Here is a 53,873-nt window from a genome sequence, read left to right on the forward strand (position 1 = left end):
GTCTTGGCATTGCCATAGCCCTGGCGCGGCAAGGTGCCGATATCGTGCTGAATGGCTTCGGCGATGCGGCGGAGATCGAACGCATCCGTTCCAAGCTGGAAACCGAGTTCGGCGTGCGCGTGGCGCATGACGGCGCCGATCTTTCCCGTGGCGAGGCAGTGCGCTGGATGATTGAGCATGCCGTCGCGACGATGGGCCGCATCGACATCCTGGTGAACAACGCCGGCATCCAGCACACCGCGTCGATCGAGGAATTCCCTGTCGAGAAGTGGAATGCGATCCTGGCGTTGAATCTCTCGGCCGTGTTCCATGCCACGGCGGCGGCCTTGCCGCATATGAAGCAGCAGCGCGCCGGCCGCATCATCAACATTGCGTCGGTGCACGGGTTGGTGGGCTCGGTGAACAAGTCGGCCTACGTGGCGGCCAAGCATGGCGTGGTGGGGTTCACCAAGGTCACCGCGCTGGAGAATGCGGGCACCGGCATCACCGCCAATGCCATCTGCCCGGGCTGGGTGCGGACGGCGCTGGTCGAGCAGCAGATCACCGCGTTGGCCGAGCGCGATGGCACGGATCAGGAGACCGCCGCGCGTGCGCTGCTGGCTGAGAAGCAGCCCTCGTTGCAGTTTGTAACGCCCGAGCAGCTGGGCGAGATGGTGGTGTTCCTGGCCTCGGATGCCGCTGCACAGATCACCGGCACGGCGCTGCCGGTGGATGGGGGCTGGACGGCGCGCTAGCTGGCTGGCTGTGCTTTACGCTGCAGCATGGGCAATGCCACCAGCGTGGCGAGAATGGTGAACAGCACCAGCGACGAGCCCACCGTGCCGAAGCCCAGGCCGCCCTTTTCCAGCGGCTTGGTGAGCAGATCGCCGAAGGTGGCGCCGAACGGGCGGGTGAGCACGAAGGCGATCCAGAACAGGATGACCCGGTTGATGCCCGTGATGCGGCTGGCCAGTGCGGTGAGCGCGATGAGGCTGCCGATCAGCAGTGCGCCGCCGGTGAAGCCCAGCCCGGAATCGTCGGCGAGGAAATCACCCAGCGCGGTGCCGAGGGTGTTGGAGAACAGCACGGCGGTCCAGTAGAAGCCTTCGGCGCGGCGCGATGCGATGTTGCTGACCGAGATCGACTTTTCCGACACCCGCCAAGCCAGCAGCACCAGCGCCAGGCAGCCGGCCAGCAGACTGGCGCCGGTGGCGTAGCCCAGGCCGAGCGTGCGGTCGATCAGGTCGGACATGGTGGTGCCGGCGGTGCTGGTCGCCAGCACTACCGACCAGAACAGCACCGGGTGGAAGCGCCGCGCCGACAACTGCATGCCCAGCAGGCCGGCAAAGATCGCCAGCAGGATGGCCGAGCTGGCCACGTAGCCGAGGTTGAGCGTCATCGACAGCAGGTCGCCCGCAGTCTCGCCGAGGGTGGTGGCGGCGATCTTCATCACCCAGAAACCGAGGGTGACCGCCGCCACTTTGCTGTGCAGGGAATCTGCGTCTGAAACACTCATCGAGCGTCGCCTGGGGAGCCTGCGGGTGATGCTGTGGCGGCGGGCGTCAGAGCGCGGTCGGAACCGGGTTCGGCGAGAGTGAGCGTGGGGGCGGCGTTCAGCCGGTGCTGGCGGGGGCCGGCAGGCGTGCCAGCAGGGCGTCCCAGTCGGCCACGAAGCAGCCGTTGTGCCCACGGTTGCACTCGGTGATCCACGCGTCCAGCGATTCGCTCTGTGCGCGATAGCCGCTGACATCGCCCAGGACGGCGAAGTGCAGGCGGTAGTTCACCAGCATCTGCAGCCATTGCCCGGCCATGCCGGAGCGCAGCTCGAAGAAGTCTGCCGATAGGCGCTGCACCGGCACGGCGATCCACTCGGCCTGGTGCCCAAGGGCATCGCCGACCAGGTCGCGCAGGGCGTTGCCATCCAGAAGCGGGCCTGTATCGGCGCTGCGCAGGACGCGGGTGCTGCCGATCTGTTCGACATGTGTGTGCATCGTGCGCTCTGAAGTTCGTATCGTCCGCCCAGTATGGCCATGGGAGAGGCCAACAGTAAGCAGATGCAGCATGAATCTGGCGAACGAACGCGCTAGGCTGCGCCGGGCGCCCGCACGGGGCGGGTTCACGATACCGGGAAAGGGCATGGCAGGGTGGAAAGGACGTTCGTTGTTGATGGCGGTGCTGGTGTGTTCTGGCCTGCCGGCCGCGGCCGCCGAGCTATGCACGGCCAGTGCCTACGGTGACGGGCAGGGCAACATCGTGGTGCTCGGCGCACCCGCTGCGGCACCGGCCACGGGCCAGCGCTATCTGATGCTGGACGGGCGACGTGGCGCCACCGGCGATGCCAACGCACCGGTGAGCTGCAGCGGCGATGTGGTCAGCTTCAGGTCGCCTGCGGGAGCCACGCAGCGCTGGCAGCGACTGCCGACCCGCGATACCGATGCAACGTTCATCAGTGCGGGAACCAAGCTGGTCGGGCAGTTGATCGAACCGGCCGGCCCGGCCGACCCGATGCGGCCGCTGGTGGTGCTGGTGCACGGCTCGGAACGCACGATGGCGGTGGCGGCCATCTACCAGCGCGTGCTGGTGGCGCAGGGGATTTCGGTGTTCGCTTACCAGAAGCGTGGGACCGGCGATTCGGAAGGGGAGTACACGCAGAACTTCGAACTGCTGGCCGACGATGCGGCGGCGGCGCTTGCCAAGGCACGTGAGCTGGCGGCGGGGCGTTTCGGTCGGGCCGGCTACTTCGGTGGCAGCCAGGGCGGGTGGATCGCGCCGCTGGCGGCGACGCGCTCGCAGGCGGATTTCGTGGCGATCGGTTTCGGCCTGGTGGTGTCACCCATCGAGGAGGACCGCGAGCAGCTGTTCGACGAGGCACGCCGCATGCAGCTGGATGCAACGGCGATGAAGCAGGTCGGCCAGCTTTCAGACGCGACCGCGCAGTTGATGCGCACGCATTTCAATGAAGGGTTTGAGGCGCTGGCGAAGGTGCGTACGCAGATCGGTGCCGCACCGTGGGCAAAGAACATCAGCGGCGAATACAGCGGCGACATGCTGCGCATGAGTGACGCCGACCTGCGCCGGATCGGCCGCGCCCGATTCGACAACCTGGAGCTGATCTGGGACTACGACGCCGGGGCCGCGCTGCGCCGCCTGAAGGTGCCGTTGCTGTGGGTGCTGGCCGAGCAGGACCGCGCCGCGCCGATTGCCGCCACGCGTTCGATCCTGTCGCGCCTGCGCGCGTCGGGGCAACCGATCGACACCTACCTGTTCCCGGATACCGACCACGGCATGGTCGAGTTCCGCACCGATGCCGAGGGCAACCGGGTGTCGACGCGGATCACCGACGGCTACCTGCGCCTGCTGGCCGATTGGATCGAGCAGGATGTGCATGGCAGTTATGGGCGTGCGCGCAGATTGAGCGATTGACCGGATGGGGAGCGCCAGCGGCGGATGGCGCTCCGCCGCCGATTGCGGCACGACTCAGTTCGGCTTCGCAAATACGTCCAATCCCTTGCCGGTTTCCAGCAGCGACTTCAGGCTCGACAGCACGATCGGCCAGCCCTGGCGGATGCCGGTATCCATGCCGCTGCCCGGTTCCAGCTCCTCATGGGTAACCGTCAGCCGCACCATGTCCTGGTAGGGCACGATGTCGAAGGTGACGCGGCTGTAGGCATCCGGGTTGTCGGCCTGCGAGGCGGCGGCCCAGGTGATGACCAGGCGCGAGGGCGGGGTGCTTTCCACCACTTCGCCCACCAGTTCGACCGAGCGGGTTTCGTTTGCGCGCACATGCTGCCAGCGCGAGCCGGGTTTCCAGTCGGAGACGTTCTCGTGGCCCCAGTAGCGGCTGGCGATCTCGGGGCGGGTGATGGCCTCGAACACCTTCTGCGGGGTGGAAGCGATGTAGATCACGTGGATGAAGCGGGTGGTCTCTGCGGACATCGTCATTCTCCTTCCAGTTCTCGTTTCAGGTCATGCAGCAGGCTCAGGCGCTGCTGCTCGAACTTGCGTACCCAGCGTTCGTAGACTTCATGCAGGGGCACCGGGTTGATGAAGTGCAGCTTCTCGCGGCCACGGCGCACGGTGCTGATCAGGTTGGCGTCTTCCAGCAGGCCCAGGTGCTGGGTGACCGATTGCCGGGCTATGTCCAGGTTTTCGCACAGCTGGCCCAGGGTCTGGCCGTTGTGCTCGCAGAGCAGGTCCAGCAGCGTCCGGCGCGTGGGATCGGCCAGTGCCTTGAAGACCTTGTCTGCGTCGCGCACGTGGTCTACCACCATGGGGATGTCTTCAATTCCAGTTGTCGATCCTGACGTCGTGTGGGTTGGGCTGGCCCTTGCCGGTCTCCAGCAGGGCCTTCAGGCTCATCAGGAACACCGCCCACTTTGTGCTGCAGTGGGAGGTGAACTCGACGCGCTCCTTCCAGCCTTCATGGGTGAACAGGACGATGCAGTAATCGCCTTCCTGCTTCAGCACGAAGCGCGCGTGGGTGCCGATCCATTCGGCGGGGCCGGTGAGGAACTTCCAGAGCACCAACTCGCCTGGAATGAGCTGTTCCAGCTGCATTTCCATGGCGCCGATTTCCTGGCCGTTGTTGGTGAAACGGACCTTGACCGTGCCGCCGGTCTCGCGGTCGCCGTGGGTGTCTTCGGCCCACCAGGCGGCGACGCCTTCGGGGGTGGCCAGGGCTTGGTACACCTGGCTTGCGGGGGCCTTGATGCCGACCCTGTGTGCGATATCCACCATTGCAGGTTCCTCGCGATGGGCCGGCAGGCGCCGCCCCTGGGATGGACTATATGCAGGTAAATGCCTGCATGTCAAATCCGGCCCAGGGACTTCCGACCCTGGTAGTGCCGGCCGCTGGCCGGCATCCTCGTGACAGCTGATTGACGCGTTGACAGGAGTACGTGCATGACTGAAACAGGAGAGGACACCTTGACCATCCGCCGCGCCAGTGCGGCAGATGCCCCTGCGGTGCTGGCGCTGTTCGATGAGGTGATTGAATGGTTCGTGTCCATTGGCAATCTGCAGCAATGGGGCAGCGAGCCGTGGTCCACGGTGCCGCGCCGGGTCACCCAGGTGACCGATGCGTGCGCGCTGCCTGGCGCATGGGTGGCCCAGAACGAGCAGGGTGAGGTGCGTGCGTTCCTGGCGCTGGGCGAGTCGATGCCCTATGTGCCGGCGCCCGATGGGCCGGAGCTGTACGTGCGGGTATTGGTGGCCTCGCGTGATGCGCGCGTGCGCGGCATTGGCCGTCGCCTGATGGCGTTTGCCGATGAGCAGGCGCGCGCTGCCGGCCTCGACCATCTGCGCGTGGACTGCTATGGCGGAGGCAGCGGTGATCTGGTGCGCTTCTACGAGTCCTGCGGCTACACGCGAATTGCGCCGTTCAACGTGGACGGCTGGCCAGGCATGCTGCTGGGCCGCCAGCTCTGACGCCGCTGCGTCATTCGGTCGCAGCATGCATGCAGGAATCGGTACATCGGTTCGGCGCTAGAGTGGGGTCACCCCCTCCAGGAAGGAGCAGCGCATGTACTACAGCAGTGGCAACTACGAAGCCTTCGCGCGCCCGCGCAAGCCAGCCGGTGTCGATGGCAAGCGCGCCTGGTTTGTGGGGTCGGGGCTGGCCTCGCTGGCCGGCGCCGCGTTCCTGGTGCGCGATGGGCGCATGGCCGGTGAACGCATCACCATTCTTGAACAGCAGCAGATTCCTGGCGGTGCGCTGGATGGCCTGAAGGTGCCGGAAAAGGGTTTCGTGATCCGTGGTGGCCGCGAGATGGAAGATCATTTCGAGTGCCTGTGGGACCTGTTCCGCTCGATACCGTCGCTGGAGATCGAAGATGCCAGCGTGCTGGACGAGTTCTACTGGTTGAACAAGGACGACCCGAACTATTCGCTGCAGCGCGCCACCATCAATCGCGGCGAGGATGCACACACCGATGGCCTGTTCACGCTGACCGAGCAGGCACAGAGGGACATCATCGCGCTGTTCCTGGCCACCCGTCAGGAGATGGAGAACAAGCGCATCAACGAAGTACTGGGCCGTGATTTCCTGGACAGCAACTTCTGGCTGTACTGGCGAACCATGTTCGCGTTCGAAGAGTGGCATTCGGCGCTGGAGATGAAGCTGTACCTGCATCGCTTCATCCACCATATCGGCGGCCTGCCGGATTTCTCGGCGCTGAAGTTCACGAAGTACAACCAGTACGAATCGCTGGTGCTGCCGCTGGTGAAGTGGTTGCAGGACCAGGGCGTGGTGTTCCAGTACGGTACCGAGGTGACCGACGTCGACTTTGATCTGCAGCCGGACCGCAAGCAGGCCACGCGCATCCATTGGATGCATGACGGTGTAGCCGGTGGCGTGGATCTCGGCGCGGATGATCTGCTGTTCATGACCATCGGTTCGCTGACCGAGAACTCGGATAATGGCGACCACCACACTGCGGCACGCCTGAACGAAGGCCCGGCGCCTGCCTGGGACCTGTGGCGCCGCATTGCCGCGAAGGATGACGCGTTCGGGCGTCCGGATGTGTTCGGCGCGCACATTCCAGAAACCAAGTGGGAATCGGCAACGGTGACCACGCTGGATGCGCGCATTCCGGCCTACATCCAGAAGATCGCCAAGCGCGATCCCTTCAGCGGCAAAGTGGTGACCGGCGGCATCGTCAGCGTGCGCGACTCGCGCTGGCTGATGAGCTGGACGGTGAATCGCCAGCCACATTTCAAGAACCAGCCCAAGGACCAGATCGTGGTCTGGGTGTATTCGTTGTTCGTGGATACGCCCGGCGACTACGTGAAGAAGCCGATGCAGGACTGCACCGGCGAGGAGATCACCCGCGAGTGGCTGTACCACCTGGGCGTGCCGGTGGAGGAGATCGACGAGCTGGCGGCGACGGGCGCGAAGACGGTGCCGGTGATGATGCCGTACATCACCGCGTTCTTCATGCCGCGCCAGGCCGGTGATCGCCCGGACGTGGTGCCGGACGGTGCGGTGAACTTCGCTTTCATCGGCCAGTTCGCCGAATCGAAGCAGCGCGATTGCATCTTCACTACAGAGTACTCGGTGCGCACGCCGATGGAAGCGGTGTACACGCTGCTGGATATCGAACGCGGCGTACCCGAGGTGTTCAATTCCACCTACGACGTGCGCTCGCTGCTGGCCGCGACCGGGCGTTTGCGTGACGGCAAGGAACTGGACATTCCCGGGCCGGTGTTCCTGCGCAACCTGCTGATGAACAAGCTGGACAAGACCCAGATCGGCGGGCTGCTGCGCGAGTTCAAGCTGGTGCAGGAGGACTGATTGGGATCTCGGTAGCGCCGGGCCACGCCCGGCGGGTCCAGCAGCGGGTTATTGACACAGCTTCAACCTACTAGTAGGTTGGCGGCATGAAAGAGTCGCTCTCGCCCAAGGCCCAGGAGATCCTGGCCCATGCCCGTTCGCTGCTGGAGGCCGGTGGCTACAACGGCTTCAGCTACGCCGACGTGTCCGCGCGGGTGAACATCAGCAAGGCCAGCATCCATCACCACTTCCCCAGCAAGGCGGACCTGGTGCGCACGGTGGTTGAACTGTACCGGGCCGAGGCGCGCGAAGGCCTGGCGCTGCTGGACCGGCAGCTGGACGACCCGCTGCAGGAGCTCAACGCCTATGTGGAGTACTGGTCCAGCTGCATTGCAGGGGGGACGTCGTCGTTCTGCATCTGCGCGATGCTGGCAGCGGAGGCGCCGATGATCCCTGCGGAGATTGCCGATGAAGTGCGCGGGCATTTCGAGGATCTGAGCGGGTGGCTGACGGTGACGCTGGAGAAGGGCGCGGCGCTGGGCCAGTTGCGCCTGCAGGGTTCCCCTGCGGACGAGGCCAGGGCGTTCATGTCCTCGGTGCACGGCGCGATGCTGGCCGCGCGCGGTTTTGGTGACGCGGCGACCTTCGCGGCACTGGCACAGTTGGCGATCGCGCGGGTGAGTGCGGCGCTCTGAGAGATGTGTGGTGGGCCTGCGGCGACGCGGGCCTTCTTTTTGAGTCCAATGCCTACCTACTAGTAGGTTCATTCTATCCCTGGAGATGTCCCATGTCCCACCCTCTGTCCACGCTTGGCGTGATCCATACCGCTGTCAGCCTGATCCCGGTGTTGAGTGGCCTGTATGCCTTCATTCGCCATCGCGCAATCGATCCCGCCACGCGCGCGGGCAAGCTGTACCTGGTGGGGCTGGTGCTGTCGGTGGCCACCTCGTTCACCGTGTCCAGCACGGGCGGGATCAACCCCGGCCACGCATTCGGGGTGATCGTGCTGCTGGTGGCATTCGGCGGCGTGCTGGCCGCGCGGCTGCGCTGGCTGGGGCGCGCAGCACCTTATGCATCGACGTTTGCGCTGTCTTTCAGCTTCCTGCTGTCGTTGGTGCCCGGCGTCAACGAAACGCTGACCCGCGTGCCGGCAGCGCATCCGATTGCTGCCGCGCCGATGGCCCCGGTGGTGCTGCACACGCTGCTGGTCTGCCTGGTGATGTTCGTGATCGGCGTGGCCGCGCAGTGCTGGAGGCTGCGAAACCGTGCCTTGGCAGGACGATCCTGAGACGCCGCCGGTCACTCCGGCGCGGCAAGTGCGCCCAGCAGTGCCACCGGTTCGATCAGTGCAGCCGAGCGCGCCGGGTCAAGTTGAATGTGCCGGCTGCAGAAGCCGAACGATCGGCCTGCGGCACGCTCGGGGACGCGTGCGCTCGCGTCCGGTGTCTCAATCTCCAGCACCTCATCCACGGCCAGCGCCAGCGTTGCGGTACCGGCATTGATCAACAGCATGGCCGGGCTGCCACCGTCGAATGCCGCTTGGCCGCTCATGCGGCGCAGGTCGACCACGGGTAATGGCTGCCCACGGACTTCCAGGGTCGGCCTGCCGTTGCGGTCTGCAGGGCCGAATGCCTCCAGGCCGCGAATTTCGACGGCAGCCTGGATGTCAATCGCGAACAGGGCGGTGCCTGCACGCACGATCACGATCTCGAACAGGTCGGCGGGCGATGCGCGTTTTTCCATTGCAGGTGGGGCGGGTACTGGCATGCGATGGGCGTGGCGAAGACAGCGGGAAGGAGGATCCTGATGATGACGCCCGAACGTAGCGCACGGCCGCGTCGGCAGGCGCACGCAAGGCGTCGGTTCAGTCTGTATCAGGCGGGGGCGCGTGGCGGCTCGACGGTGCCGATGCGTGGGAAATGCGGACGCAGCAGGCCAACGAGCTGATCCATGCCTGGAACGGAATGGCCAAATTCGTCCCATCGCGCATTGACCAGCCCGGACACGACGATCTGCCCGGTCTCGATGCGGGTCATCGCCCAGTAGGGTACGGCGCGTGCGCCGATTGCCATGTCCAGTACCGGGGTGACGGCGGCGTGCGAACGACTGTCCTGGATGCGGCGCCTGACCGCCTTCAGGCCGTCGGGCGGGCCTTCGATGTACTGGAAAAACCGCTGCCCGTCGACGAGCAGCGCTCCGGTAACGTCCACCCGGCGATTGAACGCGGCAGAGCCCGAGACGATCTGGCGGAGGGTTTCATCGGAAAGCCCAGCCGACATGTGGCTGGAGTAAGCAAATGCGTGGAGCATGGAAGGGGCTTCGTGTGACGCACGTCACTATACGTGGGTCTCCACCGTCCGCCGTGAGCCTTTTCTCACGTGGCGCTGGAGAGCGCTGAGCTGGATCAGCAGCCCACCAGCCGATCCGCGCCAACACCGCCGCGATGCTGGCTGCGGTACTCGGTAGGGCTCGCATCGACCTGGCCCCGGAAGTGCCGACGGAACGATTCCTGCGAACCAAATCCAGCCTGCTCGGCAATCCACTGCAGCGGCCGATCGGTGGTTTCCAGCAGCTCGCGGGCGTAGGCGACGCGCTCGCGGATCAGCCAGTCGATGGGCGACAGGCCGGTGGCCTCCAGGAACTGCCGCTGCAGGGTGCGTTGGCTGAGTGCGGCCTGCTCGGCGAGGCTGCCCAGCGAGTGCGGCTCGCGCAGGTTGCGGCGCATCCATTCCATCAGCTTTGCTAGGCGCGTGGGCTCGCCATGGGGAATGGCGCGGCTGACACGCTGGCTGCGTTCGGCATCACGCCACGGCGCCAGTACCAGCCGTTCGGCCACCAGATTGGCCACGCGCGCACCGTAATCCTTGCGCACCATATGCAGCATCATGTCCATGCCGGTGGCCGAGCCGGCCGAAGTGATGATGCTGCCGGTATCCACGTACAGCGCATCCTCCCGCACATCGATGTGTGGGAACTCGCGTGCCAGCGCTTCGGTGAGGCGCCAGTGGGTGGTGGCCTGGCGGCCATCGAGCAGCCCGGCCCAGGCCAGCACGAAGGCACCGGAGCAGATCGAGGCGATGCGCGCGCCGCGTGCGTGGGCACGGACCAGTGCATCGAGCAGTGCCTGCGGTGGGCGCTCGCTGGGCTCGCGCCAACCGGGAATGACGATGATGTCGGCGTCATCAACGCTGCTGAGATCGTAGGGGAGTTGGACCTGCGTTCCGCCAAGCATGCGCAGCGCACCAGGTTCACCCGCGCACAGCTGGGTGCGATACCAGGCCACGCCGAGTTCCGGCCGCACCGGCGCGAACAGGCCAACCGCACAGCCGAACTCGAACAGGCCCTGGCCGTGGCAGGCGACGATGGCAACGAGCGGCGCGGTGGGATGGGCGGGTGGGCTGGGCATGGCTTGATGCTACGGGTGCAGATGCGGTGCGCTGCGTGGTGCGAGGGCATGAGGTGATGCCTGTGGAGCATGTGCACGGGGGCATTCGTCTGGCCTGGGGCACCCGACGGGGTAGAGTCGACTGTTAGTCGACTGCTGTTGGCGATACCGCCTGGAAGCCCGCGCTGCGCGCGATAGTCGACTGACAGTCGACTCTACCCCCGTAGGTTGCCGCCCGCCGCCCGCCGCCCGCCGCCCATCACCCACCACCTGCCACCCGCCGCTCGCCGTCCCATGGGCGTGGTGCGCAGGGCCGCCTAACGTCATTACCAGCAGTCATGTGGGTGGCCGGATGTTACGGCTGGGTGACGCGATCGCGCCTGTCGCGGTGGGCGGACAGGCCCTTGAATGGAAGCGTGTTTCCGGCCCACCCCCACGAGCCCCCATGCCTGCCGCCCACGCCCCTGTCCTGAGCACTCTCGCTGTTCTGATCACAGCCATCCTCGCCGCTTCGCCCAGCCATGCGGCTGAAGCCGATGCGGATCCTGCTGCCGCCGCTGCGACGGCCAACGTGGCCGCGTCCACGCTGGATGCGGTGGTGGTGACCGGCTCGCGCACCAGTACGCGTACGGTGAAGAACAGTTCCACGCCGATCGACGTGATCTCCGCCGAAGACCTCACCGCCACCGGCCAGGCCAACCTGCTGGAAGCACTGCAGCGCGCACTGCCGTCGCTCAGCCAGATTGGTGGCTACCAGAGCGACCAGGAGAGCCTGATCCGTGGCTACCAGCTGCGCAACCTGTCGCCCGGCTACACGCTGGTGCTGGTGAACGGCAAGCGCCGCAATGCCAGTGCCTATGTAAGCGGTGCCAATGGGGGCGGCTTCCCAGGCCATGCGTGGGCGGACCTGGCGTTGATTCCGGTGTCGGCCATCGACCACGTGGAAGTGCTGCGCGATGGTGCGTCGGCCATCTATGGCTCCGATGCGATTACCGGTGTGGTCAACGTGATCCTGAAGTCGCAGGCGCACGGTGGCGAGCTCGTCGTGGAAAGCGGGCAGAGCATTGATGGCGATGGCTCGCGAACCAGCGTGCGTGCGAACGTTGGCCTGCCGTGGGGTGCCGATGGCTTCGTCAACCTCTCCGGCGAGACCACCCGCCAGCATCATGCGATCCGCACCCGCCGCTACATCGATGGCTATCTGAGCTACCCGGCGGTGGATGGTAGCGGCAATCTGGTGGCGCTGCGGCCGAACAACCGGTTGCCGGCCGGCGCATCACTGAACCCGGCCGAAGCCAGCCGCAATGCCGAGGCCAACACCATCCTCAGCTCCCCGTCGTATGCGCTGAAGGCGTTCGCGGTGAACGTGGGCCATGGCCTGGGCGAGAGCGCGCAGTTCTACGCCAACGCCACCGCCAGCGATCGCACCGCGCAGGCAATCCAGAACTTCCGCCTGCCGGCGACCATCTTCACCACCTACAAGGCGCCCGGGGTGCTGAGCGTATTTCCCGATGGCTTCCTGCCCGTGCTGGAAACCAAGGAGAAGCAGTACACCGGCACTGCGGGCGTGAAAGGGCAGATCGCGGGCTGGGATTACGACGCCAGCCTAAGCGGCAACCGCAGTACGGTACGTACCTATACGCGCAACTCGGTGAACTACTCGCTGCCGTACCCCGGTTCGCCCACTGACTTCTATGACGGCAAGCTGGACTACCAGCAGGGCATCGCCAACCTGGACCTGCGCCGCGGCTTCGAGGTGGCGGCGTTTGCGTCGCCGCTGGAGGTGAGCGCGGGCGCCGAGTACCAGCACGAACAGTACGAGCGTGGGGCAGGGCAGTGGGAGTCGTACACCGGCTTCGGCGCCGCCGCGTTCGTGGGCTACTCCACCGCCGATGCGGTGAAGGCGACCCGTAACAGCAAGGCGGTGTACGTGGGTGCAGCCACCAACATCACCTCGCGCTGGTATCTGGATGCGGCGGCGCGCTGGGAAGACCATTCCGACTTCGGTAGTGTCTCCACCGGCCGCCTGACCACGCGCTTCGACTTCACCGATGCGCTGGGCGTGCGTGCCACGGTCAGCAACGGTTTCCACGCGCCCAGCCTGGGCGCGCAGTTCTACCAGGCCACTGGCAGCTGCCCGTGCGGTACCACGCTGGTGGCGCAGGTGTCTTCGCCGGCAGCGGTTGCGCTGGGTGCTACGCCGCTGAAGCCCGAGAAAGCCACCAACTACAGCCTGGGCGTGACCTGGGACCCGAGCCCGGCGTTCCACTTGGCCGTGGATGCCTACCAGATCGACATCCGCGGCCAGCTCGGCCAGTCCAGCCAGATCGGCTACAACGCGCAGGATCCTGCACGCGTCACCGACAACAGCGGCACGGTGCTGAGCGCGGCGCAGAAGAACACCATCGATGCGCTGCTCGGGTCGGCCGGCATCAGCATCCTGCCGGGTGATGCGTTCTACGCCAGCTACTTCACCAACGTGGGCAATACCCGTACGCGCGGCGTCGAGCTGACCGTGGAAGCGAACCAGGAAACGGCCTGGGGCAAGCTGCGCTGGAGCTACGCGGCCAACGTGGGGCGCACCACCATCCAGAAGATCAGCGACATTCCGGCGGCGCTGCAGGGGCTGCCGAACATCAACCTGTTGACCAAGAGCAGCGAGTACGCGCTGCGCTTCCGTACGCCCAGCTACACGCAGGTGGCGGGGTTGGGCTGGCAGAACGGGCGCTGGCGCTCGAACCTCGACTTCACCTACTACGGCCCGATCAAGCGCCTGAACAACGGCGTGGAGTACAAGCAGCCGCCGGTGCTGGTGACCAATCTCTCCGGTGCCGTGGAACTGGGCGCAGGCTGGAGTGCGGCGCTGGGCATCAACAACGTGTTCGACAAGCGCACGCGCAAGGTGCCGGAGTACGCGCGCAGTGCCACCGATGTGGCGAGCATCGAGACGACCTGGGACAACGGCGACGTGTTGAGCAACGTCGGCGCGTACTGGTACGGGCGGGTCAGTTACCGGTTTTGAGGTTCACGCCAAAGGCGGCCGGACGTAGTTCGGCATCATCGAGGAGCATTTCATGTCTTCTGCATTGAAGGTGGTGGCAGTGGTGGGGTCACCGACCAGCTCGGCAACGTCGCGCACGTTGCTGCTGGTGCGGCACTTGTTGGCGTCGTTGCAGCAGCGGGTGCATGCGAGCGTGGAGCTGGTGGAGCTGGCGCCGATTGCGCGTTCGCTGGGGCAGTCGCTGTCGCGCGATGAAGCGGAGCCAGCCGTAGAGCAGGCACTGCAGGCAATCGAGGCGGCCGGTCTGCTGGTGGTGGCGACGCCGGTGTATCGCGGTTCCTATCCCGGGCTGTTCAAGCACCTGGTCGATTTCATCGGGCTGGAAGCGCTGGTGGATACGCCGGTGCTGCTGGCGGCGACCGGTGGCAGCGAGCGCCATGCGTTGGTGATCGACCACCAGTTGCGGCCGTTGTTCAGTTTCCTGCAGGCGCACACGCTGCCGATCGGGGTGTATGCCACGCCTGCCGACTTCGATGGCGAGCACATCAACAGTGCAGCCTTGCAGGCGCGCATCGCACTGGCGGCCGAGCGCGCGGCAGGGCATCTGGCTTCGCAGGCGCTGGCGGTACCGGCGCCGCTGCGAAGGATCGCCTGACGGCATAACCGGCGGCGCTTTGCTTATGGCCAAGGCGCATCTGCATGGCCGGATCTGACCGCCGATTGTCGCCTGGCATCGCCGTGCCGACCGCCGTCATCTCTAGCATCGATATCGAAGCGGCATCGCATTGCCGCCCCCCGATGAGGACGACCCCGTGAGTCTGGACGCAACCGACAAGCCCATCCTGTTCCTGCTCGACCGTGAGTTCGAGGACGGACAGATTCCCGGCCAGCGTTTCTTCTGCCGGCACAGCCTGTTGCTGGAAGGTGCGCTGTCGAGCATCGACGGCCTGGACGCGCGGCTGGACGTGCGCCGCATCGGTTTCGCACGGCCGCGCCGGGAGGTGATCGCCGAGATCGGCGAGCAGGACCAGTCGCTGCCGAAGCTGGTGCTGCCGCAGGGCGTGCGCAGTGACCTCGCGAGTGGCGTGCACCAGGACCGCCAGTACATCTCCGGTGCCGAGCCGATCCTGGCCGCGCTGAACGGGTTGCTCGGCATCCCCGTGGCCCATCCCTGAGCGAGGACGCGACCATGAGCTATCAGATCAGCGTGTTGGACAAGAGCCCGGTGGCCGAAGGCGCCTCGCCGGAGCAGGCGCTGCGCAACAGCCTGCAGCTGGCGCAGCGCGCCGAACAGCTGGGCTATCACCGCTACTGGTTTGCCGAGCATCACGCCGCGCCGACGTTGGCCAGCCCCGCACCGGAAGTGCTGGCGGCCTGGGTGCTGGCGCAGACCCGGCGCATCCGCATCGGCAGTGGTGGGGTCATGCTGCGTCACTACGCGCCGTACAAGGTGGCGGAGAACTTCAACCTGCTGGCGGCGCTGGCGCCAGGGCGCGTGGATCTGGGCGTGGGCAAGGCGCCCGGCGGCCTGCCGGCATCTACCGCTGCATTGGCAGCGGGGCGGCCGGCGTTCACCGACTTCGACCAGCAACTGCGCGATCTTGAGGGCTATCTGTCCGGCGCCGAGGCCGATGTGCTGGCGCGGCCGATTCCGCAGCAGGCGCCGGAGCGCTTCCTGCTCGGTGCCAGCACGCAGAGTGCACGGCAGGCGGCCGAGCTGGGCTGGCGTTTCGTCTACGCCGCGCACTTCGACGGCGACCCGAAGCACATCGAGGCCGCGTTCGACGCCTACCGCAGCGTCTCCTCGCAGCCACCGCTGCTGGCTACGGTGGCCTTCGCCGCACCGACTGCCGAAGCCGCTGCGCGTCATATCGGTGCGCTGCGCGTCTACAAGCTGCACCTCGGTCCCGGGCAGACCGTGAACCTGCCCAGCCCGGAGGCGGCTGCCGAGTACGCACGCCAGGTGGGCGTGGCCGACTTCCGCATCGAGGAAACACGTCCGAGCGTGTTGTCCGGCGATGCGCAGCACGTGCGCGGCGAACTGGACGCGCTGCACCGGCGCTTCGGCGTGGGTGAATTCATCCTCGATGCGCCGGTGGCCGACCTCGACGCACGCCTGACATCCCTTGAACTGCTGTCGCCCGCGCCGCGCGCGGCGGTGGCCTGACCTGCAGGAGCGATTCCATGAGCACCACTCCGCGCCACATTCCGTTCGGCATCATGCTGCAGGGCCCCGGCAGCCATATGCATGCCTGGAAGCATCCGTCCAACCCGGCCGATGCCAGCGTCAACCTGCAGTTCTACATCGACATTGCGCGCACCGCCGAGGACAACGGCATCGCCTTCGGCTTCGTTGCCGACGGCCTGTACATCAACGAGAAGTCGATTCCGCACTTCCTCAACCGCTTCGAGCCGATCTCGCTGCTCTCGGCGCTGGCCACGGCAACGAAGAAGATCGGCCTGGCCGGTACGCTGTCCACCTCGTACAGCGACCCGTTCACTGTCGCCCGCCAGTTCGCCTCGCTGGATCTGCTCAGCGGCGGCCGTGCTGGCTGGAACGTGGTGACCTCACCGTTGGAAGGTTCGGGTCGCAACTATGGCCGGCCGCACCCGGAGCATGCGCTGCGCTACCAGATCGCCGACGAGTATCTGGAGGTGGTGCAGGGGCTGTGGGATTCCTGGGATGACGATGCCTTCGTGCGCGAGCGTGACAGCGGCGCGTTCTTCGCGCCGGAAAAGTTCCGCCGGCTCGACCACAAGGGCCGCTTCTTCCAGGTGGAAGGCCCACTCAACATCCAGCGCTCGCCGCAGGGACAGCCGGTGATCTTCCAGGCCGGTTCGTCTGATGATGGCATCGCGCTGGCCGGCAAGTACGCCGATGCGGTGTTCACCCATTCGCCATCGCTGGAAGAAACCCGCGCGTTCACCCAGAAGGTGAAGAACTCGGCGATCGCGCACGGCCGCAGCGGCAATGACGTGAAGATCTTCCCGGGCATCGGTCCCATCGTCGGCCGCACTGCCGAGGAGGCCGAAGCCAAGTACCAGGCGATTGCCGCGCTGGCCACGCTGGAAGATGCGCTGGCCTACCTCGGCCGCTTCTTCGATCACCACGATTTCAGCCAGTACGACCCGGATGCACCGTTCCCGGAGCTGGGCGACATCGGCAGCAATTCGTTCCGTTCCACCACCGACCGCATCAAGCAGGATGCGCGTGAGAAGGGCCTGAGCCTGCGCCAGGTGGCGTTGGAAGCGGTGAGCCCGCGACCAAACTTCATCGGCACGCCGGAGCACGTGGCCGATGAGCTGATCCGTTGGTTCGACGCCGGTGCCAGCGACGGCTTCATTCTTGGTTTCGCCGCACAGCGCGAGGGCCTCGAGGATTTCGTGACCCAGGTGCTGCCGATCCTGCAGGCCCGCGGCTACCACCAGCGTGAGCTGCAGGGGCAGACCCTGCGTGAGCATCTGGGGCTGCCGTACAAGGCCAGCCGGTATGCGGCCGATGCCGAACCGGCGCGGAAGGCGGGGTAGGGCGATGAGCGGAGAGAATTCGGTCTCGCCCGGCCATGCCCGGCGAGACCCCGCGTCCATCGGTGTGCTGCCCGAAATCGCGGCACGCGCCGAGGCGGCCATCGCGATCCGCCATGACCTGCACCGGCATCCGGAGCTGGCCTTCGAGGAGCATCGCACCAGCGCCCGTGTGGCCGAGCTGCTGCAACAGTGGGGCTATGAGGTCACCACCGGGCTCGGTGGCACAGGCGTTGTCGGCACGCTGCAACGCGGGCAGGGCGGCCGTCGTCTCGGCCTGCGCGCCGACATCGATGCACTGCCGATCCACGAAGACTCGGGGCTGGCCTACGCCAGCCAGAACGAAGGGCTGATGCATGCCTGTGGCCACGATGGGCATACCGCCATCCTGCTGTCCGCCGCGCATTACCTGGCCCATCACGGCAATATCGACGGCACCCTGCAGCTGGTGTTCCAGCCGGCCGAGGAGACGGGTTCGGGCGCATCGAAGATGATTGCCGACGGCCTGTTCGAGCGCTTCCCGGTGGACGCGATCTATGGCCTGCACAACTGGCCGGGCGTGCCGGTGGGCCACTTCGGCTTTGTCGATGGCCCGGCGATGGCGTCGGTGGACTGGGCACGGCTGAAGGTGATCGGGAAGGGTGGCCACGGTGCCGAGCCGCAGGGCAGCGTGGATCCGATCCTGGCCGCCGCGCACATCATCACTGCGCTGCAGAGCGTGGTGTCGCGCAATGTCGATCCGCGGCAGATGGGCGTGGTCACCGTCGGCTCGATCCACGGCGGCCAGGCCGCCAATGTGATTCCGGACGTGGTCGAGCTGAAACTGACCGTGCGCGCCTACCTGCCGGAGGTACGCGACACCCTGCGGCGCCGGGTCACCGGGATTGCCGAGCAGACCGCTGCCGCGTTCGGTGCGCGCGCCGAGATCGAGTTCCCGCGCGGTTTCCCCAGCGTGATCAACCACCCGCAGCAGACTGCCTACATCCGCGAGGTGGCGCTGCAGGGCTTCGGCAGTGAAAACGTAGTGCCCGAATTCGCGCCGCGCACCGCCAGCGAGGATTTCGCCTTCCTGCTGCAGGCGCGGCCGGGCAGTTTCGTGTTCGTCGGCAACGGCGACAGCGCGCCGCTGCACAGCCCGCGCTACGTGTTCAACGACGCCGCAATCGCACCCGCCGCCAGCCTGTGGGCACGGCTGGCCGAAGACTATCTGGTGAAGGACGTGGCATGAGCAGCAACGAACGCTTCTTCTACACCTCGGTGGATGATCCGCTGGCACGGCCTCTGTTCGATGGCCTGGAGCAGGAATACGACAGTCGCTACGCCGATGTGCGCCGACGCATCGGCGGCAGCGCTCGCGAGGAACTGCAGCGCTACCCGGCGCAGGCATTTGCCGCGCCGGTAGGGGCCTTCGTACTGTTGCTGCGCGACGGTGTGGCAATCTCCGGCGGTGCCTTCATGCCGCACCGTGATCCCGACACCGCCGAGTTCAAGCGTATCTGGACGCTGCCCGGGCTGCGCCGGCAGGGCATCGCCCGGCGCGTGCTGCAGGAACTGGAAGAGCAGGCGGCGCGCCAGGGCTATCGGCGCGTGTTCCTGACCACCGGCTTCCGCCAGCCTGAAGCGGTTGGCCTGTACCTCAGCCATGGTTACACCGCGCTGTTCGATCTGGATGCGGATCCCGAAACCATTGCGCACCTGCCGTTCGAAAAGCACCTGCGGGCAGCGACGCCCGTCATCGTGCCTGCGCAGACCCAGCTGCAAGGAGCCCACGCGTGAGCACGCCTTCGACCGCGCTGGATGGCATTGCAACCCGGCCCGCGCCAGCGCCCGCGTTGAAGATCGTGCCGGCCCGGCATCCGCTACAGGTGTTCGGCACAGTACTGGCACTGGCGCTGATCCTGATCGGGCTGCAGTCCGTACTGGGTAATCCGCGCTGGGGCTGGGGCACCTTCGCTGAGTGGTTCTTCGCACGCCCGGTGCTCGAGGGCCTGGGCCGCACGCTGCTGCTGACCGCGCTCGGTACCGGTCTCGGTTTCGCACTGGGCACCTTGCTTGCGCTGGCCCGCGTCTCTGGTTCGCCGCTGCTGTCGGCGGTGTCGTGGGGCTACGTGTGGTTGTTCCGCTCGATCCCGCTGCTGGTGCTGTTGCTGCTGCTGAACAACCTGGGCTACCTGTACAGCACCATCGAGCTGGGCGTGCCGTTCACCGGCATCAGCCTGTTCTCGTACCCGACCACGCAGCTGATCGGTGTGTTCACCGCCGCGGTGCTGGGCCTGACCCTGAACCAGGCCGCGTTCTCGGCCGAGGTGATCCGCGGTGGCATCCTCTCGGTCGACCACGGCCAGTACGAGGCCGCGGCCGCACTCGGCCTGCCGCGCGGTCGCCAGGTGCGCCGCATCATCCTGCCGCAGGCAATGCGTTCGATCCTGCCGGCCGCGTTCAACGATGTGATCGGCCTGGCCAAGAGCACCTCGGTGGTCTACGTGCTGGCGCTGCCTGAGCTGTTCTACACCGTGCAGGTGATCTACCGCCGCAACCTGGAAGTGGTGCCATTGCTGATGGTGGCCACGGTCTGGTACTTGGTGATCCTGACCGCGCTGTCGCTGCTTCAGCGCCGCGTGGAGCAGCGCTTCGCGCGCGGCCAGCTGCAACGCGAACGTTCGGTGTCGCGGGTGTCATCGCCCCCGCGTGTGCAGAGCGAAGCCGCGCCGCGCGTGGCAAGCCGCCCGCGCATCGCCACGCAGGTGGAAGCGGGCGAGGGCGCTGCGGTGTCGCTGCATGGTGTGGGCAAGGTGTTCGGCGAGCAGCCGGTGCTGGAAGACGTGAACCTGGAGCTGCGCGCTGGAAGCGTGACGGTTCTGATCGGCCCGTCCGGCGCCGGCAAATCCACGCTGCTGCGGCTGATCAACCACTTGGAGCGTGCCGACAGCGGCTATGTGACCGTGGGCGGCCAGCTGATCGGCTACCGCCGCGATGGCGACACCCTGTACGAACTGCCCGAGCGCGAGATCCGTCGCCGTCGTGCCGAAGTGGGCATGGTGTTCCAGGGCTTCAACCTGTTCCCGCACCTGACCGCATTGGAGAACATCATCGAGGCGCCAATCGCGGTGCGCGGTGTGCCGCGCGCGCAGGCCGAGCAGCAGGCGCGCACGCTGCTGGAGCGGGTCGGCCTGGCCGACAAGGCCGATGCCTTCCCGCGCCAGTTGTCCGGTGGCCAGCAGCAGCGCATCGCGATTGCCCGCGCGCTGGCGCTGCAGCCGAAGGTGCTGCTGTTCGACGAACCGACCTCGGCGCTGGACCCGGAGCTGGTGGCTGAAGTGCTGAGCGTGATCGAAGAACTGGCCCGTTCGGGTACCACGCTGGTGATCGTCACCCATGAGCTGAGCTTCGCCCGCCGCGTGGCCGACCACGTGGTGATGATGGACCAGGGCCGGGTGATCGAGCAGGGCACGCCCGAGGCCCTGTTCGAGCGCCCGCGCCAGCAACGCACCGCCGATTTCCTGGCCAAGACCCTGTAACCCCGGAAGGAACACCATGAGCCCTGCAGCACCGCGTCGCCCCTCGCGCAGCACCTTGTTGATCGCAGGGGTGCTGGTCATCGGCATCGCCGGCATCGTCTACTCGCGCGTGCGCCAGGCCCCGGATGCCGGCGCCGTGGCCGCGACCAGCCTGGCCGGCGCGAACACCGCCATCCTGAAGGGCACGCTCGACGCGAAGGCGCAGGCCTTGATTCCGGCTGGCTACCGCTTCGTCACGCCGGGGGCGTTCACCGTGGCGACCCATCCGGGGCAGCTGCCGCTGGCCGACTATGGTGCCGACAGCAAGGACGTGGTCGGCATCGAGCCCGACATTGCGCGCCTGATCGCCGATGCGCTGGGCCGGAAGCTGGTGATCGTGCCGGTGGCGTGGGCCGACTGGCCGCTGGGGCTGGAATCGGGCAAGTACGATGCGGTGCTGTCGAACGTGACGGTCACCGAGGAGCGAAAGAAGAAGTTCGATTTCTCCAGCTACCGTTACGACCTGCTGGGCATCTACACGCGCACTGATGGGCCGATCCAGAAGATCGAAAAGCCGGCCGACGTTGCCGGGCTGAAGGTGGTGGTCGGTGCCAGCACCAACCAGGACCAGATCCTGCGGCAGTGGGACCAGCAGAACATTGCTGCCGGCTTGAAGCCGGTGGAGTACCAGTACTTCGATGACGCGGTGGTCGGCCGGTTGGCGGTGATCACCGGGCGGGCCGATGTCTCGTTCGAGCCCAATGCCACCGGCGCGTACTCGGCACGCGACGGCAAGGTGCGGCGCGTGGGCCTGTTCCCCGGCGGCTGGCCGAACGCTGCGGCGATCTCGGTGACCACCCGCAAGGGCAGCGGCCTGGCTGATGCGGTGACGCAGGCGCTGAACACGCAGATTGCCAGTGGTACCTATGCGCAGGCGCTGAAGCGATGGAACGTGGCCGAGGAAGCTGTGCCGCAGTCGCAGACCAACCCGCCGGGATTGCCGACGCTGCAATGACACCGGGCGTGGCCCGGCGGGCCCCTGTAGACTGGCGCATGGTGATCGGCGACATGCAGTCGAGCAAGCTCGCCTCTACCAGCGCGCCTCCAGCGTTCTGAACGGTTTCGCCAGCCGCACACCCTCGGCATCGAAGTCGGAAACGCTACGCCCATCCACACGCACCGTCTTCGGCATGGTGCGCGCCGGCCACCAGACCTTCACTGCCGTTCCGCTGCGCAACCCCTTGCCCAGCGTGACCGTCAGCATGCCGTCGCGCTGCCGCGCCTGCATCTGCAACGTGCCATACGCGGTCGGCAGCCGCTCCACCGCCAACCCATCGCCCGCCACCCACGACGGCGGCGTGCCCGGCAGCAATGACAACGCATCATCGTCTTCGCGCATCAGCATGCCGAACAGCGTGCGGCCGTACTCGGCACCAATCCAGGTATGCGGCATGTCGCCCAGGTAGCGGGGGAAACGCAGCCGCGAGTGCACGACCTCGGCCAGTACCTGCCACTCAAGCGGGCGCCGATCATGCAGCAGTCCCTGCAGCAGCTCATCGGCAACCTGCGGTTGGCCCAGGTGCACATAGCTCAGCACGTTGCGGATCTCATACGGCGTATAGGCGTACAGCGCATCGGGCTGGCTGCGCTTGCGCACATCCTCCAGATAACGCGCGAAGGTGGTCTTCAACGCCTCGGCGGGCAGCACGCTCTGCGTGCCGGTCGGGTCCAGTGCGATCGATACCCCGGTGGGGTCGCCATCGCCCAGGTCGGCCGAGGAGGGAATGAAGTCGATGCCCTTCCACGCCATCGTCGCCCGGATAGAGGCGTGCAGCGCGTCGTAGAGCAGCGTGTACTGTTCGCGCGCCCAACGGGCGGTTTCATGGTCGCCCAGCGACTCGGCCAGCCACGCGCCGTCGTGCCAGCCCTTCAGTCCCCAGTAGTCATCCCAGTAGCTGTGGGTGGGCGACGGATATCCCTCATGGCTGATCGACGGCGCAAGGATGCCCGCGAATCGCTTCGGCGCCGGCTGGTCGGCCTTGTAGCCGGGCACCAGCGTGCGCTCGCGCAGTTCCTGCAGGAAGCGCAGCGCCGCTTTCACTTTCGGCAGATAGGCACGTACCGACTCGGGCCCGCCATCGAGGCGCGCGACATCGGCCACCAGCGTCACGTACTGGCCCTGACTGTCGTACTCGATGTCCGAACCAAAACCGGTGTTGACACTGCCATCGTCGTTGAGGATCGGCGAGACCAGGCCGTTGGCATGCACGCCGTGTTCGCTGTACCAGGCCAGGTAGTCGCGCGCGACGCGTGCTTCGCCCATGCGCAGCAGCACCGCCGAGGTGGCCATGCCGTCGCGGATGAAAGAGCGGTTGTAGTTGCGGGGCCCGGGCTGCATGGCCGGGCCGGTCTGGTTGATCAGCATGTAGGCGGCCTGCGCGCGCAGCATGTCGACCAGCGAAGGATCGGGCAGGCGCAGCCCGACTTGGCCCAGCCGTGCCTGCCAGTCCGCGGAGGCTTGCGTGGCCAGGGAATCGAACGCCGTATTGGCATCGCGGGGCAGCGTGGCCAGATCGAGCGCAGGCGCCTCGGGCAGTGCGCCCTTGCTATCGGCGGCGGCAGTACCCAGCGGGAACGCGACCACGATGGCATCGCTGGTTCCCGGCGCCAACGAGACGCGGTAGTTCAACGCAGCCGAGGCAAGACCCTCGTCGTCGCGCGCCTGTTGCGTGGAGGGCAGCTGGCCGGCAGCGAGGGTCGCGGTGATTTCCGTTGCGCCATCCCTGCCAAACGGCGCCGCGCCGGACGCAGTCACCGGCGTGAGCGACTGCAGCAGCGTGCGTCCATTGATGCGCACGGCCTGTCCATCGATCGCCACATCGCGGATGGGTGACAGCCCGCCGTTCTGCCACGGTGGATTCATCTGCATCGGGCGCACGACCAGGCTGAGCGTGCCGTCGATGCGGGTCTTGCCGGTGTTGTGCAAGCGATGGCGGAGGAAGGTGACCGGTTGCCCGTCGCGTTCGATGGCGAACACTTCGCTGCGCAGCTCCAGGCCGGGCTGCGGTGACCAGGTGGCGGAGGGCATCGGCTTCCAGCCATCACGCAATGCATGCTGCACGTTCTGCCCGGTGGCACCTGCGGCACGCCCGTCAGCGCTACGCCAGAGTGGCTGCACCAGCGGCGCGCCCTTGAATGCTTCCAGGTTGCCGTACTCGTCGAAGATCGATTTCTGTCGCCCGGCATGCACGCCGACGGCGGTCCAGTAAGTCTGCTGCATCTGCAGCGAGGCCGGGAACAACGCGCGCTGCGCACCACTGGCGGCAATCTGGTACTGCTTCATTGGCGTCATCACGGCTTTCGGGCCGAGCAGGCGCAGGCGTGCCACCTTTGGTGCAGATCCATCCACGCTCAGGCGGAATGCACGCACGGCCTGTGCGGCGTTGGCGGCCAACCAGCTCTGGCGGTGGCTGGCCGCCTGCGCATCGTGCGCGAGGTCCTGCCACCGGCCCTGTGCATCCTGAACCTGCAATCGGGCAGGGCCGCGGTTTCCATCAGCCCAGTCGACCACCAGACCAGCCGTCGATTGAGCCTGCGGCAGCGTGATCTCTAACGCATGGGATCCATTTGTCCCGGCCGGCATCGGAACGGTGCCGCCGCCTTGCCAGAGCGCTGCTGCCTGCGCTGCATCGATACCGCTGATGCGTGCGCTGAGCGTGCTGTCCAGCGGCTCCATCTCGAAGATCGACACGCCCCAGTCGGAAGTGCGCTGCGGACTGGCCAGCCGCAGATAGCGCGCCTGCCGCGGCGCGAAGTACAGCGTTTCCACATCGCCCAGTGAATCGGCCATCGTGTACGCGGTCTGCCACTGCGTGCCATCCAGTGAGGTCTGCAGCGAATAGCCTTCCGGAGTGGAGACATCCCAGGTGAGGCGCGCGCCGGCCAGCAGGGTGGGTGCGCCCAGGTCGATCTGGAACCAGTGGCCGGGGCTGAAGGCGCCGCCGGTCACGGTCTTCGGGTCGCCGTCGATCAGGTGGCCGATCGCCATCGCCGGCACCTGCTGCGAGGAACTGCTGGCCTGCCATTGGCTGCGCGGGGGGAGTGCCTGTGCGCTGGAGGCCAGGGCGGCCAACAGCAGGGCAGCGGCAGGGCGCAACGGGAAAAGCGGTGTGGAGACCTTGGAGCGTTCGGCGCGCAACGTCATTACTGGCAGCCTCGCAGGATCGACCGGAATCGGGCGAGCGCTACGCTAGCAAGGGATGTAATCGGTTACATGACGCACTGCAGCGCCGCTGGACGCTGGCCCCGCCATCACGGGAGGGCTGACGGATGTGGCTCTGGACGTGTAGCGCGGATTGGCTAGGGTCACATCGCAAGTCTTTTAGTTTGGTTGTCATTTGACAACTTACGTGAGCCGTGTGCAGACTATGGAGAACAAGGAATGTCTCGAGCGCGTCATCCAGACAAGGACATCGAAGCGGCGTTGCAGTTCGCGGAGGACCGCGGGTGGAGGCTCCGTATGGCGGGCGGCCATGCGTGGGGCCGGATGTATTGCCCTTACAACGACACCGATTGCCGATGCGGGGAGTTCTGCATCGTGAGCGTCTGGAGCACGCCGCGAAGCGGCAGCCATCATGCAAGGGCCTTGCGGCGTGTGGTCGAGAACTGCAGTCGTGAGCAATGAGATCAGGCTTCGTCAGAAGCGAAGGGGTCAATCATGGAATTCAACTTCACCCTGAAGTACCGCTTGCCGGACACAGGCAATGAAATCGGCGTCCTCGAGCAGCGCCTGGCCGAAGGCGGCTGTGACGACGCGCTTGTGGGCCTTGGGCTGCCGGGACGGCTGGCCCTGGCGTTCTGCCGCGAAGCAGACAGCGCAGGGGCTGCCCTGCGTTCGGCGCTGGACGATGTGCAGCGGGCCGTGCCCGGTGCCGAACTGGTTGAAGTGAGCCCCGATCTGGTGGGGCTCACTGACGTCGCAGACCTGCTCGGAATGTCGCGCCAGAACATGCGGAAGCTCATGCTGGCCAACCCGCAGTCGTTTCCGTCCCCCGTGCATGACGGCTCGACCTCGATCTGGCATCTGGTCGACATTCTCGGTTGGCTGCGAGCGCGCGGCAGCGGGAAAGTCACGACGGAAATGACCGAGCTCGCCGCCGCTGCGCTGCAGATCAATCTGGCCCGGGAAGGGCGCAGGCTTCACCCGAAGACGTAGCAGCGGCCAGAATCGGAGCCCATCGCATTACAGCTCCACCGTCTCCCACCATCGCGTACCCGCCTGCGGCGCCTGCATGTCCAGTGCTTCGCCCATCATCGGCGTGGCCACCGGCACGTTCTTCGCGGCCGCCAATGCCGTGATGCGTTCGAACGGCTGCTGCCATGCGTGCAAGGCCAGATCGAAGGTGCCGTTATGGATCGGCAGCAGCCACTTGCCGCGCAGGTCCAGGTGCGCCTGCAGCGTCTGTTCCGGCTGCATGTGCACGAACGCCCAGCGTGGGTCGTACGCACCGGTTTCGATCATGGTCAGGTCGAACGGACCGTACTTTTCGCCGATGGCCTTGAAGCCGTCGAAGTAACCGGTATCGCCGCTGAAGAAGATGCGGAAGTCGCCGTCCTGGATCACCCATGACGCCCACAGGCTGCGGTCGCTGTCGCCCAGCCCGCGGCCGGAAAAATGCTGGCCCGGGGTGGCGGTCAGGCGCAGGCCGCTGGCTTCGGTGGATTGCCACCAGTCCAGCTGTTCGACCTTGCTGGCATCCACGCCCCAGGCGATCAGCTGGTCGCCGACGCCGAGCGGTGCAATGAAGCGCGCGGTCTTGCCGGCCAGCTGCATCACCGCTGCGTGGTCGAGGTGGTCGTAGTGGTTGTGCGAGAGGATCACGCCGGCGATCGGCGGCAGATCGTCGATGCTGATCGGCGGCGCATGGAAGCGGGCCGGGCCCATCCACTGCACCGGCGAGGCGCGCTCGGAGAACACCGGGTCGGTCAGCCAGTACTGGCCGCGCAGCTTCAGCAGGATCGTGGAGTGCCCCAGCCGGAACAGGCTGCGGTCCGGTGCAGCATCCAGTGTGGCGCGGTCCAGCGGCTGCACTGGAATCGGGTGCGCGGGCACGGTGCCCTTGGGTTTGTTGAAGAGGAACGTCCACCAGATCTCCAGGCCGTCGCGCAGGCCCATCGCTGGACGGGGCAGGGCATTGCGGAACTTGCCATCACGGTACTGCGGAGACTCGGGGAAGTCGGGGAGGGACCAGGACTTGCAGAAGGTGTAGGCGGTCACGGCGAGGATTCCAAGCAGGAGGACAAGGAGCAGGCGCTTCATGGGTGACGTCCGCTGAGTACACTGCACAGTGTAGTTTCGGGTTTTCCAAAAGTACACTACCAAGTGTAAAATGGAGGCATCCGTTCAGTTATCCGGTTTCTGCCATGCCCCGTGCCCCACAACGCCTGACCGACCGCAAACGCGAGGCCATCGTGCGCGCGGCGGTGGAGGAGTTCCGTGCATCGGGCTACGAGGCGACCAGCATGGACCGCATCGCCGAGGTGGCCGGGGTCTCCAAGCGCACCGTCTACAACCACTTCCCGAGCAAGGAAGCGCTGTTTTCGATGATCCTGGAGGAGCTGTGGGAACGCAGCGTGGCCAGCGACACATTGCCGTACCGCGCCGACCAGCCGCTGCAGGCGCAGTTGCTGCAGTTGCTGGGGCAGAAGCTGGAACTGCTCAGTGATGCCAACTTCATCGATCTGGCGCGGGTGGCGATGGCCGAGATCATCCACTCACCGGAGCGTGCGCAGGCCATCGTCTGCCGCATGGGCGAGAAGGAAAGTGGCGAGAGTGCGTGGATCCGCGCGGCCATCGCTGACGGCCGGCTGCGCGAGGTCGATCCGGAGTTCGCCGGCCACCAGCTGCACGGGCTGGTGAAGAGCTTTGCGTTCTGGCCACAGGTGACGATGGGGCAGGCGCCGTTGAACGCAGAGGAGCGTGCACGCGTGGCCGAATCGGCGGTGGCGATGTTCCTGGGTTTCTACGCGGTCTAGCTGGCGGCGAAGCGGAGGAACTCGTCGGCCGGCAGCGCCGCCGAGTACAGATAGCCTTGGCCGACATCCACGCCCAGGGCCCGCAGCTTCTGCTCCTGCGCCAGGGTTTCGGTACCTTCGGCCACCACGATCGCGCCGCAGCGGTGCGCAACCTCGACGATGAAGCGCACGATCGACTGCGACTTGGCGTCGGACAGTGTGGCGATCAGCGCCTGTTCGATCTTGACCTCGGCGATGGCCAGCTGCGAGAGCAGGATCAGGGTTGAATAGCCAGCGCCGAAATCATCCAGCGACAGGGTGACCTCTGCCGCCAGCAGCTGTGCGATGTTGGCATCGACCGCGTCGCGCTCGACGATCTCGGTCCATTCGACAATCTCAAGGCGCAGCATCGCACCGGGCACATCATGCAGCTGCAGCAGTTCCTGCAGGCGCAGGCCGAAGTCGGGCAGGCGCAGTGACTCGGCCGAAACGTTCACTGCGATCTTCAGCTGCCAGCCATCGCGTCGGCACTGCTGCAGGAAGTGGATGGCCGACTGCAGCGTGGCCCATTCCAGTTCGGCCAACCGCCCATGCCGACGCAGCAGGGAGATCACGCGCATCGGTGCGATCATCCTGCCCTCGGTATCGCGCATGCGCAGCAGTGCTTCGGCGCCGACCAGTTGGCGATCCTGCAGGCGATGCTTGGGCTGGTAGCACAGCGGTGCGTCGCCCTGCTGCAGCCAACGTTCGAGAGCGACTTCGATCAGGGCGTCGATCTCGCTGTCGCGCTGGATCGGGTCGTCGAAGAACACGACGCCGGATTCGATCGCACTCAGTGCAACGGTGATCGCACGGAACGGAAGATGTCCTTCGTCGGCATCTACGGGGGGCTTCAATTCGACTACTGCACAGCGGAACAGCGGCCGGAAACCGGGCCAATCGCGGCCGACCTGCTCGGCCAGGTTGCTGGCCAGCTCGGTGATCTGGGGCTGCGTGCGCAGTTCGGACAAGGTCAGGTCGCGCACCAGGATCGCCAGCGTGGCATCGCCGAACTGGTAGATCTCCAGTTGCGCGGACGGCAGCGAGGGCAGCAGCCGATGTACTTCTTCGGTGCTGTCGCGCTGCCAGATACCGTTGTCCTGCAGCGGACCATAGCGCAGGCGCAGATCGCGCAGGTTTCCCATCTCGGCCACGATCAGGCAGGCCTTGCCGATGCCGTCGTTGTCGCGCCAGTAGTGCTGCAGGCGTTCGCCGAGCGCACGCATGTTGGGCAGGCCACTGATCGGATCGATGCGCAGCCAGGCCTGTTCGCGCTGGCGTTGTGCATCAATCTGCGCATCGTTGTAGACCAGTGCGAACACCGCGCCGAGCATCAGCAGTGATAGTGGCAGTGCCAGCAGGCGCTGGATTGCCAACTCCTCCACGGGTAGCTGATGGGCGCCGATGATTGCTACCCCCAGTGCCAGGCCCAACGCAGTGACGACGATACGAACGCCCCAGGCCTGCAGGATCAGGCGCAGCGAGAGTTCATTGAGCATGCGCGGGTGCAGGCGCCTGCGCAGCCAGACGCCGGCCAGCATCTGCAGCGTGGCCTCGAGGCCGGCAGGCAGGAAATACTGGATGCCGGCGAACTGGTAGCGGGCCAGCAGGCTGGCGCCCAGGCAGGCCAGGCCACCGCGCCAGCCGCCGAGCAGGCCGCTGACCAGCAGGATGTCGAAACCCAGGTGGAGCTTGACCACGCCCTGGCTGTAGCGGGCCACGAACCAGGAATTGAACAGGTAGATCAGGCCCAGCGCCACGCCCACATACAGGCGGCGGCCTTCAATGGCGTGGCCGGCGCGGCGGGTGGCGATCAGCAGCACGCCGATCATGCCGATCACCGCCGTGGCCTGCAGCAGGTACAGCGGCAGGCTGGGCAGGGCGCTGTCCAGGACCTGGGCCGAGACCCGTGAAAGCGCATCCATAGCAGGTTCCCGCCTGTGACCGACGGCCGGTGACGAGCAGCGTAGTCGCAGCAGCGCGCAGGTTCAATTGCAGCGGTCGTTTCCGGGAAGGAGGTGTTCGGCCATGAAATCGACAAACACCCGAACACGCGGCTGCTGATGGCGATGGCTTGGCCAGAGGGCCCAGAAGGTGCTTCGCTCGGTGCTCCATGGGTCCAGAACGCTGACGAGCGAACCGCGGTCCAGCGCATCACGCGTGGCGAAGTCGGGCAGGCACGCAATGCCATGGCCATCGATGGCCATGTGCAGGATCGTCTCAAGATGATTGGCGGTCATTGCGGCAGTCAGCCGGGTTTCAGCGCCTCCCTCACGTGCGGGCAGTGGCCAGCGTTCGATCAGGCCGGTGCCGGGAAAGCGATGGAGAAGGCATGCGTGGCCGCTCAGCTCGTCCGGGTGCTGCGGCGTGCCGCGCTGGGCGAAGTACGCAGGGGCGCCCACGCACAGCAGGCGGGTACTGCCGAGGTTGCGGCCGTGCAGCCGGGAGTCGGCGGGGCTGCCTGTGCGGACGACGGCATCGAAGCCCTCCTCGATGACATCGACCAGGCGGTCGCTGAAGTGCAGGTCGAGTTCGATGGCGGGGAAGCGCTGCGCAAACGCCGAAAGCACCGGCAGCATCAGACCGCTGGCGAGTGGAAGACTGACCTTCAGGCGACCGCTGGGCGCGGCCTGGGCATCGGTCAGTTCGCGTTCTGCCGCAGCGACCTCGATCATGATGCGGCGGCAGCGTTCAAGGAACTGCTCGCCTTCGGCAGTCAGGCTGACGCTGCGGGTATTGCGATTCAGCAGGCGGGCGCCCAGGCGCTCTTCCAGCCGGGCGATGGTCTTGCTTGCGGCCGAAGGGGTGATGCCACGCTGTCGTGCTGCGGCCGCGAAGCTGCGTGCCTCGGCGACCAGAACGAAGAGGCTGAGACCGGCAAAGCTGTCCATGACGTGGCCATTGATGACGTTTGTGTCATTAAAGCATGGAGCGAATGACGGATTCTTACGCAATAGCGTCGTCCATAGCATCAATGCGGTGGCGCTTGGCCACGCTCGAGTTTCATCGACATGTCTGTTGCCTCTGCTGAGACGGCCGGATCATCACGCTTTGGCGTGGTGCTGGCAGGCTGTCTGACGGCGCTCACCATTCCCTTGAGCATTGCCAGCCCTGCCGTGGGCATTCCTGCCATCCGGGACGCGCTGGGCGGTTCTCCTGCGGCGTTGTCCTGGATCATCAACGCCTACCTGTTGACCTACGGCTGCACCACGCTGGTGGCCGGTGGACTGGCCGATCTGCATGGCAGGCGCCGGATCTGGATTATGGGCGGCGCGTTGTTTGCACTCGTCACCGGCCTGATTCCCTTGATGCCCGATGTGGCGTGGATCAATGTCCTGAGACTGCTTCAGGGGATGGCGGCGTCGGCAGCGTTTGCCGGCGCGATGGCGTCGCTGGCGCAGGTGTTCGACGGCCAGGCGCGGGCAAGGGTGTTCAGCCTGATCGGCACCACTTTTGGTGCAGGGGCCGCAGGCGGTCCGCTGTTGGCGGGCGGGTTGATCGATGCGCTGGGCTGGGAATGGGTGTTCTTCCTGCCTGCGTTGCTGGCGGCCCTGACCGTACCGCTGGTCGCCCTGTCATCCGCCGAATCGAGAAACGCCGGTTCGCCACGCCTGGATTGGCTGGGGGCCATCACCTTCATGCTGGCGCTGGGCTCACTCACCTACGCCATGATCGTGCTGCCGGAACGTGGCCTGCTGCATCCGCAGACGCTGGTACTGCTGGCGCTCTCGGTGGTGCTGCAGGGCGTGTTCATTGCCGTTGAGCGCTCCCATCGAACACCGCTGCTGGATCTCGGGCTGTTCCGCAACCGGCGTTTTGTTGGTGTGCAGATTCTGGCCGCTGCCCCTGCGTTCTCCTACGTCGTCCTTCTGGTCGTGCTGCCGGCTGGCTTCATTGGTGTTGAAGGACTGCGACCCACCGAGGCTGGACTGGCGATGGCAGCGCTGTCTGCACCCTTGCTGGTTGTTCCCCTGGTTGCCGGCTACCTGCTGCGCTGGATTCCGGCGCGGACGCTGTGCTGTGCGGGCCTGCTGATCGGTGCGCTTGGGCTGGCATGGCTGGCGCAGGTGTTCCAGTTCCCGTCGGTGCGCTGGATGCCGATGCTGGTCATCGGAATCGGCATCGGCCTTCCCTGGGGGATCATGGATGGCCTGGCGGTCAGCGTGGTCGGCAAGGAGCAGGCCGGCATGGCCGCTGGCATCTTCAATGCGATGCGACTGGCAGGCGATTCCATTGCCCTCGCGCTTGTCGGCATCATGCTCTCGGCCCGGATTGGCGGGGACATGATGCTGGAGGCCGGCGTCGTGGCCCGTGCCGCCGTGCACAGGCTGTCCATGGGCGACCTTGGCGGAGCGGTGGAGGCATTGCCCGGCGTTTCGAGAACGGCGCTTGCCCAGGCATACGTGGAGGCCGTCCGTGGCCAGCTGTTTGCCCTGGCGATGGCGACCGTGCTGGCCGCCATCGTGCTTGGGTACCTGTTGCGCGAAGAGGTCGAGCCTGGCCTGAGCAGGGGTAGTCAGTAGCGCGGGTCGGCGATGGCCGGCAGCACCAGTTCGCGCACGAAGCCGGACGGTGACAACTGCAGCAGCGCGCGCACCATCGCAACGACGTCGTGCACCGGCACCAGTTCACCGTCGCCGCGCGCTGCGGCCTCTGCCACCGGCACCGACAGTGCATCGTCGGTGTTGAGGTAGCCCAGCTGCAGGCTGGTCACCGCCAGGCGCCGATCGCGGAAGCCCTCGCGCAGTGCATCGGCGATGCCGTTGAGTGCGAACTTGGATGCACCGAACGCCACTTCCGGGCGGCCGCTGCGCGGCAGTGCCGAGGTCGAGCCGGTCAGCACCAGCTGCGGGCGTGGCGCGCCCAGCACCCGCGGCAGCAGGCGCTGCAGCAGCACCAAGGTCGCGGTGATGTTGACGTCGACCAGCTGGGTGAGCGCGGCATCGCTCTCGTCGAGGAAGGCGTACTCGTCGCTGAAGGCGGTCTCTTCCCAGATGCCCAGGTTGTGGATCAGCACATCCAGATCGGCCGGTGCCTGCGCTGCGATGTGATTGGCAGCCAGGGTGGGTTGGGAGAGATCGGCCTCGATCCACTGCAGGGTGACACCCTCGGGGCATTCAAGGTCGCGCGGACGGCTGCGCGAAACGCCGATGACGGTGTCGCCCGCACTGCACAGGCCTTCCACGAACGCCCGACCCAGGCCCCTGCTGGCGCCGATGACCATCAATTTCATGTTGCTTCCTTGTTGTACTGCGGCGGCCTCAGTCGGCAGCCAGAATGGTGTCCCAGTCGGCGAACGCGCGCAGGCCGCTGCGCTCGGCGGTAATGATCGAGGCGGTGTTGTCGAGCTGGCAACGGTACTGAGGCTGCAGCCCGGCAGCCTGCGCGGACACGGCCATGGCGTGTACCAGCTGGCGCGCGTGCCCGCGACCGCGGGCCTCGGGCAGGGTCAGCACGCCCATGTCGGCCAGGGCTGGATCCAGGCTCCACGGGTACATGCTTCCCGCGGCAACCAGCCGCTCGCCATCGAAGGCGCCGAACACCTGCCAGTGGTCCAGCTCGACCCAGGCGGCATCGAGATCCTCTTCGCTGGCGTTGGCCTGGAACACCTCGAACGCGGCTGCGTCGGCCGGGTCGAGACGGCGGATATGTAGTGGTGCAGGGCGCGCGGCCAGGGCCGCAAGTTCTGCGGCAGGGAAGTAGAAGACACGATCCGCACCATGCGTGCGCTGGCCGAGCTGCTGCAGGCGCTGTTGCAGCTGTGCCAGCGTCCAGTGCGGTTGCGCGTGCACGTGCAGGCGAGCCGCCAGGGCAGGGCGCAACAGTGCGCGAGCGGGGCCCACGACCGGCTGCAGCAGCATGCCGTCCTCGCCCTCATCGAAATCATCGCTGCACGCCAACTGCAGCTGTGGATCGTCCCGCAGCGTGCGCTGCCCGGAGAACACGCCGCGCCAGGTCGCATCGATCAACGGGGCAAACACATCATCCATGACCGGTGTCTCGCTCAGTGCCGGGGCAGGTCCACCTGCAGGCCGGCGGCCTTCCATTCGGGGTAACCGGCGGCGAGCCGCTGCGCGGTCAGTCCGGCCTCGCGCAGCATCGCCACCGCATCGTTGGACAGCACGCAGTAGGGACCGCGGCAGTACGCGACAATGTGGACGGCACGCGGCAGTTCGTCCATCCGTGCACGCAGTTCCGTAACGGGAATGTTCAGCGCGCCGGGCAGGTGGCCCAGATCGAATTCCTCGCGCGGCCGCACATCCAGCAGCACCACGCTGCTGCGTTGTTCCAGCAGCTGCTCCACGGTCAGTCCTTCCAGCGCATCGCGGCGCTGCAGGCTGTCGTGGATCACGCCGTGCATTTCGCTGCGCTGGTGGTCGGCATAGTCGCGCAGTGCGGCCAGCAGGTTGCCCAGCGGGCCATCACCGCTGCGGTAGAGGATGCGCTTGCCGTCACGGCGGGTCTGTACCAGGCCGGCACGGCGCAGCTGCTGCAGGTGCTGGGAGGTATTGGCCACCGACAGGCCGGTCAGTTCAGCCAGGCGTTCCACGGCGCGCTCGCCTTGGGCGATGTGCTCCAGCAGGGCCAGGCGATGGGCATGGCCGAGCGTGCGGGCGATCTCGGCCAAGGCCTCAAGCGGTGAGGGTGGTGGCTCTGTTGCAGCGTTCATGCGGGGCACGCTAGCATCGCTCTATCATTCAAGCAAATAATTGAAGGTGTGCGATATGCTTGGCCAGGCGACATTCGTGATGGATGCGGTGGTAGTCGGCGTGGGAGCGACCGCAGTAATGGACCTGTGGGCGGTGGTGCAGCGGCGGCTGTTCGGCATTCCCTCGTTGGATTTTGCGATGGTCGGGCGTTGGCTGGGGCACCTGCCACGCGGGCGCTTCCGCCACGATGGCATCGGCCGCGCGGCAGCGGTCGGTGGCGAGCGCGCGCTGGGGTGGACCGCGCATTACGTGATCGGTGTGGTGTTCGCCACGTTGTTGCTGGTCGTGGTCGGGAGCGATTGGGGGCAGGCACCCACCCTGTGGCCGGCGCTGGCCTTCGGCATTCTCAGTGTTGCCGCGCCGTTCTTCATCCTTCAGCCGGGCATGGGTGCCGGCATTGCCGCTTCGAAGACCCCGGCGCCGGGCAAGGCACGCCTGCGCAGCCTGGTGGCGCACAGCGTGTTCGGCGTGGGCATGTACCTTTCCGCGCTGCTGTTGGCCGCGGTTCGTGCAGGGTGAGCGAAAATCGGTGGGGTCACCGGCAACAGGAACACCCCGGCATGGAAGCACCTGATCCCTTCGCTGATGGCATGCCGCTACCGTGGGCATGGCAGGAAACGTTGGCCGATGCGCGCATCGAGCGGCAGTCGATCGGCGTGTCGCGCGCGGATGTAGCCCGTGTGCAACGGCCGGGGCAGGCCGATGCCTTCGTGAAGTCGGAAGTGATCGACGCCTTCAGTGAGCTCGGTGATGAGATCGCGCGCCTGCGCTGGCTGCAGGAACAGGGACAACCGGTACCAACGGTAATTGCCACCGCCGAAGAAGCGGGCCGGCGCTGGTTGCTGATGAGCGCGCTGCCCGGCCGCGACCTGGCTTCGTCGCCGGAACTCGCGCCGCAGCAGCTGGTGGAAATGCTGGCCGACGCGCTGCGCGGGCTGCATGCGTTGCCGCTGGCAGCCTGCCCGTTCGACCAGCGACTGGCCTCGCGCCTGCAGGCCGCGCAGGCCCGCGTCGAAGCGGGCTTGGTGGATGCCGATGATTTCGATGACGAACGCTTGGGCCAGAGTCCGCAGCAGGTCTTCGCTGAACTGTGCAGCACCCGGCCCGATCATGAAGACCTGGTGGTCAGCCATGGCGATGCCTGCCTGCCGAACCTGATGGTGGTCGAGGGGCGTTTCAGCGGTTTCATCGACTGTGGGCGACTGGGTGTTGCCGACCGCTACCAGGACCTGGCGCTGGCCGCGCGCAGCCTGGTCCACAACTTCGGCGACACGCGTTGGGTGGCGCCGTTGTTCCAGCGCTACGGCATGGTTGCCGACGAACGACGGCTGGCGTTCTACCGGTTGCTTGACGAATTCTTCTGAGCCCGCGCCTGGCTGGCGATGGCCGCGCAGATCAGGCCACCCACCACGCTCAGATGTTCCAGCGCGAAGAACAGGGCCAGCTGCTGTTCCGCGCCGTGCTTGGTCCAGAAGGTATGCACGACGACGATGGTCAGCAGCATGAACACTGCCAGCGCGCCGCTGCCCAGCCAGAGCAGGCGATCAAGCAGCAGGCACAGTGCGCCGCCCAGCAGCACCACGGCGCTGGCGAGGTTGAACAGCACAGGCGGTTGCAGCCCGGCGGCCTGCATTTCGGCCACGCTGTTGTCCCACGCCAGCAGCTTGGCCAGGCCCGAGGACAGGAACACCACGGCCAGCAGCAGCCGGGCGAGGAACCACAGCACGCGGCTGTCGAGCAGGGTGGCGATCATCCGTGGCATGCAGGAACTCCGGGTTGAGCGTTGGGCGGGCCGGGCAGCATCGGGCCTCAACAGCGGTTGAGGTCAAGGCTGGCTGAACGAAGCCCGATGGTGGTCGGGTTGTCGCCTTTTAATTGGACGAACGTTCGTTCACTATTTGCGCCATGAGCCGAGCCGACCGCAACGAGCAACGCATCGCGCAGATCCTGCAGGCCGCCCTGCAGTGCTTCCTCGCGAAGGGATTCCACCAGACCAGCATGCGTGACATCGCGCAGGCGGCCGGTGTCAGCCTGGGCAATCTCTACAACCACTTCCCGGGCAAGGAGGCGATCATCCTTGCCGTGGCGGTGGCTGAGAGCGAAGAGCTGGCACCGTTGCTGCAGCGACTGGCCGCGTCCGAAGGCGAGCGCGCACAGGTGCTGGCTTTCCTTCGGGACTTCCACGCACTGTGCCGGCAGCCGGAATGGGCGACGCTCGCCGTCGAAGTGCTGGCCGAGAGCGCACGCAATCCGGCCGTAGCCGAGGCATTTGCGGCCAATCGCAGGCAGTTGCAGGCGGTCCTGGCCGAAGCGCTGCAGCAGGTGGCACAGCGCGAACACCGGCGTCCCGTGTTGGCACCGGCATTGCAGGCGCAGGTGCTGCTGGATGCCATTGAAAGCGATGCACTGCGTCGGGGGCTGGGCGAAGCCGGTGAAGGCGATGAGGCATCGCTGGATCTTGGCCTGCTCGCGCTGCTGCTCGGGGCGCGCGCATGAGTGCCGTTGACCGGCGATTGCACGGCCTTGATCTGGCGCGCTACCTGGCCTTGGCCGGCATGGTGCTGGTCAACTTCCGCCTGGCGATGGCCGTGCCGGCAGAGGGCGCCGGATGGTTGGCAGGCTTCTTCCACTTTCTGGAGGGCAAGGCTTCGGCGACGTTCGTTACGTTGGCTGGCTTGGGCCTGGTGTTGGCCACGCAGCGGCAAGGGTGGTGGCCGGCCAGCGTGCAGACCTGGAGGCGCGCGCTGTTCCTGATGGTGCTGGGCCTGCTCAACCTGACCCTGTTCCCGGCCGATATCCTGCACTACTACGCGGTGTATTTCGCGCTGGCCGTGGTGTGGCTGCGTGCCTCGCCGCGCGTGCTGCTGGCCAGCATCGTGGGCCTGGCGGCCTGTTCGTTCTGGGCGTTGCTGCATTGGGATTACAGCCAGGGATGGAACTGGCAGACGCTGGAATATGCCGGCCTGTGGCAATGGCCGGGCGCAGCCCGCAACCTGCTGTTCAATGGCTTCCACCCGTTGATGCCGTGGCTGTGCTTCTTCCTGCTGGGGATGCTGCTGGCACGGCTTCAGTTGTCGCAGCCGCGGGTACAGCATGCATTGCTGGTGCTGGGGCTGCTGCTGATCGGGGCTGGACATGGCGTGCAGCAGCTTGCGCAGGGAACGCCCTGGCAGGTGTGGCTGGGAACGCAGCCGATGCCGCCGGGACCGGCTTATGTGCTTACGGGTGCGGGTGCGGCCTGCAGTGTCATCGCCGCCTGCCTGTGGCTGGCGCGTGTGCGACCGGGTGACTGGTTGGAGCCGTTCACCGCGGCCGGACGCATGACCCTGACCCTGTATGTGGGCCACATCCTGCTGGGCATGGGCACGCTGGAAAGCCTGGGCCTGCTCGATGGCAGCGCGTCGCTCGCATCGGTGCTGCTGTGGGCGCTGCTGTTCCTGATGCTGGCGACGGGCGCGGCCTGGCTATGGTCGTGGCAGTTCGCACGCGGCCCGCTGGAGACGGTGATGCGGCGCATCGCAGGCTAGTTCCCTAGTCGTGCTGAATCGATGTTGTGACGGACATGTCTGTGCCGCGGCGAACGCATCTGCGATAGTGGTGGCAGGTAACACTTTCCGCTTGCATCCATGTCATTCGCTTCGGCGCAGCATCTCGGCGAAGTCCTGCAACAATCCTATGGCATCACCCCCACCGCCGTGGTGCCACGCCCGGTGGGCGCCGACGCCAATGCCAGCGTGTATCGCGTCGATGCGCGGCACGGGCAGTGGTGGTTGAAATGCCGTACCTACCAGGTCGCCCCAGCGGTGTGGGACAGCCTGCATTGGATGCGCGGCACGCTGGGTATCGATGAGATCGTCGCGCCGTGGCCGGCGTTGACCGGTGGTGCGTCTGTGCAGCGCTGGGGATTGCAGTTCACCCTGTTCCCGTATGTGGAAGGCCAGTCCGGATTCGAGGCGGCGTTGAGCCGCACGCAGTGGAAACGGCTGGGGGAGGTGCTGCGGCGCCTGCATGGCGCGCAGTTGCCAGCGGAACTGCAGCAGGCACTGCCGATCGTACGGCTGGAAACCGCGGCGCTGGAGACCGTCGGGCAATGGTTGGCCGGCGAGGGCCTGGCGGCCGCGAAGGACGGGCTGGGCCGCGCATTCGTTTCGGTATGGGACCAGCAGCATGCGCGCATCGCGGCGCTGCATGCGCAGGCACGGGAGCTGCTAGCGGCGTTGCAGGACGCGCCGGTAGACCTGCATCTGTGCCACACCGATCTGCATGCCGGCAACCTGCTGATGGGCAATGACGGGGGCCTGCACCTGATCGATTGGGATGGTCTGTCGCTGGCCCCGCGCGAGCGTGACCTGATGTTCATCGGTGCCGCTGTTGGCGGGCGCTGGGGTCGCGAGAATCCACTGGGGTTCGAGGAGGGCTACGGCAGCGATCGCGGTGACCCGCGCTGGATCGCCTGGTACCGGCACTGGCGCATTCTGCAGGACCTGATCGAGTTCCAGCAGGTGCTGCTGGGCAGTGACGGGGAGGACCGATCGCCGCAGTTGCGCCGGCAGTCACTGCACTACCTGGGGGAGCAGTTCGCACCGGGCAATGTGTTCGATGCGGCGGAGCGGGTATATCGCGCGCTGGATCAGGTTCCAGGCCGTTGCCAGCATCGCCCCGGGTAGAGTCGACTGTTAGTCGACTGCGCTTCGATTGGAACAGGCAAAGCCCGCGCTGCGCGCGGGAGTCGACTAACAGTCGACTCTACCCATGGCCTGTCCATGCACGACCCGTGGCTTGCCCGTGCAGGCCCCATGGCTTGTCCATGCAGATGGTTTTCATTCGGCGGGCTTGGCTGCTGCAGAGGCCGCCGCGCTTGCGGCGCGGCGCGACAACACGGCTTCGCGGTGGGCGATGTAGGCGTTGGCGGCGAGGATGATGCCGGCACCGATGAGCGTCCAGCGATCCACGCTTTCGTTGAACAGCAGCCAGCCGAGCAGCGTTACCAGCGGCAGCTGCAGGAAGCTGATCGGGGTCAGCGCCGAGACTTCACCGAGGCGCAACGCCCGCGTCCACAGCAGCTGGCCGACGGTGCCCAGCACGCCGGTGGCCAGCAGCCACAGCCACGCCATGCCGGAGGGCCAGACCCAGACGAACAGTGCCGGGACCAGCGACAGCGGCACCCAGAACACGTAGGTGTAGAGCACCACGGTGTCAGCGCTGTCGACACGGGTCAGCTGCTTGATCTGGATCGCCACCAATGAGCTGAGCACGGCGGCTGCCACCGCTACCAGGCTGCCGGCGGTGAAGCCGGCGGTGCCGGGGCGCACGATCACCAGCACACCGATGAATCCAACCACCACCGCGGCCCAGCGGCGTATACGCACGGTCTCGCCCAGCCATAGCACGGCGGCGATGGTGACGAACAACGGCGTGGAGTACGAGAGGGAAACCGCCTGCGCCAGTGGCAGATGGCCCAGTGCCCAGAACGCGCACAGCATCGAACCCAGGCCAATCGCACTGCGCACGAAGTAACGCGGCAGCTGCTGCGTTTTCAGTGGTGCATGGCCGGGGCGCAGCAGCATCGGCAGCAACGCGAGCAGGCCAAAGGCATTGCGAAAGAACGCCACTTCCTGGGTTGGTACGTACCGGGTGGCGTAGCGGATGGCGACGGCCATCAGGCCGAATGCCATCGTGCTGCCGAGCATCAGCAGCGCCGCCCGCATCGGGGTGGCGCTGGGGGAGAGGGCGGGGGTGTTCACCACTGTGCGCCGAGCAGGCGGGGCTCCGGTTCGATCGGCACGCCGAACTTCTCCAGCACTGAAGCGGAGATGCGTCGCGCCAGCGCCAGCAGTTCAGCGCCGCTGGCATTGCCATGGTTGACCAGTACCAGCGCGTGGCTGGGGGCCACGCCTGCATCGCCTTCGCGGAAGCCCTTCCAGCCGCAGGACTCGATCATCCATGCAGCCGAGACCTTGCGCTTGTCGTCCTGCTCGGCCGGGAACACGGGCAGGTCGGGGAAGTGCTGCAGCAGCACATCGACCTGTTCCAGCGGCAGCACCGGGTTCTTGAAGAAACTGCCGGCGTTGCCCAGCACATCCGGGTCGGGCAGCTTGCGGCGGCGGATCGCGATCACCGCGTTGGCCACGTCCACTGCGCTCGGCAGCTCCACGCCCTGTGCCTGCAGTTCCTCGCGGATGCCGGCATAGTCCATGCGCAGGTCGTGCAGCAGCGGCAACTTCAGTTCGATGGCGGTGATCAGGTAGCGGTCGATCTGCTGCTTGAACACGCTGTCGCGGTAGGTGAAGCGACACTGCTCGTTGTCCAGCCGTACCCAGGTTTGTTCCTGGCAGTCCCAGGCCTCGACCGCCTGGATGAACTCGCCGACCTGCGCACCGTAGGCGCCGATGTTCTGGATCGGCGCGGCACCGGCGGTGCCGGGAATCAGGGCCAGGTTCTCCAGCCCGGACAAGCCTTCCTGCAGCGACCACATCACCAGGCCATGCCAGGGCACGCCGGCCCCGGCGCGGATCACTGCGTGGTCAGCGCGGTGTTCCAGGAAACTGATGTCACGGTTGCCGAACACCAGCACGGTGCCCAGCAGGTCTTCGGCGATCAGTACGTTGCTGCCGGCACCCAGTACCAACAGGGGGCCGCTGGCCACTTCGGGCAATGCCAGCACTTCCGGCAGCAGTGCGGCATCGTGCAGTTCCAGCAGCTGCGCGGCGCTGGCCTGCACGTGGAAGGTGTTCAGCGCCTGCAGTGGCGCATTGCGGGTGAGCGTCCAGCGCAGCGGGGCGTTGCCGTCGACGGTATCCATGGGCGCGCTCACAGTGGGGCCACCGCGCCGCGGCTCGGCGCTTCGCGGCGGCGACGGATCGCCTCCACGCATTCGGAGACCAACGCCGGGCCACGGAAGATCAAGCCGCTGTAGCACTGCACCAGCGCCGCGCCCGCGGCCATCTTGGCCACCGCATCGGCACCGGACAGGATGCCTCCCACACCCACCAGCGGTACCGATTCGGGCAGGCGCGAGCGCAGGCGGCGCAGCACCAGGGTGGACTGCTCCAGCACCGGCGCACCGGACAGGCCGCCGGCCTCGTTGGCCAGCGGATCGCCGGCCACCTTGCTGTGGTCGATGGTGGTGTTGGTGGCGATCACGCCGTCCACCTGCAGTTCGCCCAGCACGCGCGCGGCGGCATCGATGTCGCGGTCACTCAGGTCCGGTGCCACCTTGACCAGCATCGGCACGCGGCGGCCGTGGCGCGCCGCGAGGTCTTCCTGGCGGTCACGCAACTGGCTGACCAGCTGGCGCAGCGCGGTCTCTTCCTGCAATTCACGCAGGCCGGCGGTGTTGGGCGAGGAGATGTTGACGGTGATGTAGTCCGCCAGCGGATACACCTTGTCCAGGCAGGCGATGTAATCGTCCACCGCCTGTTCGTTCGGGGTGTCCTTGTTCTTGCCGATGTTGATGCCGAGCAGGCCGCGGCGGTTGCGCGCGCGCTCGACATTGCGCACCAGCGCGTCCACGCCCGCATTGTTGAAGCCCATGCGGTTGATGATCGCGTTGTGTTCCGGCAGGCGGAACAGGCGCGGCTGCGGGTTGCCGGCCTGCGGGCGCGGGGTGATGGTGCCGATCTCGACGAAGCCGAAGCCGAGCGCGAACAGCGCATCGATGTGCTCGCCATTCTTGTCCAGGCCGGCGGCCAGGCCGACCGGATTGGGGAAGGTCAGCCCGAACACCGTGCTGGGCATCGGCGCGATGCGTGCGGCCAGCAGCGGCGTGGTGCCGGTGCGGTAGGCCAGGTCCAGTGCGGACAGGCCGAGGCCGTGGGCGCGCTCGGCGTCGAGCGAGAACAGGAAGGGGCGGGCAAGCGAATACATGCGTCGGTTCAGTCCAGCGTGCCGAGGAAGGCTCGGGTTCGATATTCAAAAGCGACCTGGCCGTCGACCGCGTGGGCGGCGAACAGGTCCTGCAGAGCGTCGATCATCGGCGCGTGGCGAGGATGACCGGATTGGGGTGCGTAGGAGGAGGACAGCAGGCGCCCGCGCAGGGCGTCGAAGTCCAGATGCTGTACGTTCGGCAACTCCACCATGCCGCGCAGGCCGCGGCCGAACCAGGCCTGCATGGTGGCATCGTCCTGGTAGCGCTCGGCCACCGCGGTGTAATCGGTGCCGTAGTCCAGCAGCAGCTGTTCATAGCCGATCAGGAATGGACTGGCATCGAGCAGGCGCGAATTCCAGTAGATCAGTGCCAGGCCACCGGGGCAGAGGATGCGCTGCCACTCGGCGCGCACTGCCACGGTGTCGAACCAGTGGAACGCCTGCGCGACGCTGACCAGATCGATGCTGGCATCGTCCAGGCCGGTGGCCTCGGCGCGGCCATCGACGGCGGAAAAGCCCGGATACTGCGGCGCCAGCCACTCTTCGGCGGCGGCGCGCATGGCGGCGTTCGGCTCGACCGCCACCAGCGGATGACCGCTGGCCAGAAACTGACGGCTGGAAATGCCGGTGCCAGCACCGATGTCGGCGACACGGGCCTGGTGACTGACATCCATCGGGCCGTGCAGCCATTCCAGCAGCGCGGGCGGGTAATCGGGCCGGTAGCGGACGTAGTCGGCGACGCGGCTGCTGAAGCGTTCAGTGCTGTCGGAGGTGGTCATGGCGTCAGTTCGACACCGCGGCCAGCCACGCCAGGCCACCGAAGAACAGGATGAAGACCAGGATGGCGGCAAGTACCGCGCCGACCATCACCCAGCCCAGCACCAGGCCGGTAACGGCCAGGCCATCACCTTCCAGTTCGTGCGGGCGGCGGCGGATCTCGGCGCGGGCCATGTGGCCGGTGATGATGGCCACGATGCTGGCCACGAAGGGCAGGACGGTCCAGCTGGCGATGCCCATGACCAGGCTGACCACGGCCAGGGCGCTTGTCTGTCGGGGTGCCACGCTCATCGGGGTCCTCCTTGGCAGTGTGCACATGATAGTGCCTCTGCCCAGGCAATCCCATGCCCGGCGGATGCGATGGCAGGCGTGGACCCTGGTGGGCGAACGAGGTGCCAGCCCTGGTAGGCGCCGACCTTGGTCGACGAAAGCCATTTCAGCAGGGTAGGCGTCGACCTTGGTCGACGAAAGGCATGCCAACCAAGGTTGGCAGCTACCGGAGTGCCGGTATCAGCCCATCAACACCTGGCCGCCATCCACGTTGAGCACGCTGCCGGTGACCCAGCGCGCCAGCGGCGAGCACAGGAACAGGGCGGCGTCGGCAATTTCGCGCGGATGGCCGAAGCGGCCGAACGGAATCTTCGCCAGGGTGCCGTGGTACAGCGCCGGATCTTCGGTGCGACGGCGATCCCACAGGCCGTCATCGAATTCAATCGAACCGGGGGCGATGGCGTTGACCCGGATCCGGTCCTTGGCCAGCGCCAATGCCTGCGACGTGGTGTAGTGCGACAGCGCGGCCTTTGCGGCGGCGTAGGGCGCGCCACCGGGGCGTGGCTGCTGTGCGGCAATCGAGGACAGGTTGAGGATGCAGGCATCGCTGGATGCGCGCAGCCACGGCAGTGCCAGGCGCGAGGCCCGTACCGCCGCCATCAGGTCGATCTGCAGGCTGGCGGCCCAGCCATCCTCGTCGTCGGCCATGCCGTAGCCGGTAGCGTTGTTGATCAGTACATCGATGCCGCCGAGTGCATCGGCAGCGGCCTGCAGCCAGGCCTGGATCTGGCCGGCGTCGGCCAGATCGGCGGAGACGGTATGCAGTGGGGTGCCCTGTGCCTGCGCATCGGCACGCAGGGCATCCAGGCCGGCCTGGCCACGTGCGCAGACCGAGACCTGCGCACCGGCGCCGGCAAATGCCAACGCCATTTCACGACCGATGCCCTTGCTGCCGCCGGCGATCAGCACGCGGCGACCGGTGAAGTCGAGGGTCGGAGCCCCATTGGGGATCCGGCCCTGGGCAGGGGTCAGATCCCCGGAGGGGCTCTGACCCGCAGCCATGGCAGAAACGTCTGCCATCACAGATCGAACTTGATGCCCTGGGCCAGCGGCAGCGAGTCCGAATAGTTGATGGTGTTGGTCTGGCGGCGCATGTAGACCTTCCAGGCGTCCGAACCGGACTCGCGGCCACCGCCGGTGTCCTTCTCGCCACCGAAGGCGCCACCAATCTCCGCACCGGACGTGCCGATGTTGATGTTGGCGATGCCGCAGTCGCTGCCAGCGGCCGACAGGAACTTCTCGGCAGTCTTCAGGTTCTGGGTGAAGATCGAGGACGACAGGCCCTGCGGCACGCCATTCTGCATGTCGATGGCTTCATCGAGGGTGTCGTACGGCATCACGTACAGGATCGGCGCGAAGGTCTCGTGCTGGACCACGGCATCGCTGTTCTTCAGGCCGGAGACAATCGCCGGCAGCACGAAGTTGCCGGCGCGGTCGATGCGGGTGCCGCCGGTTTCGATGGTGCCGCCGGCCGCCTTGGCCTGGGCGATGGCATCGAGGAACTGCTGCACGGCGCCATCGCTGTTCAGTGGGCCCATCAGGTTGGCCGCATCGGTCGGGTCGCCGATCTTGCCTTCGACCTGCTTGTAGGCCTTGACCAGGGTGGCCAGCACGTCGGCGTAGATCGAGCGGTGCACGATCAGGCGGCGGGTGGTGGTGCAGCGCTGGCCGGCGGTGCCGACAGCGCCGAACACGATGCCCGGCACGGCCAGCTTCAGGTCGGCGGTTTCGTCCAGGATGATGGCGTTGTTGCCGCCCAGTTCCAGCAGGCAGCGGCCGAGGCGACGCGCGACCTTCTCGTTGACGGTGCGGCCGACCTGGGTCGAGCCGGTGAAGCTGATCAGCGGCACGCGACGGTCATCGACCATCTTTTCCGACAGCGCGGTGCCCGCATCGTTGATCAGGAAGAAGATGTCCGGGAAACCGGCTTCGCGCAGGGCGTCGTTGCAGATCTTCAGCGAGGCGATGGCGGTCAGCGGCGTCTTGTTGGACGGCTTCCAGATGCACACGTCGCCACAGATGGCGGCCAGGAACGAGTTCCAGCTCCACACCGCGACCGGGAAGTTGAAGGCAGAGATGATGCCGACCAGGCCCAGCGGGTGGTACTGCTCGTACATGCGGTGGCCGGGGCGCTCGGAATGCATGGTGTAGCCGTACAGCATGCGGCTCTGGCCCACGGCGAAATCGGCGATGTCGATCATCTCCTGCACTTCGCCGTCGCCTTCCGGCTTGCTCTTGCCCATTTCCAGCGCCACCAGCGAACCCAGGGCGTCCTTGTGCTTGCGCAGTGCTTCGCCGCACAGGCGCACGGCTTCGCCGCGACGCGGGGCCGGCGTGGTACGCCAGATCTTGAAGGCTTCCTGGGCGCGGGCGACGACGGTCTCGTACTCGGCCTCGGTGGTCGCGCGGACCTGCGCGATCGGCTCGCCGGTGGTCGGGTTGACCGGGGTGATCAGCTCACCGCTGGTCGCGCTCGACCACTCCCCGTTGCCCAGGTACGTGCCAGCGTTGATCGCGTCCAGGCCAAGGGACTTGAGCAGCTCGGAAGACATGCAGACTCCTGTGTTTCGTTACGTTGTTTGGTGCCATCGCGGGCAGGTGGGGGGCGCGATGAACTGAATCGCCGATGGTAGCAGAGCGGCCTGTCCGGCCATGGTGCAACGCGCCAGCGCCGCCGTGTGGAGCACGAATGCTTGGAGGGCAGGGTGTGTTGCCTGTAAACTTCCCGGCTGCATGGCCCCGTAGCTCAGCTGGATAGAGCGTCCCCCTCCTAAGGGGAAGGTCGCCCGTTCGAATCGGGCCGGGGTCACCAGAATCAATAACTTAGGAAGACTCAGTAGCGAGCATTTCCCACTGTTTCCTGCATATCCACAGGATTTGGTCCCAGTGGTCCCAGCGCCGCGGATCAGTACTTGAGCTTCGCTACGGCGCCGTCGTCGCCCTCAGGAGTTAGGTGAGCGTAGAACTTCTCGGTCGTGGCGTAATCAGCGTGCCCGGCCAGAATCTGCACCCGTCGCAACGGAACCCCGGCGATCACCATGTGGGCGCAGAAGGTGTGCCGCAGCCGGTGGAGGCTGCCACCGATTCCCGCACGTTTGGCATCTGAGGCGAACCAGTCGGACAGCGTGTCCCTGTGCACGGCCACCAGCGGATCGGGTAGGTGGCGAAGCGCCCAGCGTGCATACCGATTCAGCGGCACCTCGCGCCACTTGCCCGACTTCGTGCGTCCCTGGCCATCTTCGTCTGGATCGCTTTCGATCCTGAGCCTGCACCCGGCCACCGCATCCTTGCCCATTCCAACCACCTCGCCGAGACGCAGACCCGTGTGGGCCATGAACAGCCACAGGGGTGCCCGGGCCGGGTTCGCCCGGTACAGCTTGCGCATCGCGGCCCGGTCGTAGAACCGCACCGCCACGCTACGAACGCCTCGCGGTGCCCGGGTCTCCTCCAGCGGGTTGAAGTCCAGTTCCTTCCACTGCACGCCACGCCGAAACGCGGCCTGCAGCCTGCGCACTTCCTTCCCTACAGTCTCTGGTGAAACCCTGTCCTTGGTCAGGCGGTCCGTCTTATACGACTCCATTTCCATCGGGCGCAGCGTATCGATGGGGCGGTGGCCGAAGCGGGCCATGAACAGCCGAACCTCGCTTTTGGCCTTGCCGTGCGTGGTGGGATGCTCGGCCTTGTACCACTCCAGGTAGGGCTCCAGGAAGTCGCGGACCGTGGGCAGCCGGGGAAGGATGCGCACTCCATGGGTCAGCTCCGCTTCTTTCGCTGCTCGTACGCCCTCAGCTTCGCGTGGGCTGACGCGACCAATGGCGACACGGCTTCGCTTGCCGCCTTCCCGCCAGTTGAGGTACGCGGCGCCATCGCGCTAGAAGATTGTGACCTTGACCATTGCTTGGAGCCGTAGATTGCAGAGTAGAGGGCAGCCTTCTCGTAGAGCTTCTTGCCCATGAAGTTTCGTGGTTCGATGCCGTAGTCGGCGATGTTCGAATCGAACTGGCTTCGTGACACCCCGCAGTAGTGCGCGGCCTCGTCCACGGTCAGCCAGTCCTTTCCGACGATGTCCAGCTTTTCAGCAGCTCCCATCGGGTCCTCCTTCAGTTCGTTGCCAGCGCAGCACGCAGCTGCTCGGTGGCGGTGTTCATGCGAATAGGTTCAGTTGAGCCGGCAGCGTCGGCGGCGGGGCTGCGGTCGCGTGTTCAACGGTCGCTCGGGATCTGCCATGCCCGAGTCGCTCCATTTGCACCACAAGTCGCGCTGCGTAGTTCTCGTTGTTCGTGATGAACCATGAGAGCTGGGCGGCCCTGAATCTGTCCCCGGCGTGGCCACGCAGTAGCAGCGCATCCCGCTCTTTGCGCAACTCCCGGATGTGATGGATCGTTTGGGAGTAGGCACCGGGCAAACGCCGGCGGTCGTACTCATCCTCATCAGCGTCAGGCACGCGTGCTGCGTCCTGGCCGATCATCGGAACATCTCCAGTTGCTGCGGCACGGTCGGACGACGGATGGCGTAGGGGCTGGGATCTCGCTCGTTGAGCAGGTCATGGGCTATATGGAAGTGGTAGCCCCGGCCGTTCATGTCGGTGATGCAGACCATCGGGAAGTAGCAGACCGCGATGGCCCCGGAGCAGAACAGGTAGTAGCCGCGACCACACGGCGCGCGGCCGCCCACGGTGCTGCTGTCCAGCATGTCGCGCGTCCAGCCGGCGGCAATGCGGACAGCTACCGCGTTCGACGCGATCTCCCATGCTTCGTCTCGGTCCATGATCCGCGACGACACCATGCCCATGATTCGCAGCGCAGTCTCCATATCGCCCGTAGCAAGCGCCTGAAGCGCCTGCCCGCGGGCGTCCCACAGGCGAGCATCCTGGGAGATGATCGAGTCGAGTTCGACCCCCGACATGCTGGCCAGCTGCCGGCCGACCTCGCGGTGGACCATTGCAGCGGTAAACTGCTGGTCAGCCATGGGCCATCTCCTCTGGCCGAATTGGCATGGCAGAATGCCCGCCAGTCCACAGGGGGATAAGAGAATGAGCTGGTGGAATGGCCTCAGTACATGCTGGCCACCGGGTGAGGGCGATTGCGTTGTGTGGTGGGACGCCTGGGCCGCAATAGGGACGGTCGGTGCTGTAATTTGCGCACTCTCGCTTGCGACGCTCGATGGAAGACGACGCAAGAAGGAGCTTGAGGGGCGCTCCCGCTGGATCGCTATGGAGCTGCTCAGGCCGATTCGGGCATGGCGCATGGACGTTGGGGTACTGGCCCAGGCCATCGAGCTCGACGACTTCAAGATGATGATGTCCATCACCAATGGACAGTATGGAAAAGCGTTGGAAATGCCCGCTGGTGTCTCGCAGTTCCGCGCCGATGTATATCAACTTGGAGTCATTGGAGAGGCGCTCGCCCAAGCTTGTTTCCTGATTGGTGAGATCGCCGACGACTGGCACAGCATCTCCGCTTTTGTTGACGGGAAGCCTTTTGAGGGGGAGGACCCTCAGAAGATGCTGAAGGACGCGCTGTTTCGATCTACCCAAGCGGAGAAGCTCTTGGGTACGTGTGAGCGCGCCATCGTGAAGCGCTTGAACTCTTCCCGATGGTTGTTTAAAAGCTAGCTCGGTGCGAGCTTGCTCCGGGGTGTGTCCGATAGCTTTTGCATTCGCGAGCGTGTGCGGGATGCCGACGGCCATGGCGGCGAAGAAGTGGCACTGCCGGTATCTAGCGAGGTCTGCGGGTTGAACATCGGTGATGCTCCCGGTGTCGACGTGGCCAGGCGGAATGAGCCCGGCCTCGACGAGGTTGCGGATCCACTGCGCTGCGTAGGGATCCCATTCGCTGTAGTAGTTCACGCAGCCTCTTCCTCCAGCTTGAATAGGAGGAGGGGTTTGCGATACATCGTCTTACTTTCAACAGCAGAAAAGACGGCGAAATGAACACCTTCTACGCTGGCCACTTCAACGTGGACATCGAAATCACCGGTGACGGTCCCTTCGTAGCAAGAGGGACGCTGCGTCCTCTGTGGTCTCAGGAGCCGCTTAGAAGCGTCCTTGGGCAAGGCGCGACGGAAGCAGAGGCGGTGGCTGCCGCCCGCGAGCTGGCGAACGCTGCTGCAACCGAGATGTCGCTGATGGAGCGCTACCGGCGCTATATTGATTGAGCCCCGTACGATCGGCGATAGACGGGCAGTTTCTCTGACGCACCAAGGGAATTCGCGCTCAGCCATTGCCCACCGCCTGGCTTTCGATCAGGGCCATGTCGGACTTGCATCCCTCGCTGCGAACGATGGCAGCAGCCAGGGCGCGCTTCAGGGTGTAGACCCGGTCGTTCGGATGGATATAGGTCATGGCAGAATCGACTCCAACATGGATAGGGGGGGAACAGCGATGGCTCTGGGATTCGGTGAATGCCTTTCGATGAAGGCGGAGTGCGCGACGTTCTGGGCGGGATGGGGAGTCATCGCCACTGCAGCTGTGGGTGTGGTAACCGTTCTGGTTGCCCTCCTTGCGTGGCTCACCTCTAGAAGAGCAGCAAAGATTGCTGAGCAGGCAACCAGAATCGCCGAGCGGCAGCATGAAGATGTGGCACGCCTTAGTCGCGAGACCGGGCGAATCGTTGGAAGGCTTCTCATTGCCGAGGTGGCTACCATCACGCCGCGAGCTGCCCGAGTGGCGAGAGCTATGCGGGAGGCGCCCGACGGGCATGGCGAGAGCATTCGCTACTTGCACGGCACCTACTACGATCAAGCTATCTACGAAGCTCGCCAAGACCTCCTGCCGACTGCGGAGTCGGTTATTGAGCGCATCCACACGCTTCCAGCTTCGTTGGGGCCCGATCTGGCCGCGCTCATCGCAGCGTGCAGAACCCTCAAGGCACTGGCAGAGAGAGTCGACGTGAACGCCCTCCGCACGACTACTACCACTGCTGGCAAGAGCACTAGCTATGTAGATGTGAGCAGGGTGCTCGTCGACTGGCTCAACCTGCAGGACCAGGCGATCTGGATACTTCGCTTCAGTGCCCAGTTCTCTGATGAGTTTCACTCGTTTGTGGGAGTTCCCAAGCGTGACTACGCCCACAACTTGGAGGAGTTCTCCAGCTACACGATTCACTAGGCTCAAGCCGCCACCCCCATCGCCATCAAGTCGATGTCGTCCACCTTCTCCCGCAGGCAGCGGCGCGCGCGGCGCAGGTGCCCGGCGATCACCGCGCGGTCCTCATGGGCGAGGTGATGGCGCTGCCGTCAACGGTAGGGAATCGGCCCCAGGCGAAGCCCAGGGTCTCCTTCGGCGCACGGCGGGCGATGTGGCGGCTCATGGCTGCGCCCCGGCTGCGGCAAAGGCGCTGAGCGCTGCCAAGACGCACTTCTCGCAAAGGTGTGCCGTTGCGCTTTCACGATCGGGCGGTTCACCTACAGCAACACCCGGCTGGAGCCGCCGCCGGTCAGCACCGTGCCGCCCAGCGTGCAGCCGCCGCCGGCGAATGTGCGCATGTCGTCCCATGTGGTGATCGACCAGGGCATCGCCACACCGGTGCTGACCATCGAGTGGGACGCAGCCGCCAAAGCCATTGCCTACGACGTGGAATGGCGCCGGGACGACCTGAACTGGGTGCGTGTCGGGCGCGTGGGCACGGCCAGCGCGGAGGTGCGGGGGATCTACGCGGGCAAGTACCTGGCCCGGGTGCGTGCGGTGAATGCACTCAATGCCGTGTCGCAGCCGGCCCTCAGCGTCCTCACGGACATTCAGGGCAAGACGGAGCCGCCGCCGGCGCTGACCTCGCTGACGGCCGCGTCGGTGGTGTTCGGTATCCAGTTGGCCTGGGCGTTCCCGCCTGGGGCAACCGACACCGAACGCACCGAGATCTGGCGCAGCCCCGGACCGAGTCTGGAAAGCGCGACGAAGCTGGGCGATTTCGCCTATCCCCAGAACCGGCACCGGCTCGATGGCCTGGCCGCCGGCGCGAAGTTCTACTTCTGGGGCCGGCTGGTGGATCGCAGCGGCAACATCGGGCCGTGGTATCCGGCCGGTGCAGGCGTGGTGGGCGAATCGAGCGCCGACGTGACCGAGTACGACGCGTACTTCTCCGGCCTCATCAACAAGAGCGCGCTGGGACAGGAGCTGCTGTCGGAGATCGAGAGCATCAGCAGCATCGTCCCGTTGATCTGGGTCGCCGATGCGACGTACGAGCCGGGCCAGACGGTGGTGCGCAACGGCAAGATCTGGTTGTGGACTGACGCCGCCCCCGGCAATGAGGAGCCGCCCGGTACGAAGTGGAAGAGCGTGGGCGACGCCGTCGCCGAAGCCGGTGCGTTGGCCGGGCGAATCGATCAGCTGGAGCTGGACGTTACGGAGATCGATGGCAAGGTCACCGCGGTGGGCAACCGGGTGGACGGCCTGGTCGCGCAGTACAGCGCCGAGCATGCGGGCGATGAGGACTGGAACGCAGGCGATGAGGACTCGTTTGCCGGCACGATCACCACGCTGACGGTCACCGGCAGTGGCGACTATGCGCTGGGCCGGCGGGTGGACACCAACGAAGCAGCGGTAGGCGAAACCCGGTCGATGGTGCAGGCGACCAGCCAAGCCCTGGTGGACGTGAATGGCAAGATCAGCGCCTCCTACAGCCTGAAATTGCAGATCGCCGCGAACGGCCAGTACTACGCGGCCGGCATGGGTATCGGCATCGAGAACCAGCCGGATGGCAGCTACCAAAGCCAGGTGCTGTTCACCGCCGATCGCTTTGCATTCGTCAACCTGGTCAACGGGCAGCTGACCTCGCCGTTCGTAATCCAGGGGGGCCAGACCTTCATCAACCAGGCGCTGATCGGAACGGCGTGGATCAACACGGCCAACATCGCGGATGCGGCGATCACCAACGCAAAGATCGGTGGCGTCATCCAGTCAGACAACTATGTTCCAGGGCAAACCGGTTGGCGAATCAGCAAGGACGGTGGTTTCGAACTGAACGGGAACACGCCAGATGGCTACAAGTTGCGCGTGGTCAATCAAGGCGTCTACGTCTATCACCCGAACGGAGTTCCAGCTGTTGAAGTGGGGGTGTTGTTGTGACCCTAGTCGGGCTCCGCATACGACGAGCTGATGGCTACGTGGAGACCACGGTCACCACCAAGCTGTCCAAGATGATAGGGTCGTACAGATTTCCGCTCTACAACCCGGTCAACTCCAACAACAAATGGGTGGCCCCGCCAGAGGCGAATGGCGGGCTCGTCGTCAACGATTTCTCCGGCGGCGAGCCCTTCTACTACTTCACCTGCGAGGGGCAGCGATCGGTGTACGGGATGCTGGTTCCCTCCGTCACCGTGTCAGGCAACAGCATCAACTGGTCCTGGGATCCTGACGTGGTGAACTATCACGTCAGGATGGAGATGTTCTTGAGCCAGTCGATCACCAACACCGTGGGCGGCATCACCCTTCACTACGGGATCTACAGCTGATGGCCGTCGGACTTCGCGTGCGGAACCAAGGGACCGGGCAGATCCAGATCGGTGCTGGCTATCGAAACCTGCAGTTGGCTAAGTCGGGAACCCTCGACACTGGTTCCTTTCAGGGCAGATCCACCGGTGGATCCCCCCCCCGTTCGCCTCTTCGTCTCCCTATGGGTTGCTGGCGAGCACTGCCGGAACAACCAACCTGCACGTGGTGAGGTACATCAACGACAGCGTCGCGTTCATCACTGGGTTTTCCATTGTCCAGTCGGGTTTGAGCTGTTACGTGTTTGCAGCGAATAATGCTCCGAACAAGACGTTGGAGTACTACACGTTCGACGCTACCGAGCGGGCCGCTTCAGGGCCGGTGGGGCTACGCACGCGCGGGGAGGACGGGTCAGTCTTCTATGACTCCAGGCGGAAGGGGTTGCGCGTGCTGCAGGTTGTGCCGCTCCCGCCGCCGCCGGTAAATACGCCGTTCGTTGAGGTCGGCCAGTTCTTCCCTGGCACCAAGATTGGCATCGCCATCCCATCTCCCAGGTTCTATTACGCATCAATATCCCAGGACCGGTGTACTGCCTACGCCGATGCTTTCCACATGACGAGCGACAATAGAATCTTCATGTCGAAGCATGAGACGTTCTCGCAGACCCTTATCACCAACACCTTCCCGGTGGGCGGGGTGACGATGGGGCCGCAGAACGCCACGATCTTCATCGTGGACCTGACGGAAGTGCCGCTGGGGTTCGGCTGACACAGCTACGTTGTAGCTGTGGGAACTAGGTCATGTCGCGGACTTGCCAGTCCAGCTAGGATGGTCAGGCGAGCAAGATGCTCGCGATTAAAGAAATGGAGATGTCCGTGAAAGCATGTCTTTTGGGAATTTCGTTGATTCTGGCAGCCGGTAGCGCAGCGTCCGCTCCTGCCAGCCAGTCCGATCTGTCTGGTGTGGCAAACGCAGCAGTTCAGATGAACCCGACGCTGGCTGTGCCGCCTGGCGTTACCTTGAGCGAGGTCGTCCGTATCTACAGACCTAACC

58 protein-coding genes and 1 tRNA gene (2 of these 59 cut by a window edge) are annotated in these 53,873 nt (G+C 65.9%); 31 read left to right on the forward strand and 28 right to left on the reverse strand.

Features of this window, described 5'->3' with window-relative positions:
• Positions 1-734 carry the 3' portion of a 3-hydroxybutyrate dehydrogenase gene (locus ACSYAO_RS08715; RefSeq protein ID WP_076739206.1) on the forward strand. Its footprint begins 49 nt before the window's first position, so the window shows 734 of its 783 coding nt (coding positions 50-783); the start codon falls outside the window, past its left edge; its stop codon occupies positions 732-734.
• Here ACSYAO_RS08715 and ACSYAO_RS08720 read toward each other — a convergent pair.
• Together ACSYAO_RS08720 and ACSYAO_RS08725 are read right to left on the reverse strand one after the other, a co-directional pair.
• A complete protein-coding gene (locus ACSYAO_RS08720) occupies positions 731-1,495 on the reverse strand; it encodes a COG4705 family protein (protein WP_060380221.1) in 765 nt (254 codons plus the stop codon). The two genes, ACSYAO_RS08715 and ACSYAO_RS08720, sit on opposite strands and share 4 nt — an antisense overlap.
• A 97-nt stretch (positions 1,496-1,592) precedes the next feature.
• Positions 1,593-1,970 (reverse strand): DUF4180 domain-containing protein, encoded by a 378-nt coding sequence (locus ACSYAO_RS08725; protein WP_049403163.1) that lies wholly within the window; start codon positions 1,968-1,970, stop codon positions 1,593-1,595.
• Between the two features lie 145 nt (positions 1,971-2,115).
• On the opposite strand from ACSYAO_RS08725, the gene ACSYAO_RS08730 reads away from it, so the two are divergent.
• Complete coding sequence (locus ACSYAO_RS08730; protein ID WP_076739205.1) at positions 2,116-3,402, forward strand: alpha/beta hydrolase family protein; 1,287 nt, start codon at positions 2,116-2,118, stop codon at positions 3,400-3,402.
• A gap of 54 nt (positions 3,403-3,456) precedes the next feature.
• On the opposite strand, the gene ACSYAO_RS08735 is transcribed toward ACSYAO_RS08730, so the two are convergent.
• The 3 genes from ACSYAO_RS08735 to ACSYAO_RS08745 are packed head-to-tail and all read right to left on the reverse strand — an operon-like array spanning position 3,457 to position 4,716.
• Positions 3,457-3,915 (reverse strand): SRPBCC family protein, encoded by a 459-nt coding sequence (locus tag ACSYAO_RS08735; protein WP_062606308.1) that lies wholly within the window; start codon positions 3,913-3,915, stop codon positions 3,457-3,459.
• Positions 3,916-3,917: 2 nt separating this feature from the next.
• Complete coding sequence (locus ACSYAO_RS08740) at positions 3,918-4,250, reverse strand: ArsR/SmtB family transcription factor (protein WP_076739204.1); 333 nt, start codon at positions 4,248-4,250, stop codon at positions 3,918-3,920.
• 10 nt (positions 4,251-4,260) lie between these two features.
• Entirely contained in the window at positions 4,261-4,716 is a 456-nt protein-coding gene (locus ACSYAO_RS08745) for an SRPBCC family protein (RefSeq protein ID WP_076739203.1), read from the reverse strand.
• Positions 4,717-4,881: 165 nt separating this feature from the next.
• Here ACSYAO_RS08745 and ACSYAO_RS08750 point away from each other — a divergent pair, with 165 nt between their 5' ends.
• From ACSYAO_RS08750 to ACSYAO_RS08765, 4 genes are all read left to right on the forward strand, one after another.
• Entirely contained in the window at positions 4,882-5,406 is a 525-nt protein-coding gene (locus ACSYAO_RS08750; protein ID WP_033834651.1) for a GNAT family N-acetyltransferase, read from the forward strand.
• Between the two features lie 94 nt (positions 5,407-5,500).
• Entirely contained in the window at positions 5,501-7,270 is a 1,770-nt protein-coding gene (locus ACSYAO_RS08755) for an oleate hydratase (RefSeq protein WP_076739202.1), read from the forward strand.
• Between the two features lie 86 nt (positions 7,271-7,356).
• On the forward strand, positions 7,357-7,944 hold the full coding sequence (locus tag ACSYAO_RS08760) for a TetR/AcrR family transcriptional regulator (RefSeq protein WP_043035135.1): 588 nt from the start codon (positions 7,357-7,359) through the stop codon (positions 7,942-7,944).
• 92 nt (positions 7,945-8,036) lie between these two features.
• A complete protein-coding gene (locus ACSYAO_RS08765; protein WP_065184076.1) occupies positions 8,037-8,537 on the forward strand; it encodes a hypothetical protein in 501 nt (166 codons plus the stop codon).
• 11 nt (positions 8,538-8,548) lie between these two features.
• Here the strand turns inward: ACSYAO_RS08765 and ACSYAO_RS08770 are convergent, their stop codons facing one another.
• The 3 genes from ACSYAO_RS08770 to ftrA form a co-directional block, all read right to left on the reverse strand.
• Positions 8,549-9,100 (reverse strand): chemotaxis protein CheW, encoded by a 552-nt coding sequence (locus tag ACSYAO_RS08770; RefSeq protein WP_224481844.1) that lies wholly within the window; start codon positions 9,098-9,100, stop codon positions 8,549-8,551.
• A 23-nt stretch (positions 9,101-9,123) separates the two neighbouring features.
• Positions 9,124-9,558, reverse strand: a complete 435-nt coding sequence (locus tag ACSYAO_RS08775; RefSeq protein WP_076739201.1) for a BLUF domain-containing protein — start codon at positions 9,556-9,558, stop codon at positions 9,124-9,126.
• A 95-nt stretch (positions 9,559-9,653) separates the two neighbouring features.
• A complete protein-coding gene (gene ftrA / locus ACSYAO_RS08780; RefSeq protein ID WP_049459933.1) occupies positions 9,654-10,655 on the reverse strand; it encodes a transcriptional regulator FtrA in 1,002 nt (333 codons plus the stop codon).
• Positions 10,656-11,079: 424 nt separating this feature from the next.
• Here ftrA and ACSYAO_RS08785 point away from each other — a divergent pair, with 424 nt between their 5' ends.
• From ACSYAO_RS08785 to ACSYAO_RS08825, 9 genes are all read left to right on the forward strand, one after another.
• The gene (locus tag ACSYAO_RS08785; RefSeq protein WP_099562579.1) at positions 11,080-13,656 is read left to right on the forward strand and encodes a TonB-dependent receptor plug domain-containing protein; all 2,577 of its coding nucleotides are present in this window, start codon (positions 11,080-11,082) and stop codon (positions 13,654-13,656) included.
• 52 nt (positions 13,657-13,708) lie between these two features.
• Complete coding sequence (gene msuE, locus ACSYAO_RS08790) at positions 13,709-14,290, forward strand: FMN reductase (protein ID WP_012479981.1); 582 nt, start codon at positions 13,709-13,711, stop codon at positions 14,288-14,290.
• 157 nt (positions 14,291-14,447) lie between these two features.
• A complete protein-coding gene (locus tag ACSYAO_RS08795; protein WP_044570017.1) occupies positions 14,448-14,810 on the forward strand; it encodes a DUF3088 family protein in 363 nt (120 codons plus the stop codon).
• A gap of 14 nt (positions 14,811-14,824) precedes the next feature.
• Positions 14,825-15,802: an MsnO8 family LLM class oxidoreductase gene (locus ACSYAO_RS08800; protein ID WP_076738949.1), complete on the forward strand. Its 978-nt coding sequence runs from the start codon at positions 14,825-14,827 to the stop codon at positions 15,800-15,802.
• Between the two features lie 17 nt (positions 15,803-15,819).
• Positions 15,820-17,163: an LLM class flavin-dependent oxidoreductase gene (locus ACSYAO_RS08805; RefSeq protein ID WP_012479984.1), complete on the forward strand. Its 1,344-nt coding sequence runs from the start codon at positions 15,820-15,822 to the stop codon at positions 17,161-17,163.
• Between the two features lie 4 nt (positions 17,164-17,167).
• On the forward strand, positions 17,168-18,388 hold the full coding sequence (locus ACSYAO_RS08810; RefSeq protein WP_065184098.1) for a M20 aminoacylase family protein: 1,221 nt from the start codon (positions 17,168-17,170) through the stop codon (positions 18,386-18,388).
• Positions 18,385-18,936, forward strand: a complete 552-nt coding sequence (locus ACSYAO_RS08815; protein ID WP_060380885.1) for a GNAT family N-acetyltransferase — start codon at positions 18,385-18,387, stop codon at positions 18,934-18,936. Before ACSYAO_RS08810 ends, ACSYAO_RS08815 begins: the two co-directional genes overlap by 4 nt.
• Positions 18,933-20,678, forward strand: a complete 1,746-nt coding sequence (locus tag ACSYAO_RS08820; protein WP_099562582.1) for an amino acid ABC transporter permease/ATP-binding protein — start codon at positions 18,933-18,935, stop codon at positions 20,676-20,678. The genes ACSYAO_RS08815 and ACSYAO_RS08820 overlap by 4 nt, the downstream gene beginning before the upstream one ends.
• 16 nt (positions 20,679-20,694) lie before the next feature.
• Positions 20,695-21,672, forward strand: a complete 978-nt coding sequence (locus tag ACSYAO_RS08825; RefSeq protein ID WP_076738951.1) for an ABC transporter substrate-binding protein — start codon at positions 20,695-20,697, stop codon at positions 21,670-21,672.
• Positions 21,673-21,747: 75 nt separating this feature from the next.
• Here ACSYAO_RS08825 and ACSYAO_RS08830 read toward each other — a convergent pair whose 3' ends face one another.
• Entirely contained in the window at positions 21,748-24,861 is a 3,114-nt protein-coding gene (locus tag ACSYAO_RS08830; RefSeq protein WP_076738952.1) for a discoidin domain-containing protein, read from the reverse strand.
• 513 nt (positions 24,862-25,374) lie between these two features.
• Here ACSYAO_RS08830 and ACSYAO_RS08835 point away from each other — a divergent pair.
• Positions 25,375-25,872, forward strand: a complete 498-nt coding sequence (locus tag ACSYAO_RS08835) for a helix-turn-helix transcriptional regulator (RefSeq protein WP_012479990.1) — start codon at positions 25,375-25,377, stop codon at positions 25,870-25,872.
• Between the two features lie 27 nt (positions 25,873-25,899).
• Here ACSYAO_RS08835 and ACSYAO_RS08840 read toward each other — a convergent pair whose 3' ends face one another.
• The gene (locus ACSYAO_RS08840; RefSeq protein ID WP_076738954.1) at positions 25,900-26,976 is read right to left on the reverse strand and encodes an MBL fold metallo-hydrolase; all 1,077 of its coding nucleotides are present in this window, start codon (positions 26,974-26,976) and stop codon (positions 25,900-25,902) included.
• A 104-nt stretch (positions 26,977-27,080) separates the two neighbouring features.
• Between ACSYAO_RS08840 and ACSYAO_RS08845 the strand changes: the two genes are divergently transcribed.
• Positions 27,081-27,692 carry a TetR/AcrR family transcriptional regulator gene (locus ACSYAO_RS08845; protein WP_076738955.1) on the forward strand — a complete coding sequence of 204 codons (612 nt, stop codon included), beginning with the start codon at positions 27,081-27,083 and terminating at the stop codon, positions 27,690-27,692.
• Here the strand turns inward: ACSYAO_RS08845 and ACSYAO_RS08850 are convergent.
• Together ACSYAO_RS08850 and ACSYAO_RS08855 are read right to left on the reverse strand one after the other, a co-directional pair.
• Positions 27,689-29,635: an EAL domain-containing protein gene (locus ACSYAO_RS08850; RefSeq protein ID WP_076738956.1), complete on the reverse strand. Its 1,947-nt coding sequence runs from the start codon at positions 29,633-29,635 to the stop codon at positions 27,689-27,691. The two genes, ACSYAO_RS08845 and ACSYAO_RS08850, sit on opposite strands and share 4 nt — an antisense overlap.
• A 63-nt stretch (positions 29,636-29,698) precedes the next feature.
• Complete coding sequence (locus ACSYAO_RS08855; protein WP_425522461.1) at positions 29,699-30,682, reverse strand: LysR substrate-binding domain-containing protein; 984 nt, start codon at positions 30,680-30,682, stop codon at positions 29,699-29,701.
• 84 nt (positions 30,683-30,766) lie between these two features.
• Here ACSYAO_RS08855 and ACSYAO_RS08860 point away from each other — a divergent pair, with 84 nt between their 5' ends.
• The gene (locus ACSYAO_RS08860) at positions 30,767-32,233 is read left to right on the forward strand and encodes an MFS transporter (RefSeq protein WP_253189380.1); all 1,467 of its coding nucleotides are present in this window, start codon (positions 30,767-30,769) and stop codon (positions 32,231-32,233) included.
• Here ACSYAO_RS08860 and ACSYAO_RS08865 read toward each other — a convergent pair.
• The 3 genes from ACSYAO_RS08865 to ACSYAO_RS08875 are packed head-to-tail and all read right to left on the reverse strand — an operon-like array spanning position 32,227 to position 34,380.
• Complete coding sequence (locus ACSYAO_RS08865) at positions 32,227-32,943, reverse strand: SDR family NAD(P)-dependent oxidoreductase (protein ID WP_005413133.1); 717 nt, start codon at positions 32,941-32,943, stop codon at positions 32,227-32,229. The two genes, ACSYAO_RS08860 and ACSYAO_RS08865, sit on opposite strands and share 7 nt — an antisense overlap.
• Before the next feature lie 28 nt (positions 32,944-32,971).
• Entirely contained in the window at positions 32,972-33,700 is a 729-nt protein-coding gene (locus ACSYAO_RS08870; RefSeq protein WP_059034257.1) for a GNAT family N-acetyltransferase, read from the reverse strand.
• A 14-nt stretch (positions 33,701-33,714) separates the two neighbouring features.
• Positions 33,715-34,380 (reverse strand): ArsR/SmtB family transcription factor, encoded by a 666-nt coding sequence (locus tag ACSYAO_RS08875; protein WP_005409356.1) that lies wholly within the window; start codon positions 34,378-34,380, stop codon positions 33,715-33,717.
• Between the two features lie 55 nt (positions 34,381-34,435).
• Between ACSYAO_RS08875 and ACSYAO_RS08880 the strand changes: the two genes are divergently transcribed.
• Both ACSYAO_RS08880 and ACSYAO_RS08885 read left to right on the forward strand, forming a co-directional pair.
• Positions 34,436-34,939 carry a DUF2938 domain-containing protein gene (locus ACSYAO_RS08880; protein WP_076738959.1) on the forward strand — a complete coding sequence of 168 codons (504 nt, stop codon included), beginning with the start codon at positions 34,436-34,438 and terminating at the stop codon, positions 34,937-34,939.
• A 41-nt stretch (positions 34,940-34,980) separates the two neighbouring features.
• On the forward strand, positions 34,981-35,784 hold the full coding sequence (locus tag ACSYAO_RS08885; RefSeq protein ID WP_005409358.1) for an APH(3')-II family aminoglycoside O-phosphotransferase: 804 nt from the start codon (positions 34,981-34,983) through the stop codon (positions 35,782-35,784).
• Here the strand turns inward: ACSYAO_RS08885 and ACSYAO_RS08890 are convergent.
• The gene (locus ACSYAO_RS08890) at positions 35,757-36,182 is read right to left on the reverse strand and encodes a DoxX family protein (protein WP_060380028.1); all 426 of its coding nucleotides are present in this window, start codon (positions 36,180-36,182) and stop codon (positions 35,757-35,759) included. The two genes, ACSYAO_RS08885 and ACSYAO_RS08890, sit on opposite strands and share 28 nt — an antisense overlap.
• Before the next feature lie 143 nt (positions 36,183-36,325).
• Between ACSYAO_RS08890 and ACSYAO_RS08895 the strand changes: the two genes are divergently transcribed.
• From ACSYAO_RS08895 to ACSYAO_RS08905, 3 genes are all read left to right on the forward strand, one after another.
• Positions 36,326-36,916, forward strand: coding sequence for a TetR/AcrR family transcriptional regulator (locus tag ACSYAO_RS08895; protein WP_076738961.1), 591 nt, complete (start codon positions 36,326-36,328; stop codon positions 36,914-36,916).
• Positions 36,913-37,947, forward strand: coding sequence for a DUF418 domain-containing protein (locus ACSYAO_RS08900; protein ID WP_076738962.1), 1,035 nt, complete (start codon positions 36,913-36,915; stop codon positions 37,945-37,947). Before ACSYAO_RS08895 ends, ACSYAO_RS08900 begins: the two co-directional genes overlap by 4 nt.
• 99 nt (positions 37,948-38,046) lie before the next feature.
• Positions 38,047-39,087, forward strand: a complete 1,041-nt coding sequence (locus ACSYAO_RS08905; protein ID WP_076738963.1) for an aminoglycoside phosphotransferase family protein — start codon at positions 38,047-38,049, stop codon at positions 39,085-39,087.
• A 153-nt stretch (positions 39,088-39,240) separates the two neighbouring features.
• Here ACSYAO_RS08905 and ACSYAO_RS08910 read toward each other — a convergent pair whose 3' ends face one another.
• From ACSYAO_RS08910 to amaB, 7 genes are all read right to left on the reverse strand, one after another.
• Positions 39,241-40,128: a DMT family transporter gene (locus ACSYAO_RS08910; RefSeq protein ID WP_032966688.1), complete on the reverse strand. Its 888-nt coding sequence runs from the start codon at positions 40,126-40,128 to the stop codon at positions 39,241-39,243.
• Between the two features lie 32 nt (positions 40,129-40,160).
• Entirely contained in the window at positions 40,161-41,222 is a 1,062-nt protein-coding gene (murB, locus tag ACSYAO_RS08915) for a UDP-N-acetylmuramate dehydrogenase (protein ID WP_076739012.1), read from the reverse strand.
• A gap of 8 nt (positions 41,223-41,230) precedes the next feature.
• Positions 41,231-42,286 carry a quinone-dependent dihydroorotate dehydrogenase gene (locus tag ACSYAO_RS08920; RefSeq protein WP_005409365.1) on the reverse strand — a complete coding sequence of 352 codons (1,056 nt, stop codon included), beginning with the start codon at positions 42,284-42,286 and terminating at the stop codon, positions 41,231-41,233.
• Between the two features lie 8 nt (positions 42,287-42,294).
• Complete coding sequence (locus tag ACSYAO_RS08925; protein ID WP_049396305.1) at positions 42,295-43,065, reverse strand: class I SAM-dependent methyltransferase; 771 nt, start codon at positions 43,063-43,065, stop codon at positions 42,295-42,297.
• 4 nt (positions 43,066-43,069) lie between these two features.
• Positions 43,070-43,354: a DUF4190 domain-containing protein gene (locus tag ACSYAO_RS08930; protein ID WP_005413144.1), complete on the reverse strand. Its 285-nt coding sequence runs from the start codon at positions 43,352-43,354 to the stop codon at positions 43,070-43,072.
• Positions 43,355-43,573: 219 nt separating this feature from the next.
• Entirely contained in the window at positions 43,574-44,413 is an 840-nt protein-coding gene (locus ACSYAO_RS08935; protein WP_076738965.1) for an SDR family NAD(P)-dependent oxidoreductase, read from the reverse strand.
• The gene (gene amaB / locus ACSYAO_RS08940) at positions 44,413-45,945 is read right to left on the reverse strand and encodes an L-piperidine-6-carboxylate dehydrogenase (RefSeq protein WP_012480007.1); all 1,533 of its coding nucleotides are present in this window, start codon (positions 45,943-45,945) and stop codon (positions 44,413-44,415) included. Before amaB ends, ACSYAO_RS08935 begins: the two co-directional genes overlap by 1 nt.
• A gap of 183 nt (positions 45,946-46,128) precedes the next feature.
• Between amaB and ACSYAO_RS08945 the strand changes: the two genes are divergently transcribed.
• Positions 46,129-46,205 (forward strand) — tRNA-Arg (locus ACSYAO_RS08945).
• Positions 46,206-46,298: 93 nt separating this feature from the next.
• Here ACSYAO_RS08945 and ACSYAO_RS08950 read toward each other — a convergent pair.
• Genes ACSYAO_RS08950 through ACSYAO_RS08965 form a run of 4 tightly spaced genes read right to left on the reverse strand, consistent with a single transcriptional unit; the run spans position 46,299 to position 48,361 of the window.
• Positions 46,299-47,138, reverse strand: coding sequence for a tyrosine-type recombinase/integrase (locus ACSYAO_RS08950; RefSeq protein WP_224481845.1), 840 nt, complete (start codon positions 47,136-47,138; stop codon positions 46,299-46,301).
• Between the two features lie 8 nt (positions 47,139-47,146).
• Positions 47,147-47,482, reverse strand: a complete 336-nt coding sequence (locus ACSYAO_RS08955; RefSeq protein WP_224481846.1) for a hypothetical protein — start codon at positions 47,480-47,482, stop codon at positions 47,147-47,149.
• Between the two features lie 55 nt (positions 47,483-47,537).
• The gene (locus tag ACSYAO_RS08960; protein ID WP_076738967.1) at positions 47,538-47,861 is read right to left on the reverse strand and encodes a hypothetical protein; all 324 of its coding nucleotides are present in this window, start codon (positions 47,859-47,861) and stop codon (positions 47,538-47,540) included.
• Complete coding sequence (locus ACSYAO_RS08965) at positions 47,858-48,361, reverse strand: hypothetical protein (protein WP_076738968.1); 504 nt, start codon at positions 48,359-48,361, stop codon at positions 47,858-47,860. The genes ACSYAO_RS08960 and ACSYAO_RS08965 overlap by 4 nt, the downstream gene beginning before the upstream one ends.
• Positions 48,362-48,425: 64 nt before the next feature.
• On the opposite strand from ACSYAO_RS08965, the gene ACSYAO_RS08970 reads away from it, so the two are divergent.
• Positions 48,426-49,007 carry a hypothetical protein gene (locus ACSYAO_RS08970; protein WP_139338710.1) on the forward strand — a complete coding sequence of 194 codons (582 nt, stop codon included), beginning with the start codon at positions 48,426-48,428 and terminating at the stop codon, positions 49,005-49,007.
• Between the two features lie 314 nt (positions 49,008-49,321).
• The gene (locus ACSYAO_RS08975) at positions 49,322-49,549 is read left to right on the forward strand and encodes a hypothetical protein (RefSeq protein WP_076738970.1); all 228 of its coding nucleotides are present in this window, start codon (positions 49,322-49,324) and stop codon (positions 49,547-49,549) included.
• A gap of 58 nt (positions 49,550-49,607) precedes the next feature.
• Here the strand turns inward: ACSYAO_RS08975 and ACSYAO_RS08980 are convergent, their stop codons facing one another.
• Positions 49,608-49,736, reverse strand: a complete 129-nt coding sequence (locus ACSYAO_RS08980) for a hypothetical protein (protein WP_258013616.1) — start codon at positions 49,734-49,736, stop codon at positions 49,608-49,610.
• A 39-nt stretch (positions 49,737-49,775) separates the two neighbouring features.
• Here ACSYAO_RS08980 and ACSYAO_RS08985 point away from each other — a divergent pair, with 39 nt between their 5' ends.
• The 5 genes from ACSYAO_RS08985 to ACSYAO_RS09005 all read left to right on the forward strand — a co-directional run.
• Positions 49,776-50,501, forward strand: coding sequence for a hypothetical protein (locus ACSYAO_RS08985; RefSeq protein WP_076738971.1), 726 nt, complete (start codon positions 49,776-49,778; stop codon positions 50,499-50,501).
• Positions 50,502-50,876: 375 nt separating this feature from the next.
• Positions 50,877-52,457: a phage tail tip fiber protein gene (locus tag ACSYAO_RS08990; protein ID WP_229298731.1), complete on the forward strand. Its 1,581-nt coding sequence runs from the start codon at positions 50,877-50,879 to the stop codon at positions 52,455-52,457.
• 38 nt (positions 52,458-52,495) lie between these two features.
• The gene (locus tag ACSYAO_RS08995; RefSeq protein ID WP_065183267.1) at positions 52,496-52,843 is read left to right on the forward strand and encodes a hypothetical protein; all 348 of its coding nucleotides are present in this window, start codon (positions 52,496-52,498) and stop codon (positions 52,841-52,843) included.
• Positions 52,844-53,048: 205 nt separating this feature from the next.
• Positions 53,049-53,588, forward strand: coding sequence for a hypothetical protein (locus ACSYAO_RS09000; RefSeq protein WP_318317906.1), 540 nt, complete (start codon positions 53,049-53,051; stop codon positions 53,586-53,588).
• Positions 53,589-53,665: 77 nt separating this feature from the next.
• On the forward strand, positions 53,666-53,873 hold the 5' end (the start) of the coding sequence (locus ACSYAO_RS09005; protein ID WP_076738973.1) for a hypothetical protein. 368 nt of this gene lie beyond the right edge of the window; the window shows 208 of its 576 coding nt (coding positions 1-208); it begins with the start codon at positions 53,666-53,668; its stop codon lies off the right edge, out of view.

The sequence above is a fragment of the Stenotrophomonas sp. STK16_22 genome (assembly GCF_051984505.1).
GTDB lineage: Bacteria > Pseudomonadota > Gammaproteobacteria > Xanthomonadales > Xanthomonadaceae > Stenotrophomonas > Stenotrophomonas maltophilia_A.

What these genes read in the sequence shown, in the direction of transcription:
- ACSYAO_RS08975 (WP_076738970.1), top strand. Translation starts at nt 49,322, where the DNA reads ATGAACACCTTCTACGCTGGCCACTTCAACGTGGACATCGAAATCACC.
- ACSYAO_RS08840 (WP_076738954.1), bottom strand. Translation starts at nt 26,976, where the DNA reads ATGAAGCGCCTGCTCCTTGTCCTCCTGCTTGGAATCCTCGCCGTGACC.
- ACSYAO_RS08900 (WP_076738962.1), top strand. Translation starts at nt 36,913, where the DNA reads ATGAGTGCCGTTGACCGGCGATTGCACGGCCTTGATCTGGCGCGCTAC.
- murB (WP_076739012.1), bottom strand. Translation starts at nt 41,222, where the DNA reads ATGGATACCGTCGACGGCAACGCCCCGCTGCGCTGGACGCTCACCCGC.
- ACSYAO_RS08750 (WP_033834651.1), top strand. Translation starts at nt 4,882, where the DNA reads ATGACTGAAACAGGAGAGGACACCTTGACCATCCGCCGCGCCAGTGCG.
- ACSYAO_RS08755 (WP_076739202.1), top strand. Translation starts at nt 5,501, where the DNA reads ATGTACTACAGCAGTGGCAACTACGAAGCCTTCGCGCGCCCGCGCAAG.
- ACSYAO_RS08875 (WP_005409356.1), bottom strand. Translation starts at nt 34,380, where the DNA reads ATGAACGCTGCAACAGAGCCACCACCCTCACCGCTTGAGGCCTTGGCC.
- ACSYAO_RS08850 (WP_076738956.1), bottom strand. Translation starts at nt 29,635, where the DNA reads ATGGATGCGCTTTCACGGGTCTCGGCCCAGGTCCTGGACAGCGCCCTG.
- ACSYAO_RS08855 (WP_425522461.1), bottom strand. Translation starts at nt 30,682, where the DNA reads ATGCTATGGACGACGCTATTGCGTAAGAATCCGTCATTCGCTCCATGC.
- ACSYAO_RS08930 (WP_005413144.1), bottom strand. Translation starts at nt 43,354, where the DNA reads ATGAGCGTGGCACCCCGACAGACAAGCGCCCTGGCCGTGGTCAGCCTG.
- ACSYAO_RS08985 (WP_076738971.1), top strand. Translation starts at nt 49,776, where the DNA reads ATGGCTCTGGGATTCGGTGAATGCCTTTCGATGAAGGCGGAGTGCGCG.
- ACSYAO_RS08920 (WP_005409365.1), bottom strand. Translation starts at nt 42,286, where the DNA reads ATGTATTCGCTTGCCCGCCCCTTCCTGTTCTCGCTCGACGCCGAGCGC.
- ACSYAO_RS08865 (WP_005413133.1), bottom strand. Translation starts at nt 32,943, where the DNA reads ATGAAATTGATGGTCATCGGCGCCAGCAGGGGCCTGGGTCGGGCGTTC.
- ACSYAO_RS08955 (WP_224481846.1), bottom strand. Translation starts at nt 47,482, where the DNA reads ATGGGAGCTGCTGAAAAGCTGGACATCGTCGGAAAGGACTGGCTGACC.
- ACSYAO_RS08815 (WP_060380885.1), top strand. Translation starts at nt 18,385, where the DNA reads ATGAGCAGCAACGAACGCTTCTTCTACACCTCGGTGGATGATCCGCTG.
- ftrA (WP_049459933.1), bottom strand. Translation starts at nt 10,655, where the DNA reads ATGCCCAGCCCACCCGCCCATCCCACCGCGCCGCTCGTTGCCATCGTC.
- ACSYAO_RS08910 (WP_032966688.1), bottom strand. Translation starts at nt 40,128, where the DNA reads ATGCGGGCGGCGCTGCTGATGCTCGGCAGCACGATGGCATTCGGCCTG.
- ACSYAO_RS08825 (WP_076738951.1), top strand. Translation starts at nt 20,695, where the DNA reads ATGAGCCCTGCAGCACCGCGTCGCCCCTCGCGCAGCACCTTGTTGATC.
- ACSYAO_RS08880 (WP_076738959.1), top strand. Translation starts at nt 34,436, where the DNA reads ATGCTTGGCCAGGCGACATTCGTGATGGATGCGGTGGTAGTCGGCGTG.
- amaB (WP_012480007.1), bottom strand. Translation starts at nt 45,945, where the DNA reads ATGTCTTCCGAGCTGCTCAAGTCCCTTGGCCTGGACGCGATCAACGCT.
- ACSYAO_RS08740 (WP_076739204.1), bottom strand. Translation starts at nt 4,250, where the DNA reads ATGGTGGTAGACCACGTGCGCGACGCAGACAAGGTCTTCAAGGCACTG.
- ACSYAO_RS08785 (WP_099562579.1), top strand. Translation starts at nt 11,080, where the DNA reads ATGCCTGCCGCCCACGCCCCTGTCCTGAGCACTCTCGCTGTTCTGATC.
- ACSYAO_RS08980 (WP_258013616.1), bottom strand. Translation starts at nt 49,736, where the DNA reads ATGACCTATATCCATCCGAACGACCGGGTCTACACCCTGAAGCGCGCC.
- ACSYAO_RS08745 (WP_076739203.1), bottom strand. Translation starts at nt 4,716, where the DNA reads ATGGTGGATATCGCACACAGGGTCGGCATCAAGGCCCCCGCAAGCCAG.
- ACSYAO_RS08960 (WP_076738967.1), bottom strand. Translation starts at nt 47,861, where the DNA reads ATGATCGGCCAGGACGCAGCACGCGTGCCTGACGCTGATGAGGATGAG.
- ACSYAO_RS08970 (WP_139338710.1), top strand. Translation starts at nt 48,426, where the DNA reads ATGAGCTGGTGGAATGGCCTCAGTACATGCTGGCCACCGGGTGAGGGC.
- ACSYAO_RS08805 (WP_012479984.1), top strand. Translation starts at nt 15,820, where the DNA reads ATGAGCACCACTCCGCGCCACATTCCGTTCGGCATCATGCTGCAGGGC.
- ACSYAO_RS08835 (WP_012479990.1), top strand. Translation starts at nt 25,375, where the DNA reads ATGGAATTCAACTTCACCCTGAAGTACCGCTTGCCGGACACAGGCAAT.
- ACSYAO_RS08870 (WP_059034257.1), bottom strand. Translation starts at nt 33,700, where the DNA reads ATGGATGATGTGTTTGCCCCGTTGATCGATGCGACCTGGCGCGGCGTG.
- ACSYAO_RS08925 (WP_049396305.1), bottom strand. Translation starts at nt 43,065, where the DNA reads ATGACCACCTCCGACAGCACTGAACGCTTCAGCAGCCGCGTCGCCGAC.
- ACSYAO_RS08990 (WP_229298731.1), top strand. Translation starts at nt 50,877, where the DNA reads ATGTCGTCCCATGTGGTGATCGACCAGGGCATCGCCACACCGGTGCTG.
- ACSYAO_RS08810 (WP_065184098.1), top strand. Translation starts at nt 17,168, where the DNA reads ATGAGCGGAGAGAATTCGGTCTCGCCCGGCCATGCCCGGCGAGACCCC.
- ACSYAO_RS08760 (WP_043035135.1), top strand. Translation starts at nt 7,357, where the DNA reads ATGAAAGAGTCGCTCTCGCCCAAGGCCCAGGAGATCCTGGCCCATGCC.
- ACSYAO_RS08830 (WP_076738952.1), bottom strand. Translation starts at nt 24,861, where the DNA reads ATGACGTTGCGCGCCGAACGCTCCAAGGTCTCCACACCGCTTTTCCCG.
- ACSYAO_RS08845 (WP_076738955.1), top strand. Translation starts at nt 27,081, where the DNA reads ATGCCCCGTGCCCCACAACGCCTGACCGACCGCAAACGCGAGGCCATC.
- ACSYAO_RS08965 (WP_076738968.1), bottom strand. Translation starts at nt 48,361, where the DNA reads ATGGCTGACCAGCAGTTTACCGCTGCAATGGTCCACCGCGAGGTCGGC.
- ACSYAO_RS08725 (WP_049403163.1), bottom strand. Translation starts at nt 1,970, where the DNA reads ATGCACACACATGTCGAACAGATCGGCAGCACCCGCGTCCTGCGCAGC.
- ACSYAO_RS08905 (WP_076738963.1), top strand. Translation starts at nt 38,047, where the DNA reads ATGTCATTCGCTTCGGCGCAGCATCTCGGCGAAGTCCTGCAACAATCC.
- ACSYAO_RS08935 (WP_076738965.1), bottom strand. Translation starts at nt 44,413, where the DNA reads ATGGCAGACGTTTCTGCCATGGCTGCGGGTCAGAGCCCCTCCGGGGAT.
- ACSYAO_RS08735 (WP_062606308.1), bottom strand. Translation starts at nt 3,915, where the DNA reads ATGTCCGCAGAGACCACCCGCTTCATCCACGTGATCTACATCGCTTCC.
- ACSYAO_RS08730 (WP_076739205.1), top strand. Translation starts at nt 2,116, where the DNA reads ATGGCAGGGTGGAAAGGACGTTCGTTGTTGATGGCGGTGCTGGTGTGT.
- ACSYAO_RS08885 (WP_005409358.1), top strand. Translation starts at nt 34,981, where the DNA reads ATGGAAGCACCTGATCCCTTCGCTGATGGCATGCCGCTACCGTGGGCA.
- ACSYAO_RS08765 (WP_065184076.1), top strand. Translation starts at nt 8,037, where the DNA reads ATGTCCCACCCTCTGTCCACGCTTGGCGTGATCCATACCGCTGTCAGC.
- ACSYAO_RS08720 (WP_060380221.1), bottom strand. Translation starts at nt 1,495, where the DNA reads ATGAGTGTTTCAGACGCAGATTCCCTGCACAGCAAAGTGGCGGCGGTC.
- ACSYAO_RS08890 (WP_060380028.1), bottom strand. Translation starts at nt 36,182, where the DNA reads ATGCCACGGATGATCGCCACCCTGCTCGACAGCCGCGTGCTGTGGTTC.
- ACSYAO_RS08775 (WP_076739201.1), bottom strand. Translation starts at nt 9,558, where the DNA reads ATGCTCCACGCATTTGCTTACTCCAGCCACATGTCGGCTGGGCTTTCC.
- ACSYAO_RS08800 (WP_076738949.1), top strand. Translation starts at nt 14,825, where the DNA reads ATGAGCTATCAGATCAGCGTGTTGGACAAGAGCCCGGTGGCCGAAGGC.
- ACSYAO_RS08895 (WP_076738961.1), top strand. Translation starts at nt 36,326, where the DNA reads ATGAGCCGAGCCGACCGCAACGAGCAACGCATCGCGCAGATCCTGCAG.
- msuE (WP_012479981.1), top strand. Translation starts at nt 13,709, where the DNA reads ATGTCTTCTGCATTGAAGGTGGTGGCAGTGGTGGGGTCACCGACCAGC.